The sequence below is a fragment of the Opitutaceae bacterium genome (genome assembly GCA_015075305.1).
Lineage (GTDB): Bacteria > Verrucomicrobiota > Verrucomicrobiia > Opitutales > Opitutaceae > UBA6669.
Map to the genome: position 1 here is coordinate 115,344 of JABTUS010000011.1, position 57,671 is coordinate 173,014.

Genomic DNA, 57,671 nt, shown 5'->3' on the forward strand with positions numbered 1-57,671 from the left:
CTGATTCCCGCATCGCAAGGGGTGCATTCGCGTTCCCTCTGGTAGTGACGGATGGACTGACCCTCTATGAGTCACTCGCTGTGCCCCCGGATTGGAACTACACTCTCCTGCCAAACGAAAGTGGGAATTAAATTTTGCACACGCCCTAACCCCTCGCCGGACGCGAGCCACGCTCACTCAAGGTTCCCTCAATGCGCTGCGGCGAAAACCGAGCGTAGAGCACGCCGACAATCACCGCCCGCGAGCCGTGCAGACGGTAATAGAGATTGTAAGGAAAACGGCCGATGAAGACCCGGTGATAGTGCTCGAAGATCCGATGGTGCGTGACGAGTCCCGCCGCGACTTCCGCCTCAGCCCGGGCGAACGCCTCCTCGAAATGCAGCGCCGCCTACGGCGAGAGCGCTTCGTAGTAGGAAACCGCCTCCACGAAATCACGGCCTACCTCGGGCAGGTAGGCCAGCTCCCGGCTCATTTCCTCAGCGCGGCGACCTGGGCACGGAATTGCTCGCGGGAAAGCGCGATGCCCGGATTCGCCTCATAGCCGGCCCAGCGTCGGTCCAATTCGACGCGGTGCGCCAGCGGCGTCGGCAGCGTATCGGAGTGCCGCAGCGACCCTAGGATTTCGTCGGCGAGGGCCACTCGCTCTTCGTCTGAAAGTTGGTCGAAGTTAGGAATCTCGGTCGCGCGCATATTCGGAAGCATAGCCGGTTGCGGCCGGCAGGCAAGTCCCATGCCTGTCGGCTACCGTGCCTTAGACCGACTTCGCCAACTGGAGGGTTTTGAGTCTGTAAGTCGTTGATTCATCGGTCGGGGGTCCGAAAAGTCGGGCCTACAAGGCGCTTTTCTGAAGGAGGGGTGAGCGGATCCTGGGAGGAGGCTGAACGGGAAGCGCCAGACCGAGCTGATGGAGGAAAATCGCGACGTCGCTGGCTGGTTCGGTGCGGCGGAACAGAAGCAGTTTGCGCCCGTCCGTGGTAGTGTCCCGCCCACTCCGTTGCGGACTGCTTCAAGTTCCGGAATAAGATCGGCCTCGACCTGGCGCGTGAGCACTCTTGTGAACAAGCCAGGCAACGAAGGCCCCGAGTGTGCGGCTCCGCTCGACGCCGGGGGTTCGGACCAGGCGTCATTCGGTTTCTGATTCTGACCCTTTACGAACTTTCGCTGATCAAACTTCCGGTTTTTTCAGACAAGGGGAACGGACGGCGCACGCGATTCTGTCTGCGCGGTTCAGAACGAGCGCGAAAGTCAGTTGACCGAGAGGCCGGCGGCGCTTGCGAGTGCGTGTTGTCGCTTGTCGAACGTGTAAAAGTGTGTGGCGCGGACGCTGCGGGCCGCGACGACGTGCAGCAGGTCCAGCGTGCGGACGCCGATGGCGGTCGTGTGAGCCCGGGACAGCCGTTCGGCTTCCTGCCAGAGCGTGTAGGCGGGCAGATGGCGGGGAACGATGTCGCCAGCAGAGACAGATGCGCGCATGCTGTTTTCAACCGCGCGAACATCGGCGAGGGCGAGCAACCCGCGGGCCACGAGGGTGCGGATCGCGTTTCCGAACTCAAGCTTTTGCCAGGGGGTCCACACGATCCCGCGCGCCGATCGCATGAGGGCGGCGGCGGCCGGAAAGTGGACGTCGCGCAGATGCAGCGAAAGCATCACCGATGTGTCAAGGTAGGGACTCATTCGCGGCCGGGAATCAACCGCCAGAGTTCCTCCCCGTCGAAACGACCCGCCATGCGCTCCGTAAGCTTTTCATAGTCAACCCGCCCCTGACGGCTCACATCGCCGCCGGCGACTTTGCCGAGCAGGTAGGCATTGAGGCTTTTTCCTGCCCGTCGGGCATCGGATTGCATGCGGCGCTTTTCCGCGAGTGAAACTTTGAGCGTTATGGTGGCAGATGCAGGCATGGTGTTACCTTTGGTCACACCTCCGGTCTGGTCAAGCATGCAGCCTGGAGCCCGCGCTCATCCGATGAAGCCACGGGGATTGGTCCCAACGTTTGAGCGCGGCGGAGGAGTTGGAGTCGGTGGTGCCGGCCAACTCAAAACGCGCATGACTGGCCCCGTGGAAATCCTCTGCTACCCGATGCACAGGGAATTTGGAATTCCTCGGTCGAGTGTGACAAGCTGCATTGAATTTCTCTTTGCCAGCTCACACAGGTGGCCATCAGTAATCGACCGCACCTTCTTCACAAAGCTCGGCAACTGACTGGCACCCAGATCATCCGAAATGAGTTCGAACCTGACTTGGGATGATGACTTGAGTTCATCGAGAGCTTGCCTGGCGGATTCAATGTCTGACTGAAGACCTGTGACGACCGAGATCCTGACAAATCCCAACTCAGTGATCGAACACGTGTGAAATCCCGTCGCCGATTTTGCGACCATGGCATACCAAGCGATGGCCTTGGGATGAAGCGTGTGTCCGGTGTGCGCCAGTGCCAGCAGCACATTTACATCGAGCAGGTACCTCACGGGAAATCGAGCATTGCTGCACGCACGTCTTCGCTCGAGACCCTGATCTGTTCGGGCGACTTCGTGATTCGCAAGCCTGTCTTCGGTTCAGTGACAAACTTTGGACGCTCCAGCGCCGCGCTCTCCGGCGTCAGCACAATCGAACCACCTTTCACCGTGCACAGCAATGTGGCTCCAGGACGCAAATGAAGGCGGCTTCGCACTTTCTTGGGCAGTACAATCTGTCCCTTGCTCGACAACTTCGAAGTCATGGCTTACCGTCTTACCGGCCGTTGCGTAAGTCAAGGAGCTGCGCATCTTGCCGAATGTCAAAGATGAGCCACGACAGAAGCTGCCGCGCTGTCTCCATGGACGCGATATGGCGCGGGTTCTCTGTGTCAGGTGGGCCTATTCGAAGGTCAACCAAGCCTGCAGCCACATCATTTTGCAGACCGAGATGCCAAAGGATCACCGCCTCTCGACAGACACTGTTGTCCGGCAGCGATGCCGATTCGGTTTATATGCCTCCTGTGCCAGGATCCCAAGGCGCTGACAATGGCATCGTTGATGGCATGATCGGAGGCCTGGAAGCGAGGCGAAGACCAACTGCGAGAGGGGCAGCAGGGGACGCCCTGTCACCTGATGATACCTTCAGGAAAACACCAAGACTTCCCATTCATCCAGTCGATCGATCTTCACGACCACGTCGTTCTTGTTCCTGGTGGCTCGCGCAATCCGGTTCGACGGCTGCAGGCGAACCTCCTTTCCGGCCAGATCGCTTCTGACGCGGACTTCGACATCGTGCACGGGAATCGTCTCGTGAATCAGCGGGCCGACGAGACCCTGCGCCGGGCCGGCTGCGGTGCGATTGAGGACATGCACGATCGTCTCACCCGTGGCCTTGTCGCGCCAGGGCACGATTTCCACAGTTCCGGGCGCTTTGCCCGTGACGGGCGGAGGGCCGCCGGCGGTCCAGGTGACTGCGTTGGTGATCAGCGTGCGAGTGTCGGGATGATTGTACTCCAGATAGATTCCGCCCAGTGGCGCAGCCGCGTAAACCACGCGTCCCTTCCCCACAGTACGCGCCACAAGCGCAGGAGAGTCCGTGCGGTTCAACGGCGGATAACCCATGTGGAAGCCTGGCATGGGATCGACAATCACGCCCAGCACGTCGCCCGGATTCCTGGTGCGGGCCTTCACCTGTAGCGTCTTGTAGACACTCACAGGGAAACCCAATTCCAATCCCTTTGTAACCGGATGCTCCACCTCGGGCTGCACGAAGGTGTAGTACGTCCTCGTGTAGCCTGCAAAATTCACCCCCAGCAGATCGGCCAATCCAAAATCCTTGCGCGGATCTCCATTTCCGTCGCTCAACGAAGTCGACCCGGTCACGACCAGCCCCCCGCCCTGATGGACAAACTTTTCGAGTGACCGGATGGTCTCATCGGCCAGGCATTCGGCCTCCGCAATGATCAGCGTGCGAATGCCGCGCCATTTTTCCGCGATCGCATCCCGCTCGGTGATGACGCACACGGGCAGGTGCGCCTCAATCATGGCATTGTGCACCCCCTCCATGCCAAGCGGCGCGAGTTTTGACTTGTCCGAAGGCATCAACTGCTGCGATGCCTTGGACCAGAGAATTCCCGCATACTCAATGGGCTGACCGCGCCCCGTCCATGCCTCGCGTTGCCTGATTGACTCAAAACAAGGCTTCAACCGCTCGAGGCTGCGCCGCTCCAAGGTGCCATCCCAGCGCACCTGGTCGTAGTACTGCGGGAAACCGCCATGGGCCTTGACCGCGGCCATTTCGGCAAGCAGCGCCGGCACCGGGCGCACCTGATAGCCACGACTGCTGGCGCGCTCACCCCCAAGGCGATTGGCAAAACGCCAGACTTCGATTTCGAAGGGAACATTGGGTTTGCTGGCCCAGTTGCGGCGACACTTGAGCGAAAGGTTTTCCAGTCCCTCGTTGAAATGGTACTCGCGACAAACGTAGTCATCGGCGTCCACAAACGCCCAGTCCATCGATGGAAAATCCGCCGCGCCGTTGTGAGTGACCGTCAGCCGGGGATTGATCGTGCGAACGTGGCCGATGACGTCGTCGATGATTCGATTGTTGAGAGACCACCGCCAGCGCAGGTAGTCGCGCCCGGCGCGCTTGTTGGCCAGACCAGCCCTCGATGGAAGATCCCTCCCGGTCTCCTTGCGATAGGTGCCGCGGCAAGCGTCACAGTAGCACACCGGAAGATTTCCCCACCAGGAGAAGCAGTCGAGCCACAGGCCGTCGAAATCATAGCCGCCCGCCAGTTCCCCGACGATGGCCTTGATGTAATCCCGGTGGGGACCGTTCATGCAGACGACGGGTCTTTCCTCGCGCGAAGGGAGCAGCGGGTCGGTTTCCTCACGAATGAACGGCTCACCGTTCTCCAGCCGGGCCTGGCGCTCCGCATGCAGAAATGACCGGCGTTCCCGGGAGAGCTGGACGTAGTAAATGATCTCAAGCCCCAGTTTGCGGCCATGTCCGGAGAATTCGGCCATCAGATCCCGATCGCCCAGGCTCGAGTGCTTGTGGCACACCTTGGAGTTGTAATAGGCATTTCCCTGGTTGCATTTGGCATGGACCACCATCGCTGTCACGCCCGCGGCCGCCAGTTGCTCGCAGACCGACTTCGTATCGAGGTTCTGAAGCAGTCTTGTCGGCATCCCAGGCACACCCTGGTCGGTCGGATCCGGCATTTGGAAATCGAGCAGATAGACGCGCGGGTTTCGGCGAAACCAGTCGCCCCGAACACCCGACTGCCCTGTCGCCGCTGTGCCACGAATCGAGGGAAGCAAACAGACCGCTGCACCTGCCGCCATCGTCCCCTTGAGGAAGTCACGCCTTACCATTGGCTCCTTGATCATGATGTTCTTGCTCCTTTTCCCAGCAATCCGTCGCCTTCAAGAATTGCCCTCGATTCATTTCCGCCGTCAATCCCCACTTTGCGAACAAAACATTCCTATTAGTTGGCGGCCTTTCCGCCCCGCCATTCGGGGAGATCCTTCTCCAGCAGTTTCGCGGGTGAAGTGACGTACCAGGCGTAGCCAATGCGGCGTTCGTGTTCGATTTCTGACACCGCAAAGTGAACGACACCGTCGCGGCCGATGAAGATGGGGCGGTTCGCATGCAGCTCATAGAATCGCGCCCATAGGGGCGGCGCAGCCGGATCCGGGACAACCACCGCATCGATTCCTTCCGGCAGTCCCGGCGCCTTGATGCGCTGCCAGCGCAAGCCGGCGATTCTAACTTTCTCCAGCCAGGCCACGCCTGCTTCGACCGCGGCAATCAGCTCCGGCGTCTGCGCCGGTTCCTGCATCAGGAAGCGCAGGATATCGACGCTTTCCGCGCTCGCGAGGCAGGCGGGCTCGAAGGCGCGCGCCGGTGCCGGCGCAAAGGTGTTCTCATCATGCTGGGCGCACCAGGCGGACTTCACCCCGTCAATTGTCACCTGGCATCGCAGGATGCAGGCAACCCCGCGTGCAACGGCATCACGGGCCCGTTCCCGGCGCGCCGCATCGATCCAGTCGAATTCGTTCCTGCCAGCAGCGACGTCGCGCAGGATCTCCATCGCATGCACCATGGCGCCATCGTTAAACGTAATGTGGGAGTAGTAACCCTTTCTCAGAGGAAAAAACTGCGGCCAGCCGCCGGACGCGTATTGGGCGGCAAGCAGGTAGTCGATGCCCCGCTCGACCGCCTCGCGAAATGCCGGCACCTTCTCTTGCGCGGAATGGATGCGTGCCAGCAGGCGGATCGGGATTGTCGTGCCGCCGTTGTCGATCGTGGGAGCGCGCTCGGATTCCTTGAGCGCGCGAAAGGCATCGGACAGCGGATGCGTCATGTCCCAGTTCTTCGGCCAGCCTCCGGAGGGCGTTTGATAGCTGAGAACCGCCTCGCCGACAGAGGCCGCCTCCGGCGTCGAATACCAGGCGGCCGGCTGACGCAGCACCTGTTTCCATGTCACGGATGCAGCGCTGCCCGTGGAGCAGCCTGCGACGACCGCCATTGCAATCGCAGCGCCGATCATGGGGACGAGCATCCGAAGGTTCATGATTGTCCGCCCACGCTGCCAGGCCGGCCATGCGATGTCGCAGCCGACCTCAGGCGGATTCAAGTCTGGCAGGCTCCAGTTTTGGAGAGAGAATGTGAATGATCAAGAGCGCCACGAGATAGGCCGAGGCGGCCATGATCCACAGGATGCGGTAGCTGCCGGTGCGCTGAAGGACTTCGCCGACGATCAGCGCGAGCACCATGCCGCCCACGGCGCCTGTCATGCCGCCAAAGCCCACAACCGACCCCACCGCGCGTTTGGGAAACATGTCGGAAGTCAGCGTGAAAATGTTGGCGGACCACCCCTGATGGGCCGCGGCGGCGATGCCGACAAGGATCACCGAAACCCACAGATTGGCGGCGCGCGTCGCAAACACGATGGGCACGACGCAGAGGGCGCAGATCAGCATCGCCAGCTTGCGCGCGCCGTTGGGCGTCCACCCCTTCTTCAGCAGGCGCGAGGATATCCAGCCACCGCCGACGCTCCCAACGTCGGCCATCAGATAGATGACGACCAAAGGCAGACCGATCGTCTTGAGATCGAGTCCGTAAACGCGATGCAGGAAATCGGGGATCCAAAAGAGGTAGAGCCACCAGATGGGATCCGTCAGAAACTTGCCGATCGCAAACGCCCAAGTCTGCCGGAATCCAAGCAGGCGAGTCCACGCGACCCTGGTTTGGGGAGGCTCTGGGGCATCGCTTCGAATGTAGCTCAATTCCCCGGCTGAAACCGATCGATGCTCATCAGGCGAGCGATAGTACCACCACCACCAGACGAGCCACAGGAAGCCTGCGGCACCGGTGAAAATAAAGGCCCATTCCCAGCCCCAGTGGATCGTGATCCAAGGCACCAGCAGGGGAGTCAGAAGCGCGCCGATGTTCGTGCCTGAATTGAAGATTCCAGTGGCAAGCGCGCGCTCCCGTTTGGGAAACCATTCCGCCACGGTCTTGATGGCCGCTGGAAAGTTTCCCGCTTCGCCCAGACCCAGCAGAAAACGCATGAGCGCAAAGCCGGCGGCCGCGCCCGAGAGCGTGAGAAACGCGAGTCCCAGCTTGGGATCGATGATCAGCGCCGGCAGAGTGAAATCCGGCAGCTTGTGCGCGAAGGCGTGCCCCACGGCGGCGAGGCTCCAGATGAAGATCGCAATCGTGAATCCCCGCCGCAGGCCGATGCGATCGATGATCGGGCCGGCCATGAGCATGCCGATCGCGTACGCGAGCTGGAAGCTGAAGACGATGGCCGCATAGATCCGCTCATCGCTCCACCCAAACTCCGCGCTGAGCGTGGGTTTGAGGATGCCGATGACCTGCCGGTCGACGTAATTGATCGTCGCCGCAAACAGCAGCAGGGCGCAGATGACCCAGCGTGCATGCGCGGAACGAAACGGGGGAGTGGGTGCGGGCAGCGGGGAACTCATGGCGTCGTGGGAACCGGCACGGAGTTGAGTCCCTTGACCGGCTTTGCTGGCAGGATGGCGACGTTGCGAAGCGTGACAACACCAACGTGCTCGACAACCTCGGATTCGGTGATGCCGGTGAACGTTGAATCACTGATGTGCAGGCCGTCGATGACCGCTCCCTCGAACCCACGCACATACATGACGCGCGGGCTGTGCGTGCTCGTGACGTTGTCCAGGTGAACATTGCGCACGACCGGCTTGAACGGACCCTTGGCACCCTCCTCGTACAATAGGTCGATGGTCAGCACCGCCTCCGCCACCCTGCCAATCCTCACGTTGCGCATGAACACATTCTCCAGCACGCCGCCGCGCACCGCATTGTTCTTGAAGCGAAGCGCCCGGTCGAGATGCGGGCTGTCCATTTCGCAGTTCTCGACAAACACATTGCGTATCCCGCCGGTGCACTCGCTCCCGAGAACCACGCCGCCGTGCCCGTCCTTCATCACACAGTTGCGCACAATGACATTCTCCGTCGGCACCGCCACCCGCCGTCCGTCGCCATTGCGTCCGGACTTGATCGCAATGCAGTCGTCGCCGGTGTCGAAAACGCAGTTTTCGATCAGCACATTGCGACACGATTCCGGATCACAGCCGTCGTTGTTGGTTCCATGCGAGTGGATGGCCAGTCCGCGGACAGTGACATTTTCGCAGAGCACCGGGTGCACCTCCCACATGGGGGAGCGGAGGATCGTCACGCCCTCGATCAGCACGTTCTTGCAGCGGTAGGGCTGTATGAAATTCGGCCGGAGCCACGAGCCCGGGCCAAAGACGCGCTGCTCAACCGGCACATTCGCCTCGCCCATGGCGATGAGTTTGTCGCGCGCGGCCCGCTGGAGCGGAGGCTTCCCGTCGCTCTTGCGGTTCCATCCCCACCAAGTCTCCAGAGTTGCGCCTCCATCGAGCATTCCCTCACCGGTGACAGCGATGTTCTCCTGCTCGAAGGCGTAGATGAACGGCGAATAGTTCATGCACTCCACGCCCTCCCATCGCGTGAACACGAGTGGATACCGGGCAAGGTCGAAGGAAAACAGGAGCGTGGCCCCGCGACTGATGTGCAGGTTGACATTGCTGCGGAGATGGATCGCTCCGGTATTCCAGGTGCCGGGTGGAACCACCACGCGACCTCCGCCCGCGAGGTGGCAGGCCTCAATGGTCTTCTGAATGGCGGTGGTGGCGTCGCTGCCTGGAACAGCTCCGTACGAAGCTATGGAAAAGTCGCGCTTGGGAAACGTGGGGGCGACGATCGTCGCTTCGATCCGTCTGGCATCCTCCCAGCCAGGTGCGGTTTCCGCCGGCATTCGGATGGGAAAAGATGTCGCCCCGAGCAGCGACAGGATAAGTATGAGGCATTTGCGCATGGGGATCGGGCCGTCGACCGACGGCAACCATCGCGGCCAGGTGAGGCTGCGGGATGGTCGGAAAAACGGCAAGGGTATTGGGGGTGGCTGGCGGTGTGCCGGTGGTCCGAGTGAAACTTTTCCGGCGCTGTTTCGCGACGTGCGTCCCCAGGTCACGACGGAGCGTGCCCCTCCAACGGAAGCGGAAATTCAAGCGGAACGGAATTTTTCCGGGAACGGAAGTCCTTGCACCGGGAATGAAATTCCGTGCGCAGGGAATGGCTCGCTAGAATCGCCCCTTGATGCCGACGCTGTAATTCACGCCAAACTCCTCGAGGCGGTAGCCGCGCGCATAGGCTGCGGATGCCTCGCTGTAGCGCTGGATCACCTGCTCTTTGTTCAGGATGTTGCGGGCGCTGGCGAACAGGCTGAAGTTCTTGCTGAATTTGTACTCACCGCTCAGGTCAATGTTGTAGCGTGGCTCATAGTATTCGAAGAAATTGTTCGCCACACCACCATACTGCGCGCCGATCTGGGCGGCGGGGTTGGTGATCGTGGTGCCCTTCTGGCGTCCCCGGTAGTTGAAGTTCACATTGAAGACCCAGGGGCTCTTGTTGAAGCTCACGCTGAGGTTTCCGGCCTTCGAGATGAATGCGCGGAAATCGGGCGTGTTGTCGCCGGTGAGGTGGAGCAGCGTGCCATTGGCCTTGATGGTGAAATACCTTCCGAGGCCCGGCAGGAAGCTCAGCGGCTGGATCAGGTTGAATTCAGCCCCGGAAATGCGGGCGTCACCGCTGTTGGTGAGCGTGCTGACACCCCACCCGACATAGCGGGCATCCAATCCGAGCTGCGCCGCCAGTTCGGGCGTGACAATCGCACCCGCCGCCGTGGCCGTCCAGAAATCGGTGATGTCCTTTTGAAATCCTCCCACTGAATACACCGTTCCCTTGTCGCCGTAGTATTCAAGCGAGAGGTCCCAGTTGTCGGCCTCCCATGGACGAAGCGCCGTGTTGCGGATGGTGATCAGACCGGCCGCCTCGGGGTCGGTGTCGTCCTCATTGATGTCGGTTCTCGGAATGATGTTGGCGTAGTCCGGGCGGCCGATGGTCTTCGCATAGGCGAAACGAACGAGGAAGCGCTGGGTGAGATCGTAGGTGACATGCAGGCTGGGATAATAGCCGTCGTACTGACGCCGGGCCTTGTAGGCGCGCTCCTTCAGGACCAGGCGAAGCTCCTCCATCGATCCGGCGGCGCCGGCATCCGCACGACGAACGCGCTGGACTCCCGGGGTCGTGGGGCTTCCATCAATGTAGTTGCCGCTCGCATCGCGCTGCCACACCGCATCGGGATTGGACAACACACCCTCTCCCTTGTCCTCGGTCTTTTCAAAGCGCACACCACCAACCAGCCGAAGCCGGTTGTCCATCAGCTTGGTGTCAAACTGGACATATGCCGAGCTGATGCGCTCGTCGATCTTTTCGGAATTGTTGATGCGGTTGGTTTCAGCCGTGACCGTGTTGAGCGTGAAGTGATTCGGGTTGGTGCGATACTCCTCCGCCAGTTTGTAGGCATCCACCCACTGGATTTTCGGGTAGCCAAATCCAGGACCCTCTGTGGAGGAGTATGAGGCGTCCAGGTAGGGCGACGCGATGTCGTCGGCGGTGTTTGCGATGCCATCGGCGCCAACATGGGTGTAGGTTTCATTGATGCGCCGGTTATCGCGGCCCTCTTCACGCACGGCCACGCCCACCTTCACGCCGACGGGGATCGACCACTCGTCGAAATGCCGCTGGAGGTCCGCGTAGGCTGATTTCATGTTCGCCTTGCCGTCGAGGGGATCGTTCGTCGCGGTCGTGATGCGATAATTGTCAAGCGTGTAGGGATCGATCGTGGCGCCGGTGGATGTGCGCGCGGTCCACGTGAGCGATGGAAAATTGATCTGCTCGGCGCGGACCACATTCACGCCCTGAAGTGTCTGTCCAACGTTGGCAAAGTGGCCGCGTGACAGCGCGCGATACCAGGTTTTCGAGACGACGGCATTCGCTCCCGCGTCGAGATTCCAGGGACCACTGTTCCAGTTGTAGCGGACGTTAACCGCGGCCGTGTTGCCAAGCTTGTCGCGGAACGAGCTTCCACGCGTGACCGAACCACGGCCCTGCGCGCTCTGCACGAAGTCCGGCCCCCACTGGATCGGGGTGCCGCCCGAGGGCGTGGAATTTCCCTGCGTGCCCATGTTGAAATTGATGTTTCGATTGCCGAAGAACGCCTTGTAGTAGTTGTCCTGCACGGCCACCGACAGAGTCTGGCGCGGCGTGATTTTCCAGTCGGCCTTGACGCCGACCGACGCACGGTTGGTTGTCTTTGGACCATCCTGAAGCTGCCACTGCTGCAGATAGGGGTTGGCCGGCGTCGCGGAGGGGATCGTGGCCGTTCCCGCGCCCGACGTTCCGCCACCGCCCTGTGCATAATTCCAGGTCGGCTGCCAGCGGTGCTGCTCGACATGCTGATTGGATGAGAGGCCCGTGATGACGAGACCGAAGGTCTTGGAAATCGGAACGGAGTAGTCGAAGTCGAAGTTCGGAAGTATCTTGAATGTCTTCTTGTTGCCGGGTCCGGCGGTCTTGCTGAGCTCAAGATTCTCGCTGTTCAGATTGAGGTAGGTGCGGAAGTTGAACTGGGCGCGCGGCCGTTCAAAGGCGTTCTTGGAAACGAAGTTGATGCTGCCGCCCAGGGAGTCCGCAGGCAGATCGGGCGTCGGCACCTTGACGACCTCCGTGCGCGACGTGTTGTTGATCGACACCTGTTCAAATTCGAAGATGCGGTTGTTCGAGCCGGAAGCCGAACTCGTGAGGCGCATGCCATCCCAACTGACGGTGGTGAAGTTCGACGGAAATCCGCGAACCGACACCGTGCGCACATCGGCGGCCACGTAGTCGACCGTCACGCCAGGCAGATACTTGAGGAACTCACCTGGATTGCCTTCGCTGATGTCGCCGAAGGCATCGGCCGCAACAACCACCTTTATGTTTGGCGCGAAGCGCTGCTCGTTGATCGCAAGCGCGTTCCCCTCGTACTCGCGGTTGCTCTGGACGACAAATTGATCCAGCGCGATCACCTTCTCATCACCGTAGCGTTCACGACTGGTCAGGTTGAAATCATGCCGCACGCTGCCGCCGCCCGGGACTGTCAGCACGGTCGTCTCCGGATCGAGACCCGTGTAATTGGCGCGCAACCGGACTTCGCCCGCAGGCACGCCATCCAGCCGGTACTCGCCGAATTCGTTCGTGAACGTCTCGCGCGAAGTGCCTTCAACGACGACGCGGACGTTGTTGAGATAGCGGTCATTGCCGATGTTGCGCACGCGGCCTTCAATCGATCCAGTTCCCGTCTGCGCCCAAATAGCGGATGGGAACGCCAGCACCAGCGCTAGAAACAGGGCGAATGCCGCCACATTGATGCTGAGCAGGGTTTCGCCGGATTCATGACCCCGCCGGCCGCGGGTGTTCTGGAGGTTGTCCATTGTGGTTTGATGGGGAAAGTTTGATAAGTCGCGTGACATCCCGAAATCCTGCGGGCAATCAGTGCAACGGTCGCAATATGGGGCAAAAAGGTGGGCTCACCGTAGGAAGGTTGCCTCCGGTTCCAAGAAAAAATGATAGATATTAATTCGGATCGTCCGAATTTCAGGCCTTTCACGGCATCCCGATGAAAATTCGCCGCTTCCGAAGATCCCGCGTGCGTGATCAGCCAGACGGGTTGCCGCACGGCTGGCCCAGCGTCAGGGTTGTCGGGGATCGTAACGAAAAATCGGGGCCGGGGGTTTCTCGCAGGTCATGAAAATCGTGCGATTGTCCGTCGCGAAGCAAATGCCCTCAGCCTCGGCGGTCTCGAGGTGAAAGCTTGGCAGCCGTTGGGGAGGGCCCGCAAACGCCTGCGCCCAGGTCTCCCCCGGATTGCGGGGGAAATAGTAGGCATTGGCGTAGGTGACAACAATGGCTGCCGCCCCATCCGCCGAAAAATCCATGTCCGTGGGATTCGCCCGCCAGCTCGCCTTCACCGATTTTGTTCGTGCCAGTTCCGCGTCGGGCTGCGGGATGGAATCCACCGTGGAGACGAGTGCGGCGATCTGCAGCCTTCCACCGGCGGGGCGAAGGGGAAGCGTGTACAAGCCGGAGGGATAAACGCGTTTTTCGAGGAGATAGACCAGTCCTTCGCGGACATCGACCGCCACGCTTTCGCAGTCCCGCGCCGCACGATCAGCGTACTCAAAGGAGAATGACCAGGCGACATCCACGTCAATCTCGCGCAGCGGTGACAGGAGTCCGGGATCCGGTTCGGGGAGGACGATGATCGAGAAGCGCGTGCGTTTGCCGTCGTTGAAACCCACGTCGCCGATCAACAACCAGGATTGTCCGTCGAGGGTGAAGGAGCGAACCGCCTCCCAGTCCACATTGATGGCACCCCGCACCCGCACGGTCCCGCGGTTGCCGCCGTCGAAGCCCATGGCATACAGGATGGGGCCGGCATCGCTGTCGTTGTGAGACCATAGCAGGTTTGGCGCACGGCGTGAGACTGCGAGCCCGCTGGCTTCGTCCAGGCGGGCATTCGCAATGACACCGGTGAACACCGGACCGGTGTACGCAGCCAGGGGAAGCCGGGACTCCTCCAGGGTTGGCTCCACCGCCCCACAGGGAGTCAGTCCCGCCAGGAGAAACGAAAGCAGCAGTCCAGCGAGGAGGCGGGTGGTCCCCCGGCGCATCCATGCAGGCCACCCCGGCCCGCACGACCAATCTGTAACCATCGCTTGGATACATTGTTCCGGATGCCCGCCGCTGCCGCGGCCCCGGCTCGTAAAATCTGCGTCAAAACGCATGCGACCAGCGGCCTTGATTTGCGGTGCGGATCGTTGGCGCACGATTGTCGTCCTCATGCCGGGCAAAGTCCCCTCTCCTCCCGTTTCGATCGGCTGGACGGCCGACTTCGCGCCGACGGCCCGATGAGCGCAGTGATTTGATCCTCGATGTCTCTCCCTCTTCGTTTCGCACATGTTGATGACGACGCAGCCTACGCCGAATCAATCCGGCAAGTTCTCATGCAGGAGTGGCCCGGGTGCAGCATCACCCGGATGGAAGGAAAAGACGAACTGCTGACCGCGCTTCGCTCGCACACAGCCGATTTGGTCATTTCGGAGTTTTCCCTGCAATCCTACAACGGACTCGACGTCCTCACCCAGGCGCACGCGCTTTGTGCGGATGTTCCGTTTCTATTCCTGACCAGGGCGGATGGCGAGGGCAGGATTGTCGACGCATTGCAGCAAGGTGCGGCCGATTATGTGCACAAGGACCGTGTGGAGCGCCTGGTGCCGGCGATTCAGCGGGCGCTCGAGAATGCCGCCGTGCGGAGCGCCAAATCCATTGCCGACAAGCTCCTTCAGGACCGAATGGAAGCGGTCGACGGAGCGCTGGATGCCATTTGCATCGCCAGCGGCCGCGGTCATCTCACCTACGCCAATGTTGCCGCCAGGGACATGTTCGCGCTCGATGAATCCCCGGAAGTGGAACCCCGAAGCCTGGACGCCCTTTTCGGCCCCCAGAATCGATCCATCCTTTCCGTGGCCATCAATGAGCTTCATTCCACCGGTGCCTGGTCGGGCGAGCTTTCACTCACGCCACCCGGCGCGCAGGCCCGCTTCATCGTCAGCCGGTGGACGCTGATCAAGGATGCGCAGAATCGTCCGAAGGCCATTCTTGCGATCAATACCAACATCACCGGACACAAGGAGCTGGAACGTCATCTTCTTCCGCCGAGGAAGCAGGATGGCCTGGGCACTTTGGCCACCGGCATTGCGCACGATCTTCAACGGATCCTTCAGCCCATGCTGACCGCATCGGCTGCGCTCCAAAGGAGCGTGAAGCAACCGGAGATCCTTCGTCTGGCTGACATCATCGATGCCAGCACGCGGCATGTTCTCGCCCTGTTCCATCAGCTCCGGACATATGCCCACAGTTCGAAAGACGAGCGCATGGAAGTGCAGGTCGGATCCTCCATTCAGGAGGTCGTGCAACTGCTCCGACAATCCCTGGCCGGCGAGATCAACATCGAGACCGTGATTCAAAAGGATCTCTGGACGGTTGCAGCGAATCCAATGCAGCTGACCCAGGTGCTGATCAATCTTGGGATTCAAGCCCGTGATGCGATAGCAAGCTCCGGCATTCTGACATTCCGCGCGTCCAACGTCGCTGTGGATGAAGCGCTTGCCCAGGCCATACCCGGTGCGCAATCGGGTCCGCATGTTTTGATCACGGTCTCCCACACGGGAACCGGCATTCCACCGGAATTGATCGACCAGGTCCTGTGCCCTCGACTGCCTGGACTGCCGGGAGGGCCCAACTCCAATGACAGCGTACCCGATCTGTCGACCATCACGGGCATCATTCGGGGCATCGGCGGGTTCATCCAGGTGGAGAGCACTTCCGGGGTGGGAACCGAGTTCATCCTTCACCTTCCGGCTTTGATACCGGAGCCGGAGGCGGCGGACCTTGCACTGGCTCCATCCTTTCAGGCCACAATCGGTCGCGGTGAAACCGTGTTGTTGATCGAAGAAGACACTGACAGACGCCAAATTGTTCAGGCGTTTCTGGAAACCCACGGTTATCGCGTGATCTGTGCACGGGATGGTGCGGCAGCCCTCGCGCTGTTTCACGAACGCCACAAGGACGTTCAGATCATACTCTCCGATCCAACGATGCCTGGCGCGGAATGCGTGAACACGCTGATCCAGATCCGAAATGCCAAGCCCGGCGTTCGCATCGTCGCCATGGGCTGTCCCGGCCCGGAATGCGAGGTGCAGGGTCTCGTCGGCGGCGTGGCGTTCCTGCCCCGGCCACTGACCGGGGAGGCCCTGCTAGCCGCGATGCGGCAGGAGCCAGTCACCACGCAGGCTGGCTGAGGAAACAAGCCCCGGCTCGGTCTTGTTGCGGCCAGACACCCGATTTTCCGGCCCGGTGGAAAAGCATTGCTGCCGCCTGAAGGGGAGCCAAGGTACCGTCTAGCTTTGCAACCCACTCGCCATCGCGGGCTGGCCAACCCATGTTTCAAGTCACTTTCTCCGAACAGGCGATCCGGGAGCTGAACAAACTCGATACTCTGGCTCAGCTCGCAGCCGTCGCCCCCATCAGCAGCCTCAAGGCCGCCGATCTCGACAAACCGCGGGAGCCGCTGGGAAAATTCAACCGGGGGGGCCGCGCGCTCTACCGCCTGCGTTCCGCCGAGTGGCGTTTCTACTTCGAAATCCGCGATGAGACGCTCTTTGTACTCTACATCCTGCACCAGCACTCGCTTGAGGATTTTCTGCTGCGCAACAAGCTGCCGGTGTCGGAAGCGCAACTCGCGGAACAGCACTCCAAATTCTGGCGCTACCTGGAGTCATTGACGAAGCGGTAGACAACCGGTACCGCCCATCAGGATCGGAAAGCCATGGAAGACTCCCCTTCACACACACCGGACCCTGTCAAGCCGATCGTCTCCATCGAGGATCGCGAGAATCCCTATTCGGTCACGCAGGCCAGCCGCATCTACTTCCTTCCCAATCTGATGACGGCGGGAAATCTGTTCTGCGGATTCGTTGCGGTCATCCGGTGCATTCAGGCGAATTTTGAAATGAAGGTGGCGGCGGAGGCTTCGATCATGGCCATCGGACTTTACAAGCAGGCCATCTGGCTGATTTTTGGAGCGGCGGCATTCGACATGCTGGATGGCCGGCTTGCCCGCATGGGCGGCCGGGAGTCGCTTTTCGGCGCTGAGTTCGACTCGCTTGCCGACGTGGTGTCGTTCGGCATGGCGCCCGCCCTCCTCGTTTTCTTTCTCATCCTTTCACCCACGCAGGGATATCCGGTGTTCCGCGAAATCGGGTGGTTTTTTGCGTTTGTCTATCTGCTTTGCGCGGCCATTCGACTTGCGCGGTTCAATGTGATCACGAATCCGCTCCTCTTCGCCGACAAGAAGGATTCCAGCAGGGACTTCGTTGGACTTCCAGTGCCTGCGGCCGCAGTGACCGTCGCCAGTCTGGTGCTCTTCCTCCTGAACATTGCCCAGAATGACCGCGCCCTTCACCGCTGGGCCCTGATCCTTCCGGTCCTGATGGCGCTTATCGCGATCCTGATGGTAAGCACGGTTCGTTATCCGAGCGGCAAGAAGGTGGACCTGCAGACGAAGACGCGCCTGACGACATTCGTCCCGGTTCTCATAGCCGTCGCAGGCATCGCCATTTTCAAGGAAGTTGGTCTGCTCGCGGTGACCCTGGGGTACATTGGCTTCGGTCTCGTGCGTCATGTCCGCCGCGCCATGCTGCATCACGCCCGCGCATCCAGCAGTCACGGGGAAGGAACCCGGCGCTCCTAGAATGCCTCCGATGAATTTTTCCCTTCCTGAACACCCTGTGAGCATCCTGCCAGCCGCTTCCGAACAAGAAGGACAGCGTGAACAACTGATCCTTTGTCCCCAGGACTCCGCGAAGTTGCTGACGTCAGTTTTTCCCGGCCCCGAACCCCATTCTGAGAGGAGAATTGAGCCGGAAAGCTCGAGTTATTGGTGATTCTCCTCCGCATAATAAGACTGCTATGAATTACTTATTGAATCGGATATCAGTTAGCCTTTGTTAACTTCCACACTTTCGCGCCGCGCGCCCCATGAAATTCAAAATAAACCGCGACCATTTCAGCAACGGTTTGGCCCAGGTCCTGAACGTTGTAGGATCCAAGACCACCATGCCCATTTTGAGCAATGTGCTCATTGAGGCGGAGAAGGATGTCATTTCCCTGACGACCACCAATCTGGACCTTGGAATCCGCTGCAGGATCAAGGCTGAAGTGAAAGAGGCCGGCTCCGTTACGCTTCCGGTCAAGCGCCTCGCGACAATTGTTCGTGAGCTGCCAAATCTGGACGTGACCGTCGACTCTGCGCCAAACCATCACGTGAAAATCACGTCCGGAGGCTCGAACTTCCGGATCATGGGTCTGGGCAGGGAGGAATTTCCACCGCTGCCCGAGTTTGGTGAGGAGAAGTCATTCACCGTCGAGCAGCCTGAACTCGTGGGCATGCTGAAGAGCGTGGCCTATGCACAGAGCGCGGATGAAACCCGTTATATTCTCAACGGGGTGTTTTTCAGCTTCCGCGACGGCAGGCTCTCCCTGGTGGCGACCGATGGCCGTCGGCTGGCTTTGATCGCCAAGGAAATGGAGATACCGGCGGACAATGCCGGCGCGATTATTCTGCCGGCAAAGACGGTGAACGAGCTCCTGCGCATGCTCGACAAGGGCGAAAAGGTTAAGATCGATTTCAGCGACCGGCGCTGCTCCTTTCAGATTGGCACGGACAAGGACACGAGCGGGCTGGTCGATTCGATCTACCTCTATTCCAAAGTGGTCGAGGGCAACTATCCCAATTATCAGCAGGTCATCCCCAAGGAGACGCACCAGCGCATCAAACTGGAGCGCGAACTCCTGCTGCAATGCATCCACCGGGCCGCACTGGTGACCAGCGAGAAGGCGAATTCCGTCAAGCTCAGGCTGACCAGCAATCTCCTGGAGATAATGGCGCAAAGTCCCGATTTCGGTGAAGCCCATGAATCCATGGCGATCAGCTACAGCGGCCCCGATTTGCAGGCCGCCTTCAATCCCGCCTTTTTGATGGATCCATTGAGGTCGCTGACAAAAGACGAGGTGTTTCTTGAGGTTAAGGATGAGGTCAGCCCGGGTGTCTTCAAGACGCTGGATAATTTCATCTGTGTGATCATGCCTGTGCGCATGAGTTGAGGCGTACGGCAGATTCCCCGGTGAACAGGGTGGAGAAAAGGTAGGGGTTGCCGTTTCGCGCGGCTTGACTTTACTGGCGCGGGGGTCGGAATGCCACGCCCTCTTTCAATTGGATGACTGAACACCTGTGGCCCATCATCACCCTTTTCGGTGTGTTTCTGATCACACTGATACTGTCGCAGGTGAATCGGCGACTCGCCTCGCCACTGATCGTAATTGTCAATCGGTGGCTCGTGTGGGCGTTTGTTGCGCTGGGTGGGGCGGTCGTCAGCTCGACGCTTGGACTCATTGACCGACCGCTGTGGGTCTTGGTGACCGGATTCATCCTGATCTATTTTCTACTGGAGACCGGATACCGTTGGCTTGAGATCCACGCCTTGAGTGTGAGTCCCATACCGCTCTTTCCGAGATTCCAGGCAAACATCAGCGGTGAGGAGTGGCCGACACACCCGCGTCTTTTGAAAATTCGCGACTGGCTTCGTGAAAACGGGTTCAGACAGGTGCAGTCGCTCAAGGCGGAAGTTGGAGGCGGCATATACCTTCGAACTTCGATCTATCAGGATGATCTCGCCCAGACACGCATTCAGATCACTTTCCTGCCCCAGGGGCAGGGTGGAATTTCGGTGTGTTATTCGCTGTCATCACTGACGGCATCGGGCCTCCGGTATGTGACCGACAACCTCTACCTGCCGTTTGGAGGATTCTATCCGGAGAACTGGCTGGTGGAGCGTCTGCCCTGGCACCGTTCGCTGGTTCGCCTCATGGCTCGACATGAGCGACGGCTTGCCCAAGCGGGCGAAAAACGCGTTCCGTGGACCACTGAACCTCTTGGCGACCTGAATCTGCAGCAGCGCGAGCTTGAGGAAGTGAACACCGAATTGGGTTTCCTGTTTCCTCGTGCGCAGCGTGAGGATCACGGCAAGATCACCTACGAGGGTCGTTACCGTGTCTGGAAGGAGCTCTGGCTGCTGAACTACTTCGGCCGGGCCGCACGGTACAAGTAGCCGGCCCCTGGGAGGAACCCTCTTGGCATTGCCAGAGGCGGCGGGGAAGGCCAGCGTCCGGCGATGGATCCCTATCGGCCCCAGCTCAAGAAGCCGAGTTTTTCGATCGGGGACGGGCTGCGTGCGTACCTGAGAAAGTACAGGCGGGAACGCTCGCTGCCGATCACGTACGAACGCCTGCGGGGCTTCATCGAGGCGGCGCCCTTGATCAGCGGCGATGGCAAACCCTCGCTGTGGGAGTCCGTGGTCTATGACCGTCTCGAGATGGAGGCCCTGAATGAGGACCTGAAGTACATTTATGCGCTCCTCCGGGTTGACGGGGACCTGTCCTTCATGCGGCACCTCTACGTCGATCGTGTGGACTACTGCGCATTCGGGAATTCCGCGCCGTTTCGCATCCGCATCGTGAATGCATTCAATGACAATGCCGACTACTACTATGTGAAGCGCGCCGACGCCTCGCGCGTTTACGGCCTGGAGCTTGAGCATGTGCTCTCGCCAAACCGCATGAATTACCTCACGTGCGGCACGACGCTCGTCGAAGAGCACATTGCCGGACTGCCAGGCGATGTCTTCATCCAGCGCTGGCTGGACAATCCGGAGATCCGTCCGATCCGCATCGCGAAGGAACTCGTGAAGTTCAATGAACGCTGCTTTGTGCGCCTGTTGGGAGACATGCGCAGCTACAATTTCGTGATTGTGATCACGCCGGACTTTGAGGGCGCCCAGGTTCGGATCCGCGCCATGGATTTCGACCAGCAAAGTTATGAAGGACGCATGAATTTTTACCGCCCCCAGTTCTTCAAGGACAACCAGCCCTTCGCGCTCTTCTGCATCCAGCATTTGAATCTGGAGAGCGCGCAGCAGTACCAGCGCGAGGAGCAGGTGCTGATGCTCCAGCGGGCCGGCCTGAGCGAGGAGCGGCTGGCGCTGCTGCTGGCAACGATGTCGCGGGACACCATTTCCACCCCGGAGAATGTGGCGAGCCTGAGGGAATCACTGGCGGAGCACTACCAGCGCAGCCAGTTCAGACACTGTTCGTCGATGGGGGAACTCGTTCAGGAGAGCCTTGCCGCCATCCGCACCCGGATGCGCGGCAAGGGAAATCTCGAGCTGTCGATGTTCGAGTAGGGCGTGCACCTGCATTGAGTGCAATCCGATGCCGGCAGGAAACAATCGGCCGGTCGCATGCCAGGCGTGGCCCGCCTGGCATGCCGAAGGAACGGAGCTCAGAACGAGAACGTGTTGCTCAGGATGAACAGGCGCGGCTCGTTCAACGCATAGCGGGTGACGACGATTGGAGAGTCGGAGTTGGTGGTCGCGTTGACGGCTCTGACCCCGTTGTAGCCGAGATCGTCGGTCAGATTGCGGATATTGAGCTGGACCGACCAGGTGATCCTGTTGTTCAGCTTGCGCCGGTAGCGTGCAAAGACGTCGAAGTTATAGTTGTCCGGTGCGTAGAAGGCCCTGCCAAGGTCAAGCGACCCATCCGCATTGGTCCAGTATCCCATGAGCGGCTTGCCACGCCAGCGGGCACCGCCGCCGACCGTGAAGCCGTTCAAGATGGTGCCGCGATCGAAACTATAGCTCACATTGAGATTGGCGGTCAGCTTGCTTGATGGCGGGTTGCGCCGGCCACTGTAATTCTGCATTTGCTGGAGGTTGTTGTCAGCCGAAGTCAGCAACGTGGCAATGGTATTGCCACCATTGCTCATTTGTGCGTACGCTGGATTGGAAAGCTTTGGGCGGGCGACGGTCTGGTAGTATTCGACGACCTCGCTGCCGACGTCGCTGGCGATGTTCTCCGTGGAGGCGGCGCCGAAGCGAATGCTCATACCGGCCATGGGTCGCGCAAATACGGTAAACTCATAGCCTTTCGCCTTCTGGTTGAAAACGACCTGATCGCTGGCTGTCGTGGTGTCAAACGGGTTTTCCGCAATCACCCCGTTGGCCACAAGGATATCGTACATCGAGTCGATGTTTGCGTAAGGCGAGCTCCGCCCCGGGCCACCCGCCATCAGGCCGATCGCATTCGTCTGGTAGTGCAGTGCGGAGAAGTTTACCTTTCCGTCCCAGAGTTTGAGTCGAATACCGAGATCCTTCGTCTCGCCCCGAGCCGCGCCGCGGACCTCGCCTGTGATGTCGGAGAGGCCGGCGGTGGGATTGAAATTGGTGGCATGGTTTGCCGTCAGTGAAAGCCAGGGCAGGACCTTGATGACGATGCCCTCGTTGCGGGCCGCACCCCGGTCGATTGAACGAGGATTGGGAGGCATGCCGGCGTCGAAGATGTTCCTGGTTTCCCCCGTCACGGGGTCCCGCCAGACGAATTGCTGGGTGGCTGAATCCCGGACAATGTAGCCCTGCTGGTTGCCATTGTAGTTCTTCTGATTCAAGCCTCGGTAGCCCCAGGTCACGATCACACGGTTGTCGAGCCACGAACCCTGCCAGACGGCGAGTTTGGTGGTGGTATCTGTCAGATTGGCGCGCAGGCCGGTGGTGCTTCGGAGCCATCCACCCGTGTAGCCGCTGCCAAGATCCACCTTGTCCTGATAGTACCACGCGGTGAAGTCGTGCAGGTAGGAATCGCCGGTGGCGAAGTCATAGTAGTCACGCACCCAGACATTGTTCACCGCGGCGGTGGGGTTGGTGTTGTTGGGCAGGATGCCCGTCGGTGTTCCGGTGATCATGAGGTGCCGGCGATCCCAGAGTTCCTTGAACTTGTAGTTTTCCCACATGATCGAGGCCCGGTGGTTGCCGAACCAGCGGCTCCGGCGGGTGAGGTCGAGGGCGTAGGAGAGGGTGGCGCGGTAGGTCCTTACGCTCTCGTGCCGATCGTAGAGCCACGGCTGCGCCTCCGAATAGTATCGCCCGAAGTTGGGGTTCAGCGCAGTCGTGGAGCCAGGCATGAAGCCGTTAGGATCGATCTGGAGGTTCTGAGTGTTGTTCAGAACACCATTGCCCTGAAGGCGCTCCATGGTCCAGTCCGCGAAGCCGAGCTCGAGGTAGAGATTCCTGGCGAGTTCCTGCTCCAAGGTGACTTCCAGCATCTTGTCCTGTGAGTCGGAAATGCCGTTGCGTCCCTCGATGACTGTGGCGTCGGGGTAGCCGCCTCTCATAACCTGAACGTTGTTTATGGGACCAACGCTCCTGGCGATAGACGTGGCTGTGTTCTGCGTGTTGACGACGGTGCCGTCCTCCAGGACCGTCATGCGTACGGCGGAATTGCGGGCGAGTCCGATTGAGGATACCGCTACGGTTGAAGCATTGCCCTCAATGCGGGCGTTGTTGCTTGTGAGAGGCGCAATGACCTTGGGTGAGCCCGCGTCGCGGTAGGGGGTGAACATGTCGCGCGGGTAGATGCGGCGGCCGAGCGCACGATTGGCGTTGCGGTACTCAAAGTTGGCGCGGATCGTTGTCTTGCTGAACGGTTTGTAGGCACCGGCGATAAAGGCCCCATCGGTGTTCGAGTAGGCGGGCTTCCAGGCAAAATCGGTGCGCTCGGAGAGGAGTGCTGCGCGAAAACCGAGCTTGCCCTTGATGAGGGTTTGATCGACGTCGAGCTCTCCGCGGAGCGAGCCTTCGCTGTCCGTGCGTAGCGAAACAGAGGTGCGATTGCGTGTGAGGGATGGGCGCTTGGTGTTGTAATTGATCGCGCCTCCCGGCTCACCGACACCGAAGAGAACGGCATTGGGACCCTTTGACAAATCGATGCGATCGCTGCTGAAGGAGTTGAACGACATCAGCGTGAACATGAAGTTGCGGGTGCCGCGGTAGGTGCGAAAGCCGCGGAAATAGGTGGTGTTCTGGTCCCACAATGAGGTGAGCTGGCCGTCCTCGTTGTCCGCTCCCATCAGGGAGCCCGCCTCGATGTTGTTGGCGTAGGCTGCAATGTCCTGCAGGTCGAGTGCACCCATATCCTCAATCAGATCGCCGGTGATCACGTCGATGGAGTTGGCGATGTCGTCGAGCGAGGTGCGTGTGCGGCCGCCGGCAAGCGTCTCGCGCGCCTGATAGCCGACATCCTCGTCGGCGCTGACTTCGAACGGTGACAGAACGATCGGTGATTCGTCCTCCTTTTGGCTGTTACCGCTGGTCGCGGGCGTCTGTGCACCTGCGGTTGCAGCAGCGAGGAGCGCGATGATGGAGAACAAGGCTGTAGGTTTCATATGTTCCAGTGACTGACGTTTGGTTTGCTGGCAAATTGTCGGAGGCAGCGGGGACAATCCTGCGGTCATCAGGATCCGCTGGGTCGATATTGCGGTGTTACTGTGTTGGTTGGCGCCTGCGAACAGGCACCGGATTCGATAGGTTTGCTGGTAACTGTTCATGTGATTATTCAGGAGCACGGTTCGACAACACTTTTTTTGCTTGATCTATAAAGTGAAAGTGCGCCCGGGCCGGCCTGTACGGAGCGAATGGCGGATCTTGCGAATTCAGGCGGCAGCTGCTTTTACGGATGACGCCCGTTCAAGATGCTGATCGCCGAGGTTTTTTATTCGATTCAAGGGGAGGGTGAGCTCACCGGCGTCCCGTCCGTCTTCATCCGAACGAGCGGATGCAACCTGCGCTGCACCTGGTGCGACACACCCTACGCATCCTGGAACCCCGAGGGCTCCCAGTACACGGTCGACCGGCTGGTTCGGGCGGTTGAATCCCATCCTGCCGCCAGGCATGTGGTCATCACCGGCGGAGAACCCATGATCGCCCAAGGAATTCACGAGCTTGCCGGTGAACTGAGGCAGCGGCGTTATCACATCACGATTGAGACTGCGGCAACCCTTGCTCCGGACGGCATCGCGTGCGACCTCGCCTCGATGTCACCCAAGCTTGTCAATTCTGCGCCCGACGCAACACGGCACCCCGCCTGGCGCAGGCGTCACGAGGCCACGCGATGGCAGCCCGATGTCATCCGCGCCTGGCTGGCGGCGGGGTGCGACTACCAGTTCAAATTTGTCATCTCGTCACCCGGGGATGTCGATGAGATGGAAGGCATGATCCGGTCGCTGGGAATCGAAATTCCCCGCCACAGGATCCTGCTCATGCCTGAGGCGAAGTCGCTCGAAACCATGCGGGAGCGCGCTGCCTGGCTCGCTGAGATTTGCAAGACCAGGGGCTATCGCTACGCGCACCGGCTCCATATTGAACTGTACGGAAACCGGCGCGGGACCTGAACTGGCGCCTGTTTGCCCGATTCAAGGAGAGAACTCAGCCAAACGCACGGATGCGGCGGGCAACGTCCTCTTTCAGGCGCTCGACATGCGCGAGGGTGAAGTTCTCGAGCGACAGCCTGTCGTCCTTCATCAGAGGCGTGAGGTCCATGGCCCACGTGATGCCGCTCATCCTGTCGGTCGCATGCGATGTGTGAAAAGTCGCATTGGCCGAGCGGCGCCCCAGCGTGGCCAGATCGTAGCGTTTTCCACCGGTGACCTGCGAATCGAACACCTTCAGGATTTCCGCCGCCAGCTCCGGGTGGCCGCCTGAGTTGAGGGCGACCTTTTCCGTGTCGACCAGCCAGTCCAGATCCCGCCACACCTCGCATCCCAGCACACGCGCGGGTCTGCGATCCACCGGCAGGGAACGCAGGGCTTCAATGCAGCGGCCCAGCAGGGCGACGTGCGTGTCGTGCTTGTCGGCAGGTTGATGCAGATAGACCACCTCGGGCCGGCATCCGGAAAAAATCTGGACAAGGTCGGCGACGACCGCCGGGTGCCCGCGGGTCTTCACATCGGCACTGGGATGGCCCAGTTGGATCTGAATCGCATAACGTCCCATGTCCGCCGCCCGCCGCTGCTCGGCCCGGCGCACCTGCTGCATCTCGCCGTCGGTCATCTTCGCGTAGACTCCGGTGCGCGGGGATCCGGCTCCATTGGTGACCACCACGCCGCCGAACGCCTTCCCGGGATGATCGAGGCAATGTGTGATGCCTTCATACGCCATGATCTCAATGTCATCCTGATGCGCCGCCACACACAGGTGGGTGACACGAGCGAGCGCGTCAGACGGTTTCGCCGCAGCGGTCGAGGGCGGCAGATGGATGTCGGCGTCAGAGCGGGAGAATTTCATGGGAAGGCGTCATCCAAGAAAACACGCGCGGGCGCTTTGGCCACAGCGGAAAACGCCGGTCCCTTTCATTCTTTACTATCCGACGCGGAATACTGCTTTCCGTTTGACCCGTGCTGAGCATCAGGATTGTCTTCCTCCCTTCAGTCTGCGAAATCGCAAGCCTGACGCGCACTTGCCAAGACGCTGCAGGGCGTCGGTTGGTTTTTGCGCATGAGCAGTCAACAATCTCACTTTCCATGAGCAACAAGCCCTATCGTCCCAGCACACTGGCATTGCACGCAGGCCAGTCTCCCGACCCCACCACCGGCTCGCGGGCCGTTCCGATCTACCAGACGACGTCGTTCGTTTTCAAGAGCGCCGAACACGCCGCCAATCTCTTCGCACTGAAGGAATTTGGAAACATCTACACGCGGATAATGAATCCGACAACGGATGTGCTCGAACAGCGGATTGCCGCGATCGAAAAGGGGGTCGGAGCCCTTGCCGTTGCATCGGGCCAGACCGCCACCACCTTCGCGTTGCTCAACATCACCCAGGTGGGCGACGAAATTGTCGCGGCGAACAATCTCTACGGCGGCACCTATCAGCTTCTTCACTACACCATGAAGAAGCTCGGCCGGACGGTGAAGTTCGTCGATTCGGGCAGCCTGCAGGCGTTCCGCGCCGCGATCACCCCGAAAACCCGCGCCATATTCGCGGAGACGATCGGCAATCCGAAGCTCGACGTCCCGGATTTCGAAAGTCTCGCGAGGATTGCGCGCGACGCGGGCGTTCCACTCGTGGTCGACAACACCATTGGGGTTGGCCTTGTGCAGCCGCTGGAGCTGGGCGCCGACATCATCGTGAGTTCGGCGACCAAGTACATCGGCGGACATGGCACGAGCATCGGCGGCGTGATCATCGACGGCGGAAAATTCCCCTGGAACAACGGCAAGTTTCCGGAATTCACCGAGCCGGATCCCAGCTACCACGGCCTGAAGTTCTGGGATGTTTTCGGCAATTTTCCGGGCATGGGCAATGTGGCCTTCATCATCAAGGCCCGCGTGCAACTGCTGCGCGACCTCGGAGCCGCGCTGAGTCCGTTCAACGCGTTTCAGTTGATCCAGGGTTTGGAGACCCTGCCGCTTCGCCAGCGCCAGCATTCGGAAAACGCGCTCGCTGTCGCCCGTTTCCTCAAGAGCCATCCCCTGGTGAGCTGGGTGACCTATCCCGGTCTTGCGGATCACCCAAGTCATGCCACGGCCGCGAAGTACCTCAAGTCAGGCTTCGGGGGAATGGTTGGTTTTGGCATCAAGGGAGGACTTGAATCGGGACGGAAGTTCATAGAGTCGCTCAAGCTGCTCTCCCATCTCGCCAATATCGGTGATGCAAAGAGCCTCGTCATCCATCCGGCAACCACCACGCACCAGCAGCTCAGTGCCGACGAGCAGCGGGCGACCGGCGTCCTTCCGGATTACATCCGGCTGTCGGTGGGCCTCGAGGATATCGCGGATATCACCGAGGACATCGATCAGGCGCTGCGCAAGGCCGCGTCCTGACAAGCGCGCTCCCCCGGATGCCCCGTCGCCTGCGAGGCACGCGGGCAAAAGGGGGCCTCGGTACATTTGATGTAGCCACAGCCGTCCGGGATCGTTTTCCTGTCGGCCGTTCTTTCATTTTCTGGGCCTATAGCTCAACGGTTAGAGCAGGGGACTCATCAAACAGGTGCCAGCAGCGGGAAAGCCGCGGCTGGGATACGGGGAAATTCGGAGAAACCTTCGCGGGAACGCATGGCAACGCCGAGCCGAGCCGACGGTGCACCGTCGGAAGGTGTAGAGACTAGCGGAGGAGTTCAGACTCCTTAATCACCGCGCCCACTCCCGTCACCCTACCGTCACACGACGCGGGTGAAGACATAGTCCGAGGAGCGTCGAAAGGCGCGCAAACTTGAATCCCTTGGTTCTGGGTTCGAATCCCGGTGGGCCCACCACCCTTCCCGTGCGTGTCACGGTTTGAGGGAAAGAGCGGAGCACCTCGCGCGAGGCCTTGCGTCCGTCAGCGAGTCAGTCGCCGCGCGACGGATTCAACCGCGCGAATCAGCTTGGCAACATACCCGTCCGAAAACGCCTCGTTCATGTAAAGCAGGATGCTGTCGCCGAGAATCGCCTCGGCAACCGGACACCTGACCTGCCTGTAATCCATGCGTGTCAGCCCGAAATCCCGCACCGGCCAGGCGCCGCCAAAGAAATTGTGATTCTGGAAAACGCGGTAGCCGTACAACGGTTTTGGCAGGTACCCGGCCGAAAGATTGACTCCTTCCGCACGCAGCGCTTCCGCAAATCCGGCCTGACCGCCACGAAAGCGTTCCAATTCGAGGCGAAACAGATAAAACCAGAAACTGTGCTTGTCACCGGGCCTCGTCACCGGCGGCTGGATTCCGGGGATGGCACCGAGCGCCTCGTTCAGGCGCGTTGCGATTTGGATGCGCCGTGTGACAATGCCTCCAAGCTTGGGCAATTGTGCCGCTGCAATAGCCGCCTGCGGCTCGGTGATTCGGTAGTTGGGCGCAAGGTCGGCGGGATCCCGCAGCAGGGCGATGTCTCTCTCGCCGGCGACACGATCGTATGACTTGTCCCCCCATTTTCCAAGACTCACGCCATACTGCTCGGACTGCGTTCCCACCATGCCGCCGTCGCCGCAACTGATGTGTTTGTAGTCGTTGAAGGAGTAGCAGCCGAAATCGCCGAACGAACCGACCGGACGTCCTTCATGCTCGGCACCCCACGCCTGGGCGCAGTCCTCGATGACCGCCAGCCGGTGTTCCCGGGCAAGCGGCAGGATTGCACGCATGTCGCAGGGATTTCCCGCCAGATGCACCACCATGATCGCCCGCGTCCTTGAGGTGATGGCATTCCGAACGGCCGCGGGATCCAGATTGTACGTTCCCGGATCGAGGTCCGCAAAAACCGGCACGGCCTGCTGGTAGAGCACCCCGATGACGGATCCCATGTCCGTGATTGGCGGGACAATCACCTCGTCGCCGGGCCGGAGGCGCAGGGCCGCAAGTGCGATGTGCAGCGATGCGGTCCCTGAGGAACAGGGAGCGAGAAACCTGAACGGATAAAGTTTGTGAAATTCCTCCAGCAGCGCGGCGGTCTGGGGCCCCTTCCAATAAAACAGGGAGGTCTGCCCCAGCATCGTGGTCAGCCTGGCGAGCTCGGGTTCGCCCCAGCGGGTGGGACGCGGAAACGGCTCATCGACGATCGGCATGGGTGTCAGGAGAAAAAGCGCGCCGCGTTGCCGCTGCCGATCCGGCGGCGCTCCTGCGCGGTGAAGCCCGGTTCGGAGAGTTTGCCCGCCTGGGCGGCGGCCGACACAAGCGGGGTCAGGCTGCCGAACATCAGGCGCGAGGCGGCGATCTTGCCGCGCAGCATGGCGGCAAGGGCTACGTTTTCCTGATACGCGATGTCGGCATGGAAATTCTCGCGAAGCGCCGCCAGTTCAAGGGCCTCGGTCACCGACAGCCCTGTGATGAGCGGAGACAGTCCGGGGTTGGACCCAAGAAACGCCGCGATCTCGGCGACGGGCACGCCCTTGATCTTCAGGGCGAAATACCGGTGGCGCTCATCCTCAAGCCTCGCGGTGATCACGAGACGCAGACCGCGCGCAGTGAGAGCATCCACGATCGGGCGCATCGCGGCGGAGGTCAGACGGTAGTTGTGGTAGTTCGAATACAGGCGCACCGCGCGCACGCCGGGTGCTGCTGCGCACGCCTCGAGCTGTTCCTTCCAGTTGGCGAGAACCGGATTGATCACGGGCAGCGGCGCCAGGGCGCGCTTTCCTCGCAACGCTGCGAAAAGCGCCTCATTGGCCGGCATGGGCTCGGGCTGGAACACCGCGGCAAGCGGGGAAACCGCCGCCTGTCCAACGCCCGCCCGCGCAAGGTGTCGCACAAGCTGCCCCGCACTCATTTCCGGAACGAGCGAAAAGGGCCAGGTTCCGAGGAAGCAATTGACGTCGAAAAGCATGGGGAGAATCAGGCGAGATTGAGCAGCCGAGCTGCGTTGCTGAAGAGGATGCGTTCCTTGTCCGCCGCGGAAAGCCGCGCACCCGTCACGCGTTGAATGGAAACACCGATCGCGCGACCTGGCAGGTCCGAGCCATGGATGATGCGATGGGAGCCGAGATGCTCCACCGCGTACTCGAGCAGCCCCTCATCCGCCAGTCCGCCGGAGGTGTCGATCGTCACGTTGTCGAGGTCCTTCACCTCGAGTATCCCGCGAACACCGCAGCCCGTGAGATGCGCCATGATGATCGGCACGTCCGGATGCCGCCGCGCCAGCGTGGCGGTGTCCGCGGGATCCGTGTGGAAACTGCGCTGACGGATGTTCGTCTGGCTCCAGCTGTGCTGCAGCACGACGAGATTCCAGCGGCGCGCCGCCTCCATCACGGGCGCCATGCAGGCGTCGCGCGCATTATTGCAGATCTCGAGCTTGATGCCGATGAAGCCGTGCCCTTCGACGCAGCGCTCCACCTCGGTCATGACGGCCTTTTCACCCAGCCGCGGATTCAGGAAGCAGAAAAACCGGAAGTAGCCGGGATACATCGCCTGCACCTTCGCCGAGTCGTCGTTGACCTCGGCAACCTGCCCGGCGGTGAAATTGCGCCCATACAGAAGCACATCCCCGAGGCCGATCATCTTTTCGACGCCGAGCGCGCGTCCGTGGCGCACGAGCCAGTCGACCTCAGGCCTGGTCAGGCCGTGCTTGAACATGACCGGATGCGTGTGGGCGTCTATAATGCGCATGGATTCAATTCGAGAGCGGATGGGATGCTTGGAAAAACTGCGGATGCACCGTCTGCGCGTTGATGGCTATTTTCTCAGCAATCCGTGGAATGCGAGGTCGACGACCTGGGTGACGCGCATCTCGCGCACCTTTGGGCTGTCCATGTCGAGCCCCACGCTGATTTTCAGCGAATGGTAGTTCGAATAGTAGATGAAGCACAGGCCGATGAAGTTCACCAGCAGGTGCCTGATGTCGGCGGGAGCGCGAAAGATTCCCTGCCGGACACCGTCCTCGATGATGAGACGAAACCGCTCGGTGAAAGGGTTCTTCGAAAGCTTCGAGGCGCTGCGCGCCATGTGCCGGCCGCGCTCAAGGTTCTCCCACAGGAGCAGCCGGTAGAATTCCGGGTTGGCGTCGAGGAACTTGAAGTAGGCGACGAGCAGGTCCCTCAACTGCTGGTCTGCGCGCCCCTTCGCCACCACCGCCTGAAATTCGACCGACTCCAGGCGACCGAGCACATCCACCAGCGCCGCGAGGTAGATGTCATTCTTGGACCCATAGTAGTGGTACACCATCCGCTTGTTGGATTTCGCCTTCGCCACGATTTCGTCGACGGAGACGCCATGATACCCCTTCTCCGAGAACAACCGGATCGCAGCCTGCAGCAGACGCCGCTTCGTGCGGTCCGGGTTGCGGCGGCGAATGACTTTCTCGGCATCGCTGTTCATGAAGGCCCACAAGAACCATGCAAACCGCGACCGGAAGGCAACAGGGAATCGACTCCGGACGGAACCTCGCTGGCGCGGCGCATGCCCCGGCTCCCTCCCGTCCTATTCAACGCTACGGATTCCCGCGGCTGGCGGAGAATCATCGGGTCATGACTCGTGCAAGCGCGGTCTCAAGGAGTTCCCCGTGCGTCTCGGTGGTGATCAGGCGGCCGTCCCGATCGAGAAGAAAGGTCGCGGGAATACTGCGGATGTTGAACCTCTTGCCGAAAGGATGGGAGCCTCCCTTTTCGTTGAACCACTGGGGCCAGGTCAGCTTTTCATCGGCGATGAATTTTTCCAGCTTCGACTTGTCGGCTATCTTGTCGAAGGTGATCCCAACAACCTCAAAGCCGCTGGCACCCCATTTTGCCAGCGCCTCCTTGATGTTGGGAAGCTCCTTGACGCATGGCACGCACCAGGTGGCCCAGCAGTCGATCAGGACCACCTTGCCGCGCAGATCCCTGAGATCGAACTTTCGTCCGTCGAGCGCGGTAAAGCTGAGCTCCATCGGATTTCTCCTGAGATCAAGGATCGCCAGTTGCCCGCTGCCCAGCGCGGCAAGGTCCGGAATCTCGCTTGCGGCCAGTGTATTGAGGTAGGGTTCCAGACGGGCGGGTTCTTGCTTTTCCAAGGCGTGGACCATCGCCTGTTCGAGAAATGTCCGATACGGTGAGGCCGGCGCACGTCCGGCCACGGTCGCGATTCGCGCAGCCAGCACCTTCAGATCAGGCTGGCCGCGGGCATCGACGTCGATGGCCATGCGGTTTCGTCCGGCAACCCAGTTCAACCCCGCCCAAACGTTGTCCGGCCAGGAATGATTCGCGAGAGCATCCGCCAGTGTTTCATCCAGGTGCTTCAGCCAGCCGCTGCGGAGTTCGGCAGCACGGTCCCCCTGCATCCAGTCACCGCAGTTGAGAAGGTTGTAAAGGATGCCTCCGACGCGCCTCTCATCCGGGTACTTCTCGAAGAATTCCAGGGCCTTGCCACTGATCTGGTCGAAATTCACGGGCGCACCAGCTTCGCCTCGCGCACCCATGCCCTCAATGTGCTGCTGCCAGATGGCCGTCGCCGCGGGATCAATGGCCGGCACTGCGATAGAGGCCCCCTGCGCCGACAAGACGCAAGCCGCCGCCTGCAGGAGAAACATGAGCGCCGCGAGTTTCATGGTGACGCGATTGACGGGCATATTGTCGGCCCCGGGCGTTTCGGTCAGAATGACTTCTTGAGCGTGAACGTCACGTAGCGCTGGCGCGGGTCCTCATACCGGCTGTAGTACGAATAGATGTCGGTGCGGAATGCGGGCTCCTTGTTGAGCACATTGCGAACTGACAGCGTGACCTTCGTATTTTCCAGCCAGCGCCGCCAGGTGTGGTCGGAGGCGTTGGTCGCGGGAAACTGGTAGGCGACAAGCGCGTCCCAAAGAATCGCGGAGGGAATGCGGGCACCGTCCAGGCCGTTTCCGGTGGGAAAGGCAGGTGAGGGTCTTGTACTGGCTGCGACATAGGAACCAATGTAGCTCGCCGTGACCCCTGCGGTCCAGGGTCCGCGATCCCAGAACAGGGTGGAGATGGATTTCCACTTGAGAGGATTGCCTGAGCTGCCGGCTCGTTCGACGATCGGATTCACCGGCAGGACCTGATCGCGGAAGGACTCGGTCCAAGTGGTGTTCGTTGTCGCCGTAAACGTGCCGACGCGATCGAAACTGCGGCGATAGGATGCCTTCACGTCAATGCCATTGGTCTTGGTGAAGCCCACGTTGACCGGACGATAGTCAACCATCGTCACCTGCCCCAACCATCCCTTCGCGATGTCGTCCGGAGTTGGAGCCGCGCGTTCAATGCGGCCCGGATAGGAATCCGGACTTGCGAGAATGTTGCTTGGGCCTCCGGGTGAAACGATCGCGTTGATCTTTTCGATCTCCCAGAAATCCACCGTGAGCTGCAGTCCGGGAACGGCCCGCGGGGTCAGAATCACGCCGTAGTTCCATGCCGTGGAGGTCTCAGGCTTGAGGTCGGGGTTTCCTCCCGCACGTTCCGAGTGGGGATAGTTGTAGAGGAGATTGCCGCGAGCGGGATCGGTGAAGGGCGTGATGGCATCGGTGACCACACGGGGGTTTTCATAGCTGGACTGGTCGGGTGGAAAAAATCCCTCCGCATAGGAAACCCTGAGGGCGACATCCTTGGTGGGCGCGACAACCAGGGCGGCGATTGGGCTGGTTTCATCCGTAGAGTCATCCGTGCCCTCCCAGCGGACGCCGAGGTTGAGATCTATCGAGTCGACCGGCAGCGGACGCCATTTGGGGCCAACCAGCGGAACCACGCTTTCGAGGAACACTGATTCCGTGCGGCGGGACTGGACGACGACCGAGTTGCTGTTTCCCGCCACCGGCAGATTGGCCAGAGCGGTAGGACTCACATTGATTGTCTGATGCGTGCGGTACTTGCCCCAGATCATTTCGGCACCTGGCGAGATCTTGATCGGTCCCGCCGGCAGGTCGAACACCTCTCCCACGACACGGGCGTTAACCTGCGACAGGTAGTTGTAGTACGTGTAGGCCCGGCTGTAGTGGAGGAAATCCTTGATCTGCTCGTAGCGTGGAAATGTCACATGATCGGCGAGCGGATTGTAGATCGCGCGGCGCTGCGCGAGCGTGAGGCCAATCGTCGAGGTGCTCGTGAGAAACGTGTTGAGATTCTGGGTTGGATTCGTGCCGGTCGAGTGACTGCGCCCATACTCTCCGGTGCCGTCCAGCGACCACTCCCAGCGATCAGACAGCTTGCCCTTGACTCCAAGGACCGTCCGCGCGCCCTGTCGCTCCTGAAAGAGGCTGGGATCGGGCAGGTCAACCGGATCGTAGAAAACTCTCACAGGTACGCCCACGAAGCCGGGAGTCACCCCCGTCCGAAAGGGATTGATGGGATCGGTGGCGGACAGGGAGATGCTTGCCAGTGATTGCGGTCCGCTGTAGTCGGATCGGAAATACGAGACATCGGCCTCTGCGTAGACGGAAAGCCTGTCCTTGAAAAGCTCATGCTCGAACTGCGACATGAACGCGTAGCGATCCTCCGGGCGATAGATGACGGAGCGACCAAAACGATTTCCCAAACTGGCCGTTCCCGCGCTTCCGGTGAAGGAGGACGGTGTCAGCGACGCACCGTCCTGACCCGCCGGTATTGCCGCAAACCGGGCGTTTGAAGCCCCTGGTATCGGCAGGATGCCGGTTGTGGACGTAAGCAGGATCGTTCCGGGCATGCCATTGAATCCCTGAATGATGTAGTTCTCAAAAACGGACTGCCCGCCGACGGTCGCCGTGGTGTTGGCCGGATATCGGGCGAGCGCGTTTTTCAGGAAGTTCCTGTCCTCATTCAAGAGCGGGTCGCTGTGCTGGTAGGTGAGCGTGAAGGAGAGCTGGGTCCGGCCCTGGTTGAAATTGAGTCCTTGAAAATAGGAAAACTCGTAACGGGACGCACCGCCATCCGTGCTCGTCCCCACCGTGGCGCTCGCCTCGCCGCCCGAGTATTCCCTGCGCAGCACGATGTTGATCGCGCCGCCAATCGCGCCGCCTCCGTAAATCGCCGAGGCGGATGACGGGAGGATCTCGATTCGCTCGATGGAGGAGACTGGGATGCGGTTGAGGTCGGGGCCGGCGGACAGATTGCCGCGCTGAAGGCGACGCCCATTGACGAGGACCGTAGTCTGCAGCGAGGAGAAGCCCCTCAGCTTGACCTCGGAATTCTGGTAGGTGAGACCACCGACAATCTGAGGGTTTCCCGCCGAGCCCTGCAGGGAAACACTGCCGTAGTCGGAGGTCTGTGGCGACACACGGAAAAGCTCCTCGAGCGTTGTGACGCCACGCCGCTCAATCTCCTCCCGCGTCAAGACGTCGTAGGCCAGGGGTGCCCGTTCGTCGGTGCGGAGAATGGTCTGGTTGTTGAGACCGCCGATCTTTGATGCGGAAACCTCAAACTTCTCGAGTTCAATCGACCGGCTGGTTCGATCGGTCTGAGCCATGGCGGCACCCCCGGCGCATATCGCCGAAAGAGCAATGAAAAGACGCCAGTTGATCCTCCAGCCGGCTGGCGGCATTGTTTCGATATTCATAGTATTGACGCGAAGAGAATGCTTGCTGTCCGTCCGCCCAAGGCGCGTCGAGCACGAAACGTTCCGCGCCTCGCGAAAGCTGAAGTCCGAATCTGCGGGTACCGCTGAAAGCGCCACCTCGACACTTGCCGGGAACGGTCACTCCACTCAAATCGCCGCGGCAAGCTGGCCGCAGCCGGCGGCGATGTCGATGCCGCGGCGCTGGCGTATTGTGCTGGGGAGGTGGTAGCTATCCGCAAGGATTCGCTGAAACTCGCGGGCCGCCTCGCGGCCGCCTGGAGCTCCCGCATACCCCGTGGTTGGATTGAGGGGTATCAGATTCACCTGTGCGGGCAGTCCGTGAAGCAGCCTTCCCACCGCATGGGCGTGCTCCGCTCCGTCATTCTTCCCTTCAATCAGCGTCCATTCGTAGAAGATTCTCCGCCCGGTCACGGCGCTGTAGGTGCGGCAGGCTTCCATCAACCGGTCCAGCGGCCAGGCCCGGGCCGCCGGCACGAGGGCCGCGCGCTCCTCCTGGGTCGCCGCATGCAGCGAAACCGCGAGGCTCACCGGCTGGCGTTCCTCCGCAAGCCGCAGGATGCCGGGAACAACACCCACGGTGCTCACCGTGATCCGCTCCGCACCGAGCGCGAGGCCCGAGCTGTCGCGCACGATCTCGAGCGCGCGCAGCGTCGCGTCGTAGTTGTGCAGCGGCTCGCCCATGCCCATCACCACGACGTTGCGGAGCCGTGGTTCGCCTTCGCGCTTGAGCACGCGCGCCACATGAACCACCTGCGCCACGATCTCCCCGGCGGTCAGGTGCCGGGAGAAACCCATCTGGCCGGTCGCACAAAAGACGCATCCCATCGCGCAGCCCGCCTGGGAGCTGATGCAGGCCGTCGCCCGCCCCGTGAACCGCATGCGCACGGTCTCGATCCGGCGGCCGTCGGCAAGCGTCAGCAGGAACTTGCGCGTATAGCCGTCGCTCGAGTCCGTCGACACCGCCACCGGCAGCACGCCCAGCCGGGTCTCGGTTTCAAGCCGGCGTCGCACTTTTGCCGGCAGCTCGAGCATGGCGTCGATGCTCTCAGCCATTTCCCAGTACAACGCATTCCAGAGCGTCGCCGCGTGCACGGGAGAAAATCCCCAGCGCACGATGAGCTCGGTGAGCTCCGTTCGCGTGAATTGATAGAGATCGGCCGGGGATGCGCTCATCCGTCACCGGGATTTCAGCGACGCCCTCACCGCCGCCAGGGGAAGCGCCTGCCTGCGGCGTTCGAGGAAGATGCTGACCTCCGCGTAGCCCGCGTCTTCGAGAAGATCCAGGGCGTCCTCAAATCTGTCCCCCACCCGATCCGAGGTGTGTGCATCCGCTCCGATGACAACCGGAATGCCGCGCGCGTGCATGAGGCCCAGCATCGTCGGCCCCGGATTCATTTCCGGCAGCGCCTTGTTCAGTCCGCTGGTGTTCAGCTCCATGGCCACCCCGGTGGCCGCGATGCGATCGAGCGCGCGCTCGATGAATGGCTGGATGCGCGGAAAATTCCAGGACTCGGGCGACTCATTCTTCACAAGATCGGGATGCGCCAGGGTGTCGTACAGGCCGGTCTCGGCGGCCTCGGCCAGATGCGTGAAATAAGTCTGCTGGTAGGCAAAGTAGTCGCCGTTGAAATACCGCTGGCGATAGGCGTTCATCTGCATGTGCACCGACCCCAGGACGTGATGCAGCGGTGCGCGCCGGTGCAGCTTCTCGATCCACGATTCGATGCCCGGAAAATAATCGCTCTCGAGCCCCAGACGCACATCCACCCTGCCCTGCATGCGTGAACGCGCATGGGCGATGAGATCGACGTACTCCTCAAACTGGCCGACTTCCATGCGCCATTGCGCGGATTGTCCGTCCGGCAGCGGACAATGGCACGTGAAGACGATGCCCTTCAGCCCGCGGGCGGCGGCGGCTTCCGCGTACTCAACGGGTGTGCCCGTCGCATGCTTGCACAAGGGAGTGTGGCAGTGGGATTCGTAGAAGAGTGATTCGGTTGATGCAGGCATGTGTTGTTCGTCGAAGGCGGCTTTCGCCGGCCATGGACATGATCAACGGCACGCTACGGCATTTTGAGTGTCGTCGCAAGGACGGCTGCGAGCCGTCTCCTTCTCAGGAGCCGATGGGATGCCAGGTCGTCTTGAATTCCAGCCAGTCGCGGATGGCGTAGAGCCCTTGCGCCTTGTCGTCGGTCCAGTCGAAGGATTCCTCGGCGGGGACGAGCTTCACGCGTTTGATCGACTCGGCGGCTCCCAACTCGATGAGCCGGCGCTCCGCGGTGCCGGCGACACCGCCGACGCCGCGGAGATGCTGGTGGCTCGCGAACGTGGGGATGAGCTCCTTCCTGTAACCGGTGAGAAGGTTGACGACGCCACCAGGCAGATCACTGGTCGCCAGCATTTCCCCGAGCAGTATCGCCGGATAGGGCTGCGTTTCCGACGCGAGGGCGACGACCGCGTTGCCGCTGACGATGGCGGGTGCGAACAAGGAGACGAGAGCGAGAAGCGGAGACGAATCCGGGGCGATCAGCCCGATGACACCCATGGGTTCGGTCACGGTGAAATTGAAATACGGACCCGCCACCGGATTCACATTGCCAAGCACCTGCTCGTACTTGTCCGCCCAGCCGGCATAATGGATCAATCGCTCCACGGACAGCGCGACCTCGGACCTTGCCGCTGCGGCGGGCGAGCCGTTCAGGCCCACGGCCTCCGCGAGTTCCTGTGAACGCGCCTCGATCATTTCAGCGAGCCGGTAGAGAATCTGGGCGCGATTGTACGCGGTGCGGCGAGCCCAGGCTGCGCCGGCCTTCGCGGCCGCCTCGACGGCGTTGCGCAGATCTTTCCGGGTGCACTGGGGAATGTGTCCGACGAACCTGCCATCGCGGTCGCTCAACGGAAACGTGCGCCCGCTCTCCGAGCGGATGAACGCTCCGCCCACGTAGGCTTTTGGTGTCTTGGTGATGGTCAGTCGTGCCATGGGAATGCCCTCAGTGCAGCCGGACGTAGTCGGCGAGACCCTGGCGTCCGCCCTCGCGGCCGAAGCCGGACTCCTTGTATCCACCGAATGGTGACGCCGGATCGAAGCGGTTGTACGTGTTCGCCCAGACGACGCCGGCCTTCAGCTCCGTGCTCATTCTGAGAATGCGCGATCCCTTGTCGGTCCAGACGCCCGCGCTCAGTCCGTAGGCGGTGTTGTTCGCCTTTTCGATCGCCTCATCGATCGTGCGAAACGTGAGGATGGACAGGACCGGACCGAAGATCTCCTCGCGGGCCACGCGGTGGCTCTGCTGCACGCCGCTCAGGATTGTCGGGCGGAAGTAGAAGCCGCGGGAAGGAAGGCGGCAGGGCGGCTGGAAGAGTTCGGCGCCGTCCCGCACCCCGATGCTGACAAGCCGGCGGATCTTTTCGAGCTGCTCGCGGGAGTTGATGGCGCCGATGTCGGTGTTCTTGTCGATGGGATCGCCCACCCGCAGCACGCGCATGCGGTTCTTGAGTCTTGCGAGAACGATGTCCGCCACGCCCTCCTGTACGAGAAGCCGGGAACCCGCGCAGCAGACTTGTCCCTGGTTGAAGAAGATGCCGTTCACCACGCCCTCGACCGCCTGGTCGATCGGGGCGTCCTCGAAGACGATGTTCGCCGCCTTTCCGCCGAGCTCGAGCGTGAGTTTTTTTCCGGAACCGGCTGTTGATCGCATGATCTTCTTTCCGACCTCGGTCGATCCGGTGAACGCAATCTTCGCGGCCGCGGGATGATTGACCACCGCTGCGCCGACTTCGCCCGCGCCGGTGACGAGGTTGACCACGCCGGGAGGCAGTCCGGCCTCGATGAAAATCTCGGCGAGTTTGAGTGCGGTGATCGACGTCGTCTCCGCCGGCTTGAGCACGATGGTGTTTCCCGTGGCGAGGGCGGGCGCGAGTTTCCACGCGAGCATCAGCAGCGGGAAATTCCAGGGGATGACCTGGGCGACCACGCCGTGCGGTGAGAATCCGCGGGCGCCCGGGAAGGCGTACTCGAGCTTGTCCGCCCAGCCGGCGTGATGGAAAAAATGCGCCGCGGCCATGGGCACGTCGAAATCGCGGGATTCCTTGATCGGCTTGCCGCCGTCGAGCGTCTCGGCGACGGCGAATTCACGCGCGCGATCCTGCAGCAGCCTCGCGATGCGGTAGATGAATTTTCCGCGTTCGCGACCCGGCAGGCCGGACCAGGCCGGAAAGGCGCGCGTCGCCGCGGAAAATGCGGCGTCGATGTCGGCGTCGCCGGCGATGGCGATTTCCGCGAGCTGTGTTTCGTTCGCGGGATTCAGCGTTGGAAAGTATTTTCCCGAGCGTGGAGCGCTGAACTTTCCGTCGATGAAGAGATCGTAGCGCGCCTTGAGCCTGGGATCCGCCGTCTCTGGAGCCGGGTCGAAGGCCCAGAGGTCCCCGAAGATGAGTTCGGGGGCGGGCCTTGCGGGGCGCGTGGTGCTTTTTGTGCGGGAACGTGCGGGCATGAGGTGCGTCGGTCAGTAGCTTTCGGCCGCCTCGCTGAAGGCGTAGGGTGCCTGGTAGGCGCCGGTCTTTTCCTTCACGAGCTGGCGCAGCAGGTCGTTGAGCAACGAGGACGCGCCGAAGCGGTAGCGGGCGGGAGTCAGCCATTCATCGCCGAGCGTTTCCTTCACGGCGACCAGGAAGGCCAGGGCCTGCTTTGCGGTCCGGATCCCTCCAGCCGGCTTCATGCCGATGGCGACGCCTGTATCCAGAAAATAATCACGGATGGCCTCGATCATGACCTGGTTGTTGCCGAGTGTCGCGTTGGACGACGTCTTGCCCGTGCTCGTCTTGATGAAATCGCCGGGGCGGATCGCGCGCATGGCGAGAAAGGAGGCTGCGCGGATGTTGTCGTAGGACTCGAGTTCGCCGGTCTCGAGAATCACCTTGAGTTTCGCCCGGCCGCAGGCCGTGACCACCGCGCGAATCTCGTCCTGCATGCGACCGAATTCTCCGGCGAGGAAGGCGCCGCGGTTGATGACCATGTCGATTTCATCCGCGCCGTCGGCGACTGCCGCGCGCACTTCGGCGAGCCGGGTGTCGAGGCGGGTCTGGCCGCTCGGAAAGGCGGTGGCGACCGAGGCGATCCGCACCGGGGAGGAGGCGCCCAGAAATCTTCGCGCGTGGCGGACCATGGCCGGATAGACACACACCGCGGCCACGGCGGGAAGCGCGTCGAGGGCTCCGCGTTCATCGGGAGTCTCGTGGGGATGCAGCGCCTTGATGCACAGCGAGGCCACCTTTCCGGGAGTGTCCTTTCCCTCGAGGGTCGTCAGGTCGACCATGGACACCGCGAGCCGCAGGCCGAACACCTTTGAGGACTTCTTTATCGAGCGGGTGACGTACTTTGCGACCCGCTCCTCGATGCCGACGGCGTCGACGGTTCCTGTTTCGTCGAGGAGCCTGCGAACTGCCGCCGGTCGTTGGGAACTCATTGGGCAGAACCTGCCGCCGGTTCAGCATGATCACAACGGAAAACACGATGCCGCACGCGCGGGGTTCACCGGGTAAGCGCATGCAGGCCGATGAATTGCGCAGCTATTCACAAGTTATTCAGAATCGCGTCCGCTGTAAGACGCGAGCCAACTCGTTTTCGTTCAAAAATTTCCGCAGCGGTTCGAAACTTTTCCTGCTTGTGGCGCGGCGGGAGAATCACATGATTGACGCCAGTGGCTCATCCGGTTGCCAACCCCAACCCCGCTGCCCCGTGCAGCAAACACCCGAAGCGACGCATCGCTCTGATTGTGGCGATCATCCTCGCGGCGATTCTCGGTGGAGTCTTCCTGCTGGAGGGAGACTCCCGTGTTGCCATGCTGATTGGCGTCGCCCCCCTGCTTCTGGTTGCCTTGGTCTGCCTGTGCGACCCCTGCTGCAAGGGCAGGGATTCTCACGACTGAGACAGTCTTGCCACGACCGCCGGCAGCAGCGCGTGTTCCGCCGCGTGCACCCGGGCGGTCAGCGATTCCAGTGTGTCGGATTCTTCGATACGAACGGCGGCCTGGTCGATGATTGGACCGCCATCGACCTCAAGGGTGACCCTGTGCACGGTGCAACCCGTGATTTTCACGCCCCGCCGGAGGGCCTGGCCGATCGCGTCGAGCCCGGGAAAACTCGGCAGGAGGCTGGGATGGAGATTGATGATCCTGCCGGAGAACGCGCGAAGGAGCGCGGGCTTCAGCACGCGCATGAATCCGGCCAGCACGATGAGTTCCGCGTGGTGGCATGCGATCGCCTTGATGAAGCGGGTTTCGCCCTCGCCCTCGAGCTTTGTCTTGAATGGCGCGGGATCGACGTAGGACGCGTGGACGGCGAATCGAGGTCCGAGCGCGAGTATGCCTGCGTCGGGCCTGTCAGAAAGCAGGCCCACGATTGTTGCGCGGCCGAGCTTGCCGGCCTGCTGGGCGAGCAGGAGCGCCTCTGCGTTGGAGCCCCGACCTGATCCAAGGATGACGACGCGCATGTGAAATTGGAGGAGGACCCGCGGCTAGATTTCCCCGGCGGACCTTATCTTTTCGATCAGCCGGGTCGTGCTGAAGCCGGGCAGGAAGGGGAGAAAGGTGATCCTTGCCCCGGCCTCCTGCAACGCCTCGCGCTCGCCCTTGTCGAGTTTGTCCAGGGTGTAGTCGCCGGCCTTCGTGTAGATGTCGGGTTTCAGCGCCCGGATCTCCCCTGTTAGTCGCGGAGAACGAAATATGACGATGCCATCGACGCATTCGAGGGCTCCCAGCGCGAACGCGCGTTCGCCCTCGGTCTGCACGGGCCGCTTCGGCCCCTTGAGCGCCTTCACGCTTTCGTCCGCATTGAGCGCGACGAAGAGCGCGTCCCCGAGCGAACGCGCCTGTTTGAGATGGTGAAGATGCCCCGTGTGCAGCAGATCGAAGACCCCGTTGGTCAGGACAAGCCTTCTCCCGCTTCGCCTGAGCCCGTCCCTCACCGCCACCGCCTGTTCGAGCGTGAAAAGCTTGGGATTCTCAAGGGGAGTCATTCGCGGGGACCTATTGTCGTCATTCGAACCGCCGCCCGATCCCGGCGCGCCTAGTTGCCGACGCTGGCCAGGCCGGCGCCCTTGGAGGCCCCCGGCGACTTGTCGTCGCCGGTCACCAGCACGGCGGAGAGGCCGGCGACGGCCTTTTCGGACGGGGCGACCTCGATGATGATGCGGAAGGTGCCGGATGTGGAGTCGACAATCGGATCGATGTGGCGGACCACGCCCTCGACGCGGGAATCGGCCTCCGGCGTGGTCTGGACCCGCAGGGCGACCTTCTGGCCAGGTGTGAAGCGTCCGAGCAGGGAGTAGTCTGCGAAGACGACGAAGCGAAGCGAGCTGGCGTCCACGACGCGGGCGATCGTTTCGAAGCGCTCGACCGCCTCCCCGACCGACTTGACGGTTTTCAGGAAAATGCCGTCGATGGGGGAGCGCAGCGTCCGGTACTCAAGCCTCACTTCCGCCATGGCCAGCATTGCCCTGGCCTGGTCGACACGGCTCTCCGTGACCTTGAGCATGGACCGGCTTTCCTCGAACTGCTTGTCGCTCGCGATCTTTTCCTTGAAAAGGGCCTCCACGCGGGCGAAGTCGGTCCGGGCGCGCTCGTGGTCGGCCTCGGTGCCGCGCAGCGACGCCCTTGCCTGGGCGACCTCGGCCTCCTCCTGCCGCGCGTCGAGCCTCAGAATCGCCTGCCCCGCCACTATCCGGCTGCCCTCGGGAACCAGGATTTTTTCGACGATGCCCGCTGCCGGAGAGCTCAATTTGATGTCGGACCGCGGTGCGAGCACGGACCGCAGGGATCCGCGGCTGACCGTGCTCCAGGCGTCCGTGCCGGTCTGTGCGCCGAGGCCGGCGGTGATTGCGAGGAAAAGGAGAATGGCGCCAGGAAGGGATCGCAGCATGACGGAGAAGGTCCTCAGGAGAAACGCAGGCGGAGGAAATTGATGAAGTCGTGGAACAGGATGTAGGCGATGGGGCGTCTGCCGCATTCGAAGCTGGCGCGACCGGCAAAGCCCGACTTGAGAAGATCGAGCTGGCTGGGCTCCACCTTCAACGGCGCCGAGATCTGAAAGAGAAACTCCCCGCGGGTTGTGTCGAGACCGTAGGCGAGCTGCTCCGAACTGGTGACCGCGAGCGGATAGGCCTGCGTGGGATTGGCTGCGAGGCGCACGGAGCCTTCGACGGGTCCGTGGCTTTGGAACCTCTTGTCGAGAATGCGCAGGTCCTGTTCGCGCACGTCTATCTGGACCTTCCAACTGGTGGGATCAATCACCTCGAGCACGCCCTCGCCGGGCCGCGGCACCTGGCCGATGCGGGCCGACAAGTTCTGTGCGCCGAGGACGATGCCGTCAAAGGGCGCGCGGATCGTCATGCGTTCCAAGTCGCGCTGAAGCTTTTCCAGCGCGGTGCGTGCGCGCGCCGTGGCGAGGCGGGCCACCTGCATGCGGATTTCGTCCTTGTCGCCGCGGGCGGCGTCCACCTCGACCAGCCCGCGCTCGACCTCCTGCTGGGCGGCGCGGATCTGCAGTTCGACGTCCGTCGTTTCGAAACGCGCGAGCACGTCACCCTTCCTGACCGCCTGGCCCTCGCGGACGTCGACTGACAGCAGGCGGGTCGCCGCGTAGGCGGCGAGTGACGTGCGTTCGCGGGGAAGGACTCTGGCGGCGCCCGTGACTTTGAATGAAATGGGCAGCGCCATGATGACCGCGATCACGAGTACCGGCAGGCCGAAGCGCGTCCACTTCTCCCTTCTTGGTGTATTGACAATCTTGTTACGCGCATTGATCCAGCGGCGCGCCATGCGCGCCGCGGGCTGGCGCTGCCAGTACAGGGCCGCGCCGAGGTTGCGCCCCGCCGAGATCGCGAGGTCGCGCATCTGCAGGATCGTCGAGTCGAGCTTCTCGGGTTTCTTGACTCCCTCGAAGAGCAGGATGCCGCGCACCCGGTCCTGCCGGTCAAACAGCGGCATCACCGTAGCCCAGTTCATCGGCACGGCGTCGAAATACTCGTTCACCTCGGCCGGTCGAGTTGCAACCTTGGCGGGATCGCGCTGCACCAGCGTCAGCTGCATCTGCGGCCGCGCCGGGCCGCCGGGCCGAGCGGGCTTGAGATTTTCCTGCTCCTCCCGGGGCGGATTGTCAGCTGTGGACGCGCCGACGGATACCGCAGCGTCGCCGTCAGCGGCGGCGGGCAGGGGTTGCTCCACGAGCTCGTCCTTGTGCCGTCCGTTCAACCCGTGGTTGCCGTTTGATCCATTCAGGGCCGGCTGCGGGGATGCGCCACCGGGCAGCGCCGTTCTCCGTTTCGCGGAGTTGGCGAGCGACATCTGTGTCAGCCGCTCGGCGAGGCGCTTGAGAATGACGGCCTGTTCGCTGCGTGGATGCGGACGGCGCAGACCGCTGGTTGCGCCCAGTTCGTAGTCCTGGTCGAGTCCGATCCAGTCCTCGGCCAGCGGTTCATCGCCGCGGCCCTTCGCCACGAGCAGCGACACACGATCGCAGGCCACGGATTCGCGCGCGTAGTTGACGATGTGCCAGCCGATCGACTCCACATCGTTGTCGCCGGAAATTTCCTCGAGCAGTTTCGCGTAGGTGGAGACGCGGGTCACCTCGGCCGCGAGGTCGCCGCTGCGCCGCGCCTTGAGGTACAGCTCCACTTCCCCGCAGATCTGGCGAAGGATTGCGGCGCGCAACTGGCCCGCCTGCGCGTCGATCGGGATGAACCACACGTGCAGGACTCCTGAAACCACATTGCCGCTGAGAATCGGCACGAAATACTGGTCGAAATCCGTCGAGTTGAAGAGCGACAGCTCTTCCGGCGCCGGTGCGTCCTGAGGCTGCAGCCCGGGCAGGTTGCTCGATGCCTGGAGCTTGGCGGGCAAGGTGACGGGATGCCCGGTCTCGGCCACCCGGTGGATGGCCTTGCGGAACGATTCCGCGAGCTCGGGCGAATCCTTCAAGTTGAGCGTCTCCCACTGGCTCGCCACCATCCGCTGAAAGCTTCTTCCGGCGAGCATCTCGTACGACAATCCCTGCGGGCGCAGGATTTGCAGGATGCACTCCGCGTGCGCCTTCAGGTACACCGGCAGGTCCGGCGATTCCTTCGCCAGTTGCGCCAGTCGGGCCGACACGTCGTTCAGTTGCCTTTGAACGTGTGCGGCGGCATTTGGATGAGCTGTCATTCGAAACGGTTAAGGGATGATCGTCTTCCCTTTTTGCCACCTGCGAAAGCCTAAAATCGCAGGGGAAGAATGCTCTAATGAAGGATGTTTGCGCAGAGGTGTGTGCTGTTTGGAATTTGAAGGGTAACTACCCGGATCTGACGAGACCGATGAACTGAAGGCGGGTCTTTGCGCCGGCCTTGCGGAGAATGTTGCGAATATGGGTTTTCACCGTGGGGAGCGCAATCTTAAGCCGAGTGCCAATCTCGTCCGCGGAATGCCCCCTGAGAATGAGATCGGCCATCTGGACCTCGCGGCGTGAAAAGTCAAAGCGTTCGGCGAGCCGTGAGAGACTGGGAACCCCCTGGGTCTGCTGGGTGCTTGCGATCGACGACGTGAGCAGGAGATAGGGACGCAATCCAAGCGTGCTTCGCATGGCCAGGTATCGTACCGCGCCGACCACGCGTTGTTCCTCGGAGATTTTTTTCGCAAGATTGACGACAGGGCCTTGCGAGACGACGAGGCGACCGCCGGTGGGCGGCAGCTTGACATCGACCAGTGTGCGAAACGCTTCGAAGCAGGCCTTCTGCCAGACCTCGGGCAGTGCGGTGGAGCGCGGAAGCGAAAGCGACTGAGCCTTCGATCCATGCTCCCAGAGCATGAGGTGCTGGCGGAAGTTTCGGCTCTCGAAAAGCGGGCGCTGCTGGTTGTCGAGCACACAGATGCCCTCCGGATGAAGATTGCTGACGAGCCGGAACAGACCGACCATGAACTCCTGCTCCTGCTGCTCGGCGAGCACGGTGAAGGCCTTGCGCACATGCGTGCCCGTCCAGGCAAGCAGCTCCAGGTCCGTCTGGTTGAATGGGCCGCGCTCCGGGCGGCGGAAGACAAACAGGATCAACGGTGGCGTCTGGGCGTCTCCGACCTGCAGGATCCGGCGAATCCAGTTGGGCCCGGGAATGAGCTCGCCTGCGAGCGTCTCGACAACCTGCGGGGTGAGCCGCCCGCCGGGAGCGAGCGATTCGATTCCCTGGCGGGCTGCCTGGGTCAGCAGGGGCCCTGTGGGCCTGACACCCTGCCCCATGAAAAGCTGGCGGTCACCCGCCTGAAAACTCGGCGGCAGGAAGATCCCCCAGGCGTCGATGGAAAGCTGCAGCCAGATCCTGCCCAGCGCCTGCTCAAAGCCCCGAAGTGTTCGATGCAGGCACAGGTCAACCAGGCTGTCGGTGAGCTGCTGCCAGTTGGCCATGTGCCGTCAGTGGTGCGGCCGCCGGTAGCCGAGCAGACGCATCAGCCAGCGGCCGATCCGCGATGCGTAACTGGTTTCCCGTCCGGCGATGGTGACCTGGGCGCGCATGCCCTCGATTGTGAACTGATCCGGCCTTGCGTCGAGCTGCGCTTCCGCGAGGTAGATCGGATAGTCGGGCATCTGACCCGGACGCGCACCTCCACTCAGGGGCACCGGACCACCGAACACGCTGAGCATGCCCGCGGTGTATTCATGAACCGTGGCGGGCTGTCGCGGCACGCTGCTGATGGTCGTCTCGAAACGGCTGCCGTCGGCTCTCCAGCGTCCGGTGACCTCGTTGCCGACATCGACAACTTCCGCCTCCGCCTCCGAGAGCGGAACGAGCAGCCGCAGTTTTGTGGGATCCACAATGCGCATGAGTATCGACGTTGGATCGGCATAGCGTCCGACGAGTTCATCCATGCGGCGCGACCAGACGACTCCATCGCGACCGGCGCGGATGACCAGGCGGTCGACATCGGACTGCGCACGCGCAACCTCCGATGCGGCGATGTCCATTGATTTGGCCGCCTCGGGCAGCGCTTCGCTGGACTTCCAGTTGGGTGTTGATTGCAGCGTGGCAAAACGCAGCCGCGCCCTGTCCAGATCATTTTGCTTCTGGAGAAGATCCGCCACGAGGGAGGAGTTTTCCAGTCGCACCAGGACATCCCCGGCCTTGACGGACTGGCCGGTGGAAACCAGCACTTCGGTCACCATGCCGGTGACCTGCGGCGAAATGTCCTCCGCCCCGGCGGCGCTGACCACCGCCTGTTCCGACACATAGAACCGGGTCGGCACGGTGAAGAGCAGCAGCACGATCACCGCGAGTATGCCGAGCGAGCGCAGGACGTACCAGCGCGTGGGGCCCGACTTGACGATGTGAGCTCCGGGACTGAACGCATCCATAAAAACCTTGATGAAGGGAAGAGCGACGAATGAACCCTCGACGAAAATTCCCAGGAGAAGCCCGATGTCATGCAAGCCATACGGCGCGAGTACGCGCGCAAAAATCTGCGTCAGCCCGTAAATGATGAAGATCATGTACAGGTAGGCGAAGATGGCGTAGATGAGAAAAACGCTGCCCCGCGTGTCGGATGTCATCAGCGCCGCCTGCTGCCCATTGCGATAGCCGAGCAGCAGGCGCTGCAGGTGGTACGAGCAGTAGGCGATGGCCTTTGCACGCAGATTGGGAATCTCCAGCAGGTCGCAAACGACGTAATAGCCGTCGAAACGCATCAGTGGATTGGCATTGAACAGGAGTGTGTTGACGCTCGCAATCAGCATCGCGTTGAACGCGAGATTGCGCGCCACGCCGTCGGGAAAAAGCAGCCAGAGATGCGCCGCGATCGAGGCCAGGTTGAGTTCGACGAACACGCCGGCGATCGTCGTGTAGAGTTTGTGGCGCTTGTGCCGCATCATCCACGCGTCCGAAGCGTCCACGTAGCCGCAGGGCGTGAAGCACATGAGGCAGAAGCCCATCTCGTGCACCTCCCCCCCGAAGCGCCGGCAGGTCGTCGCATGCGCAAACTCGTGCATGCTCTTGATGAAGATGATCGTCACCCACACGAGGGCGAGATTGCTGGCGGAGAAGAAATTGATCCCGGGATTGGCAATCTCGTCGCGGTTGATCGCCAGGCGCACCAGCGTGCCCGCGATGAAGAGCAGGCTCAGGGCGACGAACCAGCGGGTCCAGAAAAAGCGGACCGCGTGCACGACCTTGCCGAGCCACGGGCTGGGATCGAGGAGCGGGACCTTGAAGAAAAGCACTCCGGAAACCACCTTGCCCCAGACCATGAGCCAGTGGTTTGGCCGGAGTTTTGCCTTGCGCGCCGTGTCGATGAACGACCGCGCATTGATGCTCAGCAGTCCGCCCGTGCCGAGCTGGTTGACGAACGTCGCGATGTCCTCGAGCGAGCGGTCCGAGTTGGGATAATGCTCGAGATACGCGGCGTAGATCTCGCGCATCTTCCGCCGGCCGTCCATCAGGCCGACGATGTAGGCCTCCTCGGGCTGCAGGCGGAAATACGTGAGCGACAGCGGGTCCTTGACGACGTAGTAGTCCTCGAACTTGAAGAGCTGCCGGCGGATCACGAGGTCGACCCGCAGCGGGGCGGGCACCGACTCGGCCATCATCAGCCATTCCGGTGAAACCGTCGGTGCGGGGGGAATCGTCGCCAGCGTGCCGCTCATGGCATGACCTCGGGGCCGACATCGCGCCCTCCGGGCAGGGCGCCGCCGACCGTGTACTCGATCTGCGCCACCGTTGCGTTCAGCGTCAGGACCGCCTCAGCCCGGGCGTTCTCCGCGCGAAGAAGAACCTCCTCCATCTCGAGCACCTGCTGCAGCGTCGCCTGGCCAAGCTCGTATCCGCGTTTTGAATACGCGAGCGATTTCTCCGCCAGCACCCTCGCCTCCTCCTGCGCGGACAGCGAGGCCCTTGCGAGCTCGAGCCCGCCGTAGAGGTCGGCCACCTCGGTGCGCACCTTGAGGTCCATGTCTTCCAGCCGCACCTGGGAGATGCGCTGCTCGGCCTGGTAGGCCCGGGTGCGCGACCGCACGGCATTGCCGTCAAAAATCGGCCAGCGCCCGCTGATGCCGGCGGACCAGCCGTCGAGGTCGCGCTTGTAGTTGTAGTAGGACGAGCGGTAGCCATAGCCCGCATTGGCCTCGATCTTTGGAAAGGCGTCGCTTCTGACGGCCCTCACGACCGCATCGGCGATCTGGGTTTGAAGCTGGGCGGACTGCAGGTCCAGGCGGCGCGCGACAGCCAAGCTGATGGCTTCATCACGGGGCAGCTTGAATGAATCGGGCTCAAGCCGGCCGGAGAGCGTGAACGACGTCATTGAGTCCCCGGGCGGGGGCAGGTAGAGCTGCCGGGCGAAATCGATGCGCGACTGCTGACGGTCGCGCTGGGCCTTTACGATGTCGGCCTGCGCGAGACGAAGTTCGGTCTGGGCTCGCAGGTGATCGAGCTCGGTCTGTTCGCCGAGCTTCCAGCGGCGTTCCGTGAATTCGGCGATCTGGCGGACGGATTCCTCGCGACGCCGGGCATTCGCGAGCGTGGCTTCACGAAACAGGACGGCCTCATAGTGCTGTTTGACCAGCGCCACCGTGCGGTAGGCTGCGAGCTGCAGGGCAAGGCGGGTTTGCAGTGTCTTCAGTTTCTCGCTTTTGACCGAGTTGGAAATGCCGCCGCCGTCGAAAAGGAGCTGCCTCAATTCCATGCGGATGTCGTAGCTGCGGTCGGCCAGCGCGGTCCGCGGATTGGTGACATTCGGACCGGCATCGAGGGAGTTTGGATCCCGCCAGTCCTGTCCGCCGGTGACCGCCACCTGCGGTCGCCTGCGCGAGCCGGCCTCGACGGCGAGGTTGGTCTGCCGCTCGACCATCAGTTTTGCCTCAACCAGTGCCGGATTGGCGGCGAGTGCCCGGGAGATCGCGGTGTCAAGCGTCCAGACGTAGCCGGGTGCGGACAATTCGGGCGAGAGCCCAGGCAGGCCGCGCAAGGGAGCTGCGGGAGTTTCTTTGCGGAAGAAGATCCATCGGCGCCCCTGGCGGCCGCTCATTACGGCCTCAGGCCCTGCGTCGTCCCTGTGATCCGGAAGTATCTTCCTGAGCAACGATCGATACCACGGCTGGCCCGGTTCAGCCGGGCCTTCCGCGGCCCTTGCCGTGATCGGCGTGGCAACGACCGCCGCGCATGCAATCATCAACGCCAGGCCATTCCCCAGCGTGGCTCCACGGCCTTTTGAAATCGTTCGCCTCAACATGCAAAGGTTAACTTCTGATGTGAAACCCTTCCTCTGGCTAGGAATAAATCGCGGCGCTCGGGCTTCGAAAAACCATGGATCAAGGGATTCTTGCGCCTATGAATTGCAGGGCCAGCCTGTGGTTGCGCGTCCGAAGTTATTGTTCCCCGGACTTTTCTTCCGCGTTTTTCGACTTATGATCGACAGATGCACCCAGGGAGGATCCATCCATAGCCATGACCGACGGTGAACTGCTGCGAGAACTGGTGCAACGGAGCATCGGTTGGAAGCGTGTCCTGGAAAAATTGCGCATGACCCATCGTGTGCTGATGGGACGCGCAGCCGAGCCGGTGGCGTGGACCGCTGGCGATACGCTGGGTACCTGGTCATGGTTTGGCTATTACTGGCAGAAGGAGCGATTCTGGTTTGGATACGGTTGCCGCGACGGCAGCTGGCAGCCGACCCTCTCGGCTGACGTCCGCAGTCCTCATGCGCAATCATGGCTTCAGTTGCGTGCGCAGCTTCCGGCCACGTGGGAGCCGGAAGTCGCGGGGGATTTTGCATACCTCTGGTCGGATCTGGCGGGAAAGGATTTAGAAGTTCAGGGACAGTGGTTTCATGACCGCTCCCTGGAGCTCAACGAGTACTCCCTGCTTCGCCGTTGAGGAACCGGGTTGCCTTCAAACTTTCAATTCAGCCTGTCCACACGCGCCCGCCCAACGCTGATTTTGAAACATCCGGCCGATAATCGCGTTTTCATTCAGTGAAACTCGTGGTTCGATGGATGCCATTGGGCTATTATGAGTTCCCCCATTCTGTCGGTCGACAACGTCTCGAAAGACTATCGGCTTTGGCATGCACCGTCGGATCGGCTGATTGCACCGATGCTGGAATCGATGGCTTCGATTCCGATGATGCCAGCTGCCTGGCGCGAGGGGATGCGCCGGTCCGCGGAAAAGCGGGCCCGTAGGTTTCATGCGCTCCATCCCGTATCTTTTGACCTGAATCGCGGAGAGAGCCTGGGGATCATCGGTCGCAACGGAGCGGGGAAAAGCACGTTGCTCCAGATCATCGCCGGCACGCTGAGTCCCAGTACGGGGAAGGTGGCGTGCAGCGGTCGTGTTGCGGCGCTGTTGGAACTGGGGTCCGGCTTCAATCTTGATTTTACAGGACGGGAAAACGTGCTGCTGACGGCGAGTCTGCAGGGAATGACCACAAGGGAGGCCGAGGACGCGCTGGCGGAGGTTGTTTCCTTTGCGTCAATCGGCGATTTCCTGGATCAGCCGGTGAAGACTTATTCCAGCGGCATGATGGTGCGCCTCGCGTTTGCGGCCCAGACCATCCTGGAGCCCGAGCTGTTTATTGTGGATGAGGCGCTGGCCGTGGGGGATATCTTTTTTCAGGCGCAGTGCGCGCGTTTTTTCAAGGAACGCCTGGCGAATGGCATGACGCTGCTATTGGTCAGCCATGACCTGCCTTCGGTGAAGGCGCTTTGCAAGAACGCGCTCGTTCTGCATGAAGGACGGCCGGTTTTTTACGGACCCAGCGCCGAGGCGGTGAGTTATTTTCACGCGCTGCACCAACCGGCGCGGCAGGTGGCGGCCGGCGCGACGGCACCCCGGCAGTCGCGATTGATGGAAAACGAGCGCCGCAACTGGCGGGAAGGGGCGTCGGAGGCAGGCTCGAGGACAGTCGAGATCGTGGCGGTGCGTCTGCTCGATGCGCAGGGCCGTCCGGCGTCGGTTTTTGAGCTCGGCGATGATGTTGTTTGTGAGTGCGTGGTGGAATCCACGATCGACGTGGCAGAGCTCCAGTTTTCGATGGAAGTGACCACGCGGCACAATTTTGTGGTTTTCGGCGTTTCGAGCTGCCATTTGGACTTGCCCCTTTACCAAGCGGAGGCAGGGCAGCAATTCCTGGTGAGGTACAAGTGGACGGCGTCGTTGGGCGCTGGGGAGTACCTGATCGATCTGGCGGTGGGCATGGGGGACCGCGGGGATGGAGCGCCTTTGGCGCTGTTGCACAGGCTGGGGCATGTGGCAGCATTCAGTGTGCACCACGGTCCCTTCAAGCCCCGGTTTTTCGGTGTTTCCGATCTGAAACCCAGCATTGAAAAGACCGATTTTTCATAGCGCCGGAGATTTTCACGCGGAGTCGCGAGGACGCGAAGGCGGAGAGAAAATAGCGGAGAGGTTTCATTCCCTTGGAGGGGCACGCTCCGTCGTGACCAGGGGACGAACGGCGCGTAACAGCGGCGAATAAATCGCCCATACCGCAAAATGAAAACAGGGACAGGCTATCACGATTTCCACGCCATCGGATGGCAATTAAAGCCAAATTTTCAGCCAATCAGAAACATTAACATCATTCTTTCGGACTAAAACCGCACCCGATTTTTACACAGAATTGCGCAAATTTTGGCTCAATTTTTTGGCATCGGGATTCGGCGAAACGGATGATGCATTTTTCCCGCCTCTGCACATCGGGATTTGAGAGGGAGAATTAGACATCAAATCATCCTTTAGGATGATAGTAATTTCCGGTGGCTTTCTGCTACTCTCTTTCCGCCTAAAAGTGATTAGCCGCCTCACGGCGGCGGGTTACTCCTTACGCAGTAGATAACCAAAAACAAAATGGCTAAACGCACAAAAAAAGCTAAAAACTCGCGTTCCAACCTTCGGGTTGAATCGCTCGAACAACGCCAGTTGCTCGCCAACGTTGTTGGCGGAGGCGTTGAGGTGTTGAGTGATTTCACTCACTCCAACGGCAACGTGTATGACCAGGTCCTCATGACCGGTCCGAGCGTTACCGTAACTCCCGACCCCGGTCAGATCGTCCGGGTGTCGTTCCTCGATCAGGGTGGCGACATCGTGCAGGCGGAATTCGCCGGCAGTGGCACGATGCACATCACGCTTGAGGACCTCAAACGTGCCGGCGATGCCGGTTACCTCAACCCCAATCCCGCCCAGAATCTGCCCGCGGGCGGATACGTGCAGGGCTTGGCCACCATCACCATCGACAAGTCCGAGCTTTCGACGAACCTGAATATTTTTGCGGCCGGCAAGCTGCAGAATCCCGGGTTCTTCAATGACCCGAACAAGAATGGCGGCAACGGACTCGCCGACATCGCCCGTATTATTCTTGTCGGCAACGAGAAGAACAATGCCGGCTTCACCAACATGGGCAGCATCATCGCGGGCAGCGCGGTGTTTTCGGCTGAGACGGGAGTCGTCGGTATCCGCGGTGAGAACGTTGCCGTTCAAGGCAAAGTCGTCATCGGCGACATCGATGCCAAGGGCTCCGGTGTTCCGACCCTGATGTTCAACTCGAACAGCCAGTTCCAGTACGTCAGCGTCCGCGGTGGCGATCTCCGCCAGTCGAACGGCACTTCGTTCGACAGCTTCGGTGGCGCCGCAGGAGGTCCTCCGGGCGGTTCACCGGGCAATGCTGTAAACCAGACCATCGCTGGCTTCAGCTTCTTCAACAGCACCGACGGCCAAGCCGCGAACTTGGACTTCCGTCCCGCGGTTCCAGTTAATGCCGCCGCCATCCGTCTCGCAGCCATTGAGCAGCAGACGCTGATGTCGGGCGACTGGACCTACGACTGGACCAATCCCCAGGCGGTCAAAGTCACCCAGAACGGCACGGATGTGTCGAAGTACTATGGTGGCGACTGGCTGGCGAAGGGTGGCATTCAGGCGAGTCTCGACTACGCCTTCGAGCGCCGCAGCTTCCTCGGTAATATCACCATCACCGGTGACCTGCCCGCTGGTTATGAAATGAATCTGGCGGACGCTCGTGCGAACGTCACGTTCAACAATAACTTCTACGGCAGTCTCATTGTTGACGGCTTCGGTGCCAGCATCGACGGCACTCTTGAGATCAAGGGCAACCTCGACGGCGCGGTTTCTGTCAATGGTCTTGATCGCGCCACCGTCATGGGGACAATTCGTGACGGACAGCAGAGCACGCTCAATGCCCTCCTGGTCGGCGGCAGCACCGGACCGTTCACGGATGTGCGCGCTGAGGACATCAATTCGGTCACCATCCGCAATAACTTCTCCGGCATCATCAGCACGGACGTTACCCGCGGCAATGCGTGGACTCCGTCGCAGCGCACCGTCGGTGGCGCCTACGTCGACGTCGAAGGCAAGATCGGCAATGTCTCGATCGGTTATGACGCCGCTGGCGCATCGACCGGTGGCTCGATTGTCAATGGCACGATCCAGGGCATGTCGGGCATCGGCAATGTCAAGGTCGGTGGCGATATCTGGGGCTCGCCCGTCAATCAGGCGGTCTTTGTCACCCAGAGCAACCCCGGCGCGGCTCCAAATGACGTTGGTCGTTACGGTTCTGCAAATATTGGAACCATCGATGTCCGCGGTGATGTCGACCTCGACGGAATCGACACCCGGCTCATCCAGATCGGTTTGATGGAAAATGGAGGTACAGGCAATGGTACCTACGGGAACATCACGGTTCAGGGTCTGACGACCACGAACACGGTTCCCGGTGCCAAGATCGGCACGGAAACGCAGCTCATCCCGGGCAGCGAATCCTTCGTGCGCATCCTCTCGCCGTTCACCGACAATGGTTTCGTCACCAATCCGGCGCTTGGCCAGAAGCTGGTCACGAACTATGATCCGGATGGCGTTTCCGGCCCGCTCGACGACACCTACTTCGTCACGGCCAACGACGTCAAGGCTGGTGCCCAGGTCTATGATCTGAACTCCAAGGCCATGGTCGCCGCCAAGGCCGGTGATCGCGTGCCCGCCCTCGCCGGCGGGGCGCCCATCATCGATTCCTTCGGCAACGTCCTCTACCGCCAGAACACGGCTCTGTTCGAAGGCAAGACCCAGGTGGTCGATGTCTTCGGACCCCCGACCGTCACGGTGGTCAGCGGCAACCGCGGCAACCTCGACGGTGTGTACAATAACTTCGGTTCGATCCTCATCGGCGGACTCCTCGGAGCCCAGCAGAAGACGACCGGCAAGATCAGCATCACCGACAATGTCGACATGACATTCGGCGGCGTGCTGATCAATGCATCCGGAGACAACAACCAGGCCGTCATCGGCACCGTTGGCACCATTGGTGAAATCACGATCAACAACACCGCCGGGGCCACAGCGGACCTCGTCGTTGGTGGTGTGATCGGATCACCGGCAGCCATCACCGCGACCAACAGCGGCACGTCCCATATCGGACTCGCGGGCTTCAACGCCACGGGCTTCGAAGATGTGGTGTTTGGCCCTGGCAATGGCGGCTACGCCTTCCACGTCACCGGCATCGACAAGGGTGTCAATGTGACGACGGTCACGGGCGTCGGTGACGGCACCGGCACCGGCACGGTGTCGCCTTCGGTCACCTTCAACTCATTGATCGCATTGGACAACGGCACGAGTGAAGCCGCGCAGAAAGCGCTGCTGAGCATCAACACCGGCGCTGTCAACTCGCAGATCATCTTTAACAACAACTCCGGCATTCTCGTTGATGATGGTGGCAACACCGGCCAAGGCTCGCAGATTGGCGACATCAACCTGAGTTCGGATTATGTCCGCTTCAGCGGACAGCTCACGGGCCGCGCGTTCGGCAACATCACCCTCGCGGGTGGTGCCGGAATCAATTCCGGATCGGACACGGCGGTCAACTTCAACGGCACGATCAACGCCTCTTCCATCGGAGCCATCACGGCCTCCGCCACATCGGGCGATGTCGTGTTCGCTCCGGCTGACATCAATGGCATCGGCACGAAGGGTTCGGTCAACGGTCTCACGCCCATGGCGTCGATTGGTTCGATCGTACTCAATACGGCCGGCGCCAACAATGGTGGCGACATCACGTTCGGCAATGGCGCTCTCTATGACGCCAATGTCGGCCCGATCACCATCACTGCCGGTCACAAGCTGTTCGTCAACGAGGCGGGCACGGTGGTCGACAATCCCGGCCATGTGACCATCAACTATGGCACGACGGGCAATATCGGCAACCTCAACGTCACCACCACGACGGGCAATATCAACAACGCCCTCGTGATCCAGGGAGACGCGGCCGACATCACCTACACCGCCGGTGCGGCCATTGTCGACAAGCTCGACAATGCGATCGGTGGTCCGGGTGTCATCGGCGACCTCGTTCGTGCGGGCAGCATCAATGCTGACCAGACGATCTGGGGCAAACGCGGTGTGACGACGTTCGAGACCTACGGCCAGAATGCGGACGGCTCCGTGAGGACGCTTCCCGAATTCACAGCTGGCGGCGTGACCTACAAGATCCTGCCCTCCGGCTCGATCGACGCCCGCCTGAATTACGCCGGCGGTTCCACCGCGACGGGTGATGCCTTCATCGCCAAGTCCGGTGCCGGCGGCATCAGCGTCGTGTACAATATCATTGGACACGATGACAACAACGACGGCGTCATGGCGATTTCCGAAATCGGCCATGGCGGCAATGTGAATGTCAGCAGCATTTCGGGTGACATCCGGTTCGCCGGTGGCACCATCTTGCCTGACTACACGCATGTTGCCACGCTGGGCAATGTCGCTCTGAAGACCGGCAGCTATGCTCAACCGAGCGGCCTGCTCACGGGTGCTG

General features: G+C 61.4%; 44 protein-coding genes (2 of these 44 cut by a window edge). 13 read left to right on the plus strand and 31 right to left on the minus strand.

Annotation, left to right across the window (positions count from 1 at the left end):
- Positions 1–4: the end of an SOS response-associated peptidase gene (locus HS122_19030; GenBank protein ID MBE7540489.1), read on the plus strand. It extends 719 nt beyond the left edge of the window; the window shows 4 of its 723 coding nt (coding positions 720–723); its start codon lies beyond the left edge, outside the window; the stop codon is at positions 2–4.
- A 464-nt stretch (positions 5–468) separates the two neighbouring features.
- On the opposite strand, the gene HS122_19035 is transcribed toward HS122_19030, so the two are convergent.
- The 11 genes from HS122_19035 to HS122_19085 all read right to left on the minus strand — a co-directional run bounded on the left by HS122_19035 (position 469) and on the right by HS122_19085 (position 14,090).
- Positions 469–690, minus strand: a complete 222-nt coding sequence (locus tag HS122_19035; GenBank protein ID MBE7540490.1) for an addiction module protein — start codon at positions 688–690, stop codon at positions 469–471.
- 555 nt (positions 691–1,245) lie between these two features.
- Positions 1,246–1,674: a type II toxin-antitoxin system VapC family toxin gene (locus tag HS122_19040; GenBank protein MBE7540491.1), complete on the minus strand. Its 429-nt coding sequence runs from the start codon at positions 1,672–1,674 to the stop codon at positions 1,246–1,248.
- Positions 1,671–1,898 (minus strand): hypothetical protein, encoded by a 228-nt coding sequence (locus HS122_19045; GenBank protein ID MBE7540492.1) that lies wholly within the window; start codon positions 1,896–1,898, stop codon positions 1,671–1,673. The genes HS122_19040 and HS122_19045 overlap by 4 nt, the downstream gene beginning before the upstream one ends.
- A gap of 171 nt (positions 1,899–2,069) precedes the next feature.
- Positions 2,070–2,465, minus strand: coding sequence for a VapC toxin family PIN domain ribonuclease (locus tag HS122_19050; protein MBE7540493.1), 396 nt, complete (start codon positions 2,463–2,465; stop codon positions 2,070–2,072).
- A complete protein-coding gene (locus HS122_19055) occupies positions 2,462–2,716 on the minus strand; it encodes an AbrB/MazE/SpoVT family DNA-binding domain-containing protein (GenBank protein ID MBE7540494.1) in 255 nt (84 codons plus the stop codon). The genes HS122_19050 and HS122_19055 overlap by 4 nt, the downstream gene beginning before the upstream one ends.
- 379 nt (positions 2,717–3,095) lie before the next feature.
- Positions 3,096–5,348 (minus strand): ThuA domain-containing protein, encoded by a 2,253-nt coding sequence (locus HS122_19060; GenBank protein MBE7540495.1) that lies wholly within the window; start codon positions 5,346–5,348, stop codon positions 3,096–3,098.
- A gap of 98 nt (positions 5,349–5,446) precedes the next feature.
- Positions 5,447–6,535, minus strand: a complete 1,089-nt coding sequence (gene pelA / locus HS122_19065) for a pectate lyase (protein MBE7540496.1) — start codon at positions 6,533–6,535, stop codon at positions 5,447–5,449.
- 49 nt (positions 6,536–6,584) lie between these two features.
- Positions 6,585–7,952 (minus strand): MFS transporter, encoded by a 1,368-nt coding sequence (locus tag HS122_19070; protein ID MBE7540497.1) that lies wholly within the window; start codon positions 7,950–7,952, stop codon positions 6,585–6,587.
- Complete coding sequence (locus HS122_19075) at positions 7,949–9,352, minus strand: glycoside hydrolase family 28 protein (GenBank protein MBE7540498.1); 1,404 nt, start codon at positions 9,350–9,352, stop codon at positions 7,949–7,951. The genes HS122_19070 and HS122_19075 overlap by 4 nt, the downstream gene beginning before the upstream one ends.
- Positions 9,353–9,617: 265 nt before the next feature.
- On the minus strand, positions 9,618–12,851 hold the full coding sequence (locus HS122_19080) for a TonB-dependent receptor (protein MBE7540499.1): 3,234 nt from the start codon (positions 12,849–12,851) through the stop codon (positions 9,618–9,620).
- A gap of 258 nt (positions 12,852–13,109) precedes the next feature.
- Positions 13,110–14,090 carry a hypothetical protein gene (locus HS122_19085; GenBank protein ID MBE7540500.1) on the minus strand — a complete coding sequence of 327 codons (981 nt, stop codon included), beginning with the start codon at positions 14,088–14,090 and terminating at the stop codon, positions 13,110–13,112.
- A 261-nt stretch (positions 14,091–14,351) separates the two neighbouring features.
- On the opposite strand from HS122_19085, the gene HS122_19090 reads away from it, so the two are divergent.
- The 6 genes from HS122_19090 to HS122_19115 all read left to right on the plus strand — a co-directional run bounded on the left by HS122_19090 (position 14,352) and on the right by HS122_19115 (position 21,278).
- Entirely contained in the window at positions 14,352–16,280 is a 1,929-nt protein-coding gene (locus HS122_19090; GenBank protein MBE7540501.1) for a response regulator, read from the plus strand.
- Positions 16,281–16,420: 140 nt separating this feature from the next.
- Positions 16,421–16,774, plus strand: coding sequence for a cytotoxic translational repressor of toxin-antitoxin stability system (locus HS122_19095; protein MBE7540502.1), 354 nt, complete (start codon positions 16,421–16,423; stop codon positions 16,772–16,774).
- Positions 16,775–16,807: 33 nt separating this feature from the next.
- Positions 16,808–17,731: a CDP-diacylglycerol--serine O-phosphatidyltransferase gene (gene pssA, locus HS122_19100; protein ID MBE7540503.1), complete on the plus strand. Its 924-nt coding sequence runs from the start codon at positions 16,808–16,810 to the stop codon at positions 17,729–17,731.
- Positions 17,732–18,018: 287 nt separating this feature from the next.
- Positions 18,019–19,143 (plus strand): DNA polymerase III subunit beta, encoded by a 1,125-nt coding sequence (locus tag HS122_19105; GenBank protein ID MBE7540504.1) that lies wholly within the window; start codon positions 18,019–18,021, stop codon positions 19,141–19,143.
- 113 nt (positions 19,144–19,256) lie between these two features.
- Positions 19,257–20,147 carry a hypothetical protein gene (locus tag HS122_19110; GenBank protein MBE7540505.1) on the plus strand — a complete coding sequence of 297 codons (891 nt, stop codon included), beginning with the start codon at positions 19,257–19,259 and terminating at the stop codon, positions 20,145–20,147.
- Between the two features lie 63 nt (positions 20,148–20,210).
- Positions 20,211–21,278, plus strand: coding sequence for a hypothetical protein (locus HS122_19115; GenBank protein MBE7540506.1), 1,068 nt, complete (start codon positions 20,211–20,213; stop codon positions 21,276–21,278).
- Positions 21,279–21,376: 98 nt separating this feature from the next.
- On the opposite strand, the gene HS122_19120 is transcribed toward HS122_19115, so the two are convergent.
- The gene (locus tag HS122_19120) at positions 21,377–24,313 is read right to left on the minus strand and encodes a TonB-dependent receptor plug domain-containing protein (GenBank protein ID MBE7540507.1); all 2,937 of its coding nucleotides are present in this window, start codon (positions 24,311–24,313) and stop codon (positions 21,377–21,379) included.
- 306 nt (positions 24,314–24,619) lie between these two features.
- Here HS122_19120 and HS122_19125 point away from each other — a divergent pair, with 306 nt between their 5' ends.
- Positions 24,620–25,318, plus strand: a complete 699-nt coding sequence (locus HS122_19125; protein MBE7540508.1) for a 7-carboxy-7-deazaguanine synthase QueE — start codon at positions 24,620–24,622, stop codon at positions 25,316–25,318.
- 34 nt (positions 25,319–25,352) lie between these two features.
- Here the strand turns inward: HS122_19125 and HS122_19130 are convergent, their stop codons facing one another.
- On the minus strand, positions 25,353–26,210 hold the full coding sequence (locus HS122_19130) for a PIG-L family deacetylase (GenBank protein MBE7540509.1): 858 nt from the start codon (positions 26,208–26,210) through the stop codon (positions 25,353–25,355).
- Positions 26,211–26,446: 236 nt separating this feature from the next.
- On the opposite strand from HS122_19130, the gene HS122_19135 reads away from it, so the two are divergent.
- Complete coding sequence (locus HS122_19135) at positions 26,447–27,748, plus strand: O-acetylhomoserine aminocarboxypropyltransferase/cysteine synthase (GenBank protein ID MBE7540510.1); 1,302 nt, start codon at positions 26,447–26,449, stop codon at positions 27,746–27,748.
- A 496-nt stretch (positions 27,749–28,244) separates the two neighbouring features.
- Here HS122_19135 and HS122_19140 read toward each other — a convergent pair whose 3' ends face one another.
- The 11 genes from HS122_19140 to deoC all read right to left on the minus strand — a co-directional run bounded on the left by HS122_19140 (position 28,245) and on the right by deoC (position 41,330).
- A complete protein-coding gene (locus HS122_19140; protein MBE7540511.1) occupies positions 28,245–29,459 on the minus strand; it encodes a DegT/DnrJ/EryC1/StrS family aminotransferase in 1,215 nt (404 codons plus the stop codon).
- A gap of 5 nt (positions 29,460–29,464) precedes the next feature.
- A complete protein-coding gene (locus HS122_19145; protein MBE7540512.1) occupies positions 29,465–30,217 on the minus strand; it encodes an amidohydrolase family protein in 753 nt (250 codons plus the stop codon).
- Positions 30,218–30,225: 8 nt separating this feature from the next.
- Positions 30,226–30,996 carry an amidohydrolase family protein gene (locus HS122_19150; GenBank protein MBE7540513.1) on the minus strand — a complete coding sequence of 257 codons (771 nt, stop codon included), beginning with the start codon at positions 30,994–30,996 and terminating at the stop codon, positions 30,226–30,228.
- 66 nt (positions 30,997–31,062) lie between these two features.
- On the minus strand, positions 31,063–31,704 hold the full coding sequence (locus HS122_19155; GenBank protein ID MBE7540514.1) for a TetR/AcrR family transcriptional regulator: 642 nt from the start codon (positions 31,702–31,704) through the stop codon (positions 31,063–31,065).
- 139 nt (positions 31,705–31,843) lie between these two features.
- Positions 31,844–32,908: a TlpA family protein disulfide reductase gene (locus HS122_19160; protein ID MBE7540515.1), complete on the minus strand. Its 1,065-nt coding sequence runs from the start codon at positions 32,906–32,908 to the stop codon at positions 31,844–31,846.
- A gap of 44 nt (positions 32,909–32,952) precedes the next feature.
- Positions 32,953–35,844: a TonB-dependent receptor gene (locus HS122_19165; GenBank protein ID MBE7540516.1), complete on the minus strand. Its 2,892-nt coding sequence runs from the start codon at positions 35,842–35,844 to the stop codon at positions 32,953–32,955.
- Between the two features lie 147 nt (positions 35,845–35,991).
- On the minus strand, positions 35,992–37,038 hold the full coding sequence (gene rlmN, locus HS122_19170; protein MBE7540517.1) for a 23S rRNA (adenine(2503)-C(2))-methyltransferase RlmN: 1,047 nt from the start codon (positions 37,036–37,038) through the stop codon (positions 35,992–35,994).
- Between the two features lie 3 nt (positions 37,039–37,041).
- Positions 37,042–37,875 (minus strand): histidinol-phosphatase, encoded by an 834-nt coding sequence (locus tag HS122_19175; protein MBE7540518.1) that lies wholly within the window; start codon positions 37,873–37,875, stop codon positions 37,042–37,044.
- 103 nt (positions 37,876–37,978) lie between these two features.
- Complete coding sequence (locus HS122_19180; GenBank protein ID MBE7540519.1) at positions 37,979–38,845, minus strand: aldehyde dehydrogenase family protein; 867 nt, start codon at positions 38,843–38,845, stop codon at positions 37,979–37,981.
- A 10-nt stretch (positions 38,846–38,855) separates the two neighbouring features.
- Positions 38,856–40,358 carry an aldehyde dehydrogenase family protein gene (locus tag HS122_19185; GenBank protein MBE7540520.1) on the minus strand — a complete coding sequence of 501 codons (1,503 nt, stop codon included), beginning with the start codon at positions 40,356–40,358 and terminating at the stop codon, positions 38,856–38,858.
- Positions 40,359–40,370: 12 nt separating this feature from the next.
- A complete protein-coding gene (gene deoC, locus HS122_19190) occupies positions 40,371–41,330 on the minus strand; it encodes a deoxyribose-phosphate aldolase (protein ID MBE7540521.1) in 960 nt (319 codons plus the stop codon).
- A gap of 234 nt (positions 41,331–41,564) precedes the next feature.
- On the opposite strand from deoC, the gene HS122_19195 reads away from it, so the two are divergent.
- Complete coding sequence (locus HS122_19195; GenBank protein MBE7540522.1) at positions 41,565–41,792, plus strand: hypothetical protein; 228 nt, start codon at positions 41,565–41,567, stop codon at positions 41,790–41,792.
- On the opposite strand, the gene HS122_19200 is transcribed toward HS122_19195, so the two are convergent.
- From HS122_19200 to HS122_19230, 7 genes are all read right to left on the minus strand, one after another.
- Positions 41,783–42,355 (minus strand): phosphoribosylglycinamide formyltransferase, encoded by a 573-nt coding sequence (locus HS122_19200; GenBank protein MBE7540523.1) that lies wholly within the window; start codon positions 42,353–42,355, stop codon positions 41,783–41,785. The two genes, HS122_19195 and HS122_19200, sit on opposite strands and share 10 nt — an antisense overlap.
- Before the next feature lie 24 nt (positions 42,356–42,379).
- Positions 42,380–42,880 carry an adenylyltransferase/cytidyltransferase family protein gene (locus HS122_19205; GenBank protein MBE7540524.1) on the minus strand — a complete coding sequence of 167 codons (501 nt, stop codon included), beginning with the start codon at positions 42,878–42,880 and terminating at the stop codon, positions 42,380–42,382.
- Between the two features lie 50 nt (positions 42,881–42,930).
- Positions 42,931–43,782 carry an efflux RND transporter periplasmic adaptor subunit gene (locus tag HS122_19210; protein MBE7540525.1) on the minus strand — a complete coding sequence of 284 codons (852 nt, stop codon included), beginning with the start codon at positions 43,780–43,782 and terminating at the stop codon, positions 42,931–42,933.
- A gap of 14 nt (positions 43,783–43,796) precedes the next feature.
- On the minus strand, positions 43,797–46,061 hold the full coding sequence (locus HS122_19215; GenBank protein ID MBE7540526.1) for an HlyD family efflux transporter periplasmic adaptor subunit: 2,265 nt from the start codon (positions 46,059–46,061) through the stop codon (positions 43,797–43,799).
- A 127-nt stretch (positions 46,062–46,188) separates the two neighbouring features.
- On the minus strand, positions 46,189–47,289 hold the full coding sequence (locus HS122_19220) for a helix-turn-helix transcriptional regulator (protein ID MBE7540527.1): 1,101 nt from the start codon (positions 47,287–47,289) through the stop codon (positions 46,189–46,191).
- Positions 47,290–47,295: 6 nt separating this feature from the next.
- The gene (locus HS122_19225) at positions 47,296–49,518 is read right to left on the minus strand and encodes an efflux RND transporter periplasmic adaptor subunit (GenBank protein MBE7540528.1); all 2,223 of its coding nucleotides are present in this window, start codon (positions 49,516–49,518) and stop codon (positions 47,296–47,298) included.
- On the minus strand, positions 49,515–50,894 hold the full coding sequence (locus tag HS122_19230; GenBank protein ID MBE7540529.1) for a TolC family protein: 1,380 nt from the start codon (positions 50,892–50,894) through the stop codon (positions 49,515–49,517). The genes HS122_19225 and HS122_19230 overlap by 4 nt, the downstream gene beginning before the upstream one ends.
- A 419-nt stretch (positions 50,895–51,313) precedes the next feature.
- Between HS122_19230 and HS122_19235 the strand changes: the two genes are divergently transcribed.
- The 3 genes from HS122_19235 to HS122_19245 all read left to right on the plus strand — a co-directional run.
- Positions 51,314–51,742 carry a hypothetical protein gene (locus HS122_19235; protein ID MBE7540530.1) on the plus strand — a complete coding sequence of 143 codons (429 nt, stop codon included), beginning with the start codon at positions 51,314–51,316 and terminating at the stop codon, positions 51,740–51,742.
- A gap of 135 nt (positions 51,743–51,877) precedes the next feature.
- Positions 51,878–53,209 carry an ABC transporter ATP-binding protein gene (locus HS122_19240; GenBank protein ID MBE7540531.1) on the plus strand — a complete coding sequence of 444 codons (1,332 nt, stop codon included), beginning with the start codon at positions 51,878–51,880 and terminating at the stop codon, positions 53,207–53,209.
- Positions 53,210–53,710: 501 nt separating this feature from the next.
- Positions 53,711–57,671: the beginning of a hypothetical protein gene (locus tag HS122_19245; protein ID MBE7540532.1), read on the plus strand. 6,287 nt of this gene lie beyond the right edge of the window; 3,961 of the gene's 10,248 nt are visible here — the first part of the coding sequence; its start codon is at positions 53,711–53,713; its stop codon lies beyond the right edge, outside the window.

Coding starts and splice junctions, on each gene's coding strand:
- HS122_19230 (MBE7540529.1), bottom strand. CDS start 50,894: ATGAGCGGCCGCCAGGGGCGCCGATGGATCTTCTTCCGCAAAGAAACT.
- HS122_19165 (MBE7540516.1), bottom strand. CDS start 35,844: ATGAATATCGAAACAATGCCGCCAGCCGGCTGGAGGATCAACTGGCGT.
- HS122_19045 (MBE7540492.1), bottom strand. CDS start 1,898: ATGCCTGCATCTGCCACCATAACGCTCAAAGTTTCACTCGCGGAAAAG.
- HS122_19205 (MBE7540524.1), bottom strand. CDS start 42,880: ATGACTCCCCTTGAGAATCCCAAGCTTTTCACGCTCGAACAGGCGGTG.
- HS122_19095 (MBE7540502.1), top strand. CDS start 16,421: ATGTTTCAAGTCACTTTCTCCGAACAGGCGATCCGGGAGCTGAACAAA.
- HS122_19115 (MBE7540506.1), top strand. CDS start 20,211: ATGGATCCCTATCGGCCCCAGCTCAAGAAGCCGAGTTTTTCGATCGGG.
- HS122_19160 (MBE7540515.1), bottom strand. CDS start 32,908: ATGAAACTCGCGGCGCTCATGTTTCTCCTGCAGGCGGCGGCTTGCGTC.
- HS122_19200 (MBE7540523.1), bottom strand. CDS start 42,355: ATGCGCGTCGTCATCCTTGGATCAGGTCGGGGCTCCAACGCAGAGGCG.
- HS122_19040 (MBE7540491.1), bottom strand. CDS start 1,674: ATGAGTCCCTACCTTGACACATCGGTGATGCTTTCGCTGCATCTGCGC.
- HS122_19110 (MBE7540505.1), top strand. CDS start 19,257: ATGACTGAACACCTGTGGCCCATCATCACCCTTTTCGGTGTGTTTCTG.
- HS122_19220 (MBE7540527.1), bottom strand. CDS start 47,289: ATGGCCAACTGGCAGCAGCTCACCGACAGCCTGGTTGACCTGTGCCTG.
- HS122_19080 (MBE7540499.1), bottom strand. CDS start 12,851: ATGGACAACCTCCAGAACACCCGCGGCCGGCGGGGTCATGAATCCGGC.
- HS122_19175 (MBE7540518.1), bottom strand. CDS start 37,875: ATGCCTGCATCAACCGAATCACTCTTCTACGAATCCCACTGCCACACT.
- HS122_19125 (MBE7540508.1), top strand. CDS start 24,620: ATGCTGATCGCCGAGGTTTTTTATTCGATTCAAGGGGAGGGTGAGCTC.
- deoC (MBE7540521.1), bottom strand. CDS start 41,330: ATGAGTTCCCAACGACCGGCGGCAGTTCGCAGGCTCCTCGACGAAACA.
- HS122_19085 (MBE7540500.1), bottom strand. CDS start 14,090: ATGCGCCGGGGGACCACCCGCCTCCTCGCTGGACTGCTGCTTTCGTTT.
- HS122_19075 (MBE7540498.1), bottom strand. CDS start 9,352: ATGCGCAAATGCCTCATACTTATCCTGTCGCTGCTCGGGGCGACATCT.
- HS122_19150 (MBE7540513.1), bottom strand. CDS start 30,996: ATGCGCATTATAGACGCCCACACGCATCCGGTCATGTTCAAGCACGGC.
- rlmN (MBE7540517.1), bottom strand. CDS start 37,038: ATGAGCGCATCCCCGGCCGATCTCTATCAATTCACGCGAACGGAGCTC.
- HS122_19135 (MBE7540510.1), top strand. CDS start 26,447: ATGAGCAACAAGCCCTATCGTCCCAGCACACTGGCATTGCACGCAGGC.
- HS122_19225 (MBE7540528.1), bottom strand. CDS start 49,518: ATGAGCGGCACGCTGGCGACGATTCCCCCCGCACCGACGGTTTCACCG.
- HS122_19055 (MBE7540494.1), bottom strand. CDS start 2,716: ATGACTTCGAAGTTGTCGAGCAAGGGACAGATTGTACTGCCCAAGAAA.
- pelA (MBE7540496.1), bottom strand. CDS start 6,535: ATGAACCTTCGGATGCTCGTCCCCATGATCGGCGCTGCGATTGCAATG.
- HS122_19060 (MBE7540495.1), bottom strand. CDS start 5,348: ATGATCAAGGAGCCAATGGTAAGGCGTGACTTCCTCAAGGGGACGATG.
- HS122_19180 (MBE7540519.1), bottom strand. CDS start 38,845: ATGGCACGACTGACCATCACCAAGACACCAAAAGCCTACGTGGGCGGA.
- HS122_19215 (MBE7540526.1), bottom strand. CDS start 46,061: ATGACAGCTCATCCAAATGCCGCCGCACACGTTCAAAGGCAACTGAAC.
- HS122_19120 (MBE7540507.1), bottom strand. CDS start 24,313: ATGAAACCTACAGCCTTGTTCTCCATCATCGCGCTCCTCGCTGCTGCA.
- HS122_19145 (MBE7540512.1), bottom strand. CDS start 30,217: ATGCTTTTCGACGTCAATTGCTTCCTCGGAACCTGGCCCTTTTCGCTC.
- HS122_19105 (MBE7540504.1), top strand. CDS start 18,019: ATGAAATTCAAAATAAACCGCGACCATTTCAGCAACGGTTTGGCCCAG.
- HS122_19035 (MBE7540490.1), bottom strand. CDS start 690: ATGCGCGCGACCGAGATTCCTAACTTCGACCAACTTTCAGACGAAGAG.
- HS122_19140 (MBE7540511.1), bottom strand. CDS start 29,459: ATGCCGATCGTCGATGAGCCGTTTCCGCGTCCCACCCGCTGGGGCGAA.
- pssA (MBE7540503.1), top strand. CDS start 16,808: ATGGAAGACTCCCCTTCACACACACCGGACCCTGTCAAGCCGATCGTC.
- HS122_19235 (MBE7540530.1), top strand. CDS start 51,314: ATGACCGACGGTGAACTGCTGCGAGAACTGGTGCAACGGAGCATCGGT.
- HS122_19185 (MBE7540520.1), bottom strand. CDS start 40,358: ATGCCCGCACGTTCCCGCACAAAAAGCACCACGCGCCCCGCAAGGCCC.
- HS122_19090 (MBE7540501.1), top strand. CDS start 14,352: ATGTCTCTCCCTCTTCGTTTCGCACATGTTGATGACGACGCAGCCTAC.
- HS122_19070 (MBE7540497.1), bottom strand. CDS start 7,952: ATGAGTTCCCCGCTGCCCGCACCCACTCCCCCGTTTCGTTCCGCGCAT.
- HS122_19210 (MBE7540525.1), bottom strand. CDS start 43,782: ATGCTGCGATCCCTTCCTGGCGCCATTCTCCTTTTCCTCGCAATCACC.
- HS122_19130 (MBE7540509.1), bottom strand. CDS start 26,210: ATGAAATTCTCCCGCTCTGACGCCGACATCCATCTGCCGCCCTCGACC.
- HS122_19240 (MBE7540531.1), top strand. CDS start 51,878: ATGAGTTCCCCCATTCTGTCGGTCGACAACGTCTCGAAAGACTATCGG.
- HS122_19155 (MBE7540514.1), bottom strand. CDS start 31,704: ATGAACAGCGATGCCGAGAAAGTCATTCGCCGCCGCAACCCGGACCGC.